This is a genomic window from Paenibacillus sp. FSL R5-0887, from assembly GCF_038002305.1.
Lineage (GTDB): Bacteria > Bacillota > Bacilli > Paenibacillales > Paenibacillaceae > Paenibacillus_AQ > Paenibacillus_AQ odorifer.
In genome coordinates this window covers 1,960,383-2,018,053 of record NZ_JBBOCE010000001.1, presented here as the reverse complement: position 1 = coordinate 2,018,053, position 57,671 = coordinate 1,960,383, and the positions used below count along the sequence as shown (strand labels likewise).

At 43.8% G+C, this 57,671-nt stretch carries 48 protein-coding genes and 1 other annotated feature (2 of these 49 cut by a window edge); of the genes, 43 read left to right on the top strand and 5 right to left on the bottom strand.

Annotation, left to right across the window (positions count from 1 at the left end):
* The 20 genes from MKY14_RS09020 to MKY14_RS08925 form a co-directional block, all read left to right on the top strand.
* On the top strand, window positions 1-523 hold the final stretch of the coding sequence (locus tag MKY14_RS09020) for an ABC transporter substrate-binding protein (RefSeq protein ID WP_339168347.1). The gene continues 854 nt to the left of window position 1, outside the view; only the last 523 of its 1,377 coding nucleotides appear in the window; its start codon lies beyond the left edge, outside the window; it ends in the stop codon at window positions 521-523.
* 104 nt (window positions 524-627) lie between these two features.
* Entirely contained in the window at window positions 628-1,518 is an 891-nt protein-coding gene (locus tag MKY14_RS09015; protein ID WP_339168345.1) for a carbohydrate ABC transporter permease, read from the top strand.
* 84 nt (window positions 1,519-1,602) lie between these two features.
* Window positions 1,603-2,439 (top strand): carbohydrate ABC transporter permease, encoded by an 837-nt coding sequence (locus MKY14_RS09010; RefSeq protein ID WP_076183151.1) that lies wholly within the window; start codon window positions 1,603-1,605, stop codon window positions 2,437-2,439.
* Window positions 2,440-2,451: 12 nt separating this feature from the next.
* Window positions 2,452-3,312 carry a metallophosphoesterase family protein gene (locus MKY14_RS09005; protein WP_076217815.1) on the top strand — a complete coding sequence of 287 codons (861 nt, stop codon included), beginning with the start codon at window positions 2,452-2,454 and terminating at the stop codon, window positions 3,310-3,312.
* Window positions 3,309-4,511, top strand: a complete 1,203-nt coding sequence (locus tag MKY14_RS09000) for a Gfo/Idh/MocA family protein (RefSeq protein WP_076301590.1) — start codon at window positions 3,309-3,311, stop codon at window positions 4,509-4,511. The genes MKY14_RS09005 and MKY14_RS09000 overlap by 4 nt, the downstream gene beginning before the upstream one ends.
* A 2-nt stretch (window positions 4,512-4,513) precedes the next feature.
* Window positions 4,514-5,029, top strand: a complete 516-nt coding sequence (locus MKY14_RS08995; protein WP_339174542.1) for a GNAT family N-acetyltransferase — start codon at window positions 4,514-4,516, stop codon at window positions 5,027-5,029.
* A 186-nt stretch (window positions 5,030-5,215) separates the two neighbouring features.
* Window positions 5,216-6,253, top strand: coding sequence for an ROK family transcriptional regulator (locus MKY14_RS08990; RefSeq protein WP_339168341.1), 1,038 nt, complete (start codon window positions 5,216-5,218; stop codon window positions 6,251-6,253).
* Between the two features lie 10 nt (window positions 6,254-6,263).
* On the top strand, window positions 6,264-7,466 hold the full coding sequence (locus MKY14_RS08985; protein ID WP_340976347.1) for an MFS transporter: 1,203 nt from the start codon (window positions 6,264-6,266) through the stop codon (window positions 7,464-7,466).
* A 65-nt stretch (window positions 7,467-7,531) separates the two neighbouring features.
* Window positions 7,532-8,623 (top strand): glycosyltransferase, encoded by a 1,092-nt coding sequence (locus tag MKY14_RS08980; protein WP_340976346.1) that lies wholly within the window; start codon window positions 7,532-7,534, stop codon window positions 8,621-8,623.
* Window positions 8,623-9,240, top strand: a complete 618-nt coding sequence (locus MKY14_RS08975; RefSeq protein ID WP_339168336.1) for a glycerol-3-phosphate acyltransferase — start codon at window positions 8,623-8,625, stop codon at window positions 9,238-9,240. Before MKY14_RS08980 ends, MKY14_RS08975 begins: the two co-directional genes overlap by 1 nt.
* A 223-nt stretch (window positions 9,241-9,463) precedes the next feature.
* Complete coding sequence (locus MKY14_RS08970; protein WP_339168334.1) at window positions 9,464-11,695, top strand: AraC family transcriptional regulator; 2,232 nt, start codon at window positions 9,464-9,466, stop codon at window positions 11,693-11,695.
* A 195-nt stretch (window positions 11,696-11,890) separates the two neighbouring features.
* On the top strand, window positions 11,891-12,865 hold the full coding sequence (locus tag MKY14_RS08965) for an ABC transporter permease (protein WP_339168332.1): 975 nt from the start codon (window positions 11,891-11,893) through the stop codon (window positions 12,863-12,865).
* Window positions 12,866-12,895: 30 nt separating this feature from the next.
* The gene (locus MKY14_RS08960; protein WP_076129850.1) at window positions 12,896-13,759 is read left to right on the top strand and encodes a carbohydrate ABC transporter permease; all 864 of its coding nucleotides are present in this window, start codon (window positions 12,896-12,898) and stop codon (window positions 13,757-13,759) included.
* 87 nt (window positions 13,760-13,846) lie between these two features.
* Complete coding sequence (locus tag MKY14_RS08955) at window positions 13,847-15,433, top strand: extracellular solute-binding protein (protein WP_076129851.1); 1,587 nt, start codon at window positions 13,847-13,849, stop codon at window positions 15,431-15,433.
* Between the two features lie 104 nt (window positions 15,434-15,537).
* Window positions 15,538-16,974, top strand: coding sequence for a glycosyl hydrolase family 28 protein (locus tag MKY14_RS08950; RefSeq protein ID WP_340976344.1), 1,437 nt, complete (start codon window positions 15,538-15,540; stop codon window positions 16,972-16,974).
* Between the two features lie 31 nt (window positions 16,975-17,005).
* Window positions 17,006-22,525, top strand: coding sequence for a discoidin domain-containing protein (locus MKY14_RS08945; protein ID WP_340976343.1), 5,520 nt, complete (start codon window positions 17,006-17,008; stop codon window positions 22,523-22,525).
* Window positions 22,526-22,739: 214 nt separating this feature from the next.
* Complete coding sequence (locus MKY14_RS08940) at window positions 22,740-23,162, top strand: SRPBCC family protein (protein WP_339187474.1); 423 nt, start codon at window positions 22,740-22,742, stop codon at window positions 23,160-23,162.
* Between the two features lies 1 nt (window position 23,163).
* Window positions 23,164-23,496: an ArsR/SmtB family transcription factor gene (locus MKY14_RS08935; protein WP_036688259.1), complete on the top strand. Its 333-nt coding sequence runs from the start codon at window positions 23,164-23,166 to the stop codon at window positions 23,494-23,496.
* Between the two features lie 109 nt (window positions 23,497-23,605).
* Window positions 23,606-24,637, top strand: a complete 1,032-nt coding sequence (locus tag MKY14_RS08930; protein ID WP_076191003.1) for an ATP-binding cassette domain-containing protein — start codon at window positions 23,606-23,608, stop codon at window positions 24,635-24,637.
* Between the two features lie 2 nt (window positions 24,638-24,639).
* Window positions 24,640-25,455: an ABC transporter permease gene (locus MKY14_RS08925; protein WP_076129863.1), complete on the top strand. Its 816-nt coding sequence runs from the start codon at window positions 24,640-24,642 to the stop codon at window positions 25,453-25,455.
* A gap of 137 nt (window positions 25,456-25,592) precedes the next feature.
* On the opposite strand, the gene MKY14_RS08920 is transcribed toward MKY14_RS08925, so the two are convergent.
* Window positions 25,593-26,246 (bottom strand): TetR/AcrR family transcriptional regulator, encoded by a 654-nt coding sequence (locus MKY14_RS08920; RefSeq protein WP_076182436.1) that lies wholly within the window; start codon window positions 26,244-26,246, stop codon window positions 25,593-25,595.
* A 199-nt stretch (window positions 26,247-26,445) separates the two neighbouring features.
* On the opposite strand from MKY14_RS08920, the gene MKY14_RS08915 reads away from it, so the two are divergent.
* Complete coding sequence (locus tag MKY14_RS08915; protein ID WP_076304439.1) at window positions 26,446-27,231, top strand: SDR family NAD(P)-dependent oxidoreductase; 786 nt, start codon at window positions 26,446-26,448, stop codon at window positions 27,229-27,231.
* A gap of 49 nt (window positions 27,232-27,280) precedes the next feature.
* Here MKY14_RS08915 and MKY14_RS08910 read toward each other — a convergent pair whose 3' ends face one another.
* Window positions 27,281-27,457, bottom strand: a complete 177-nt coding sequence (locus MKY14_RS08910) for a hypothetical protein (RefSeq protein WP_340976341.1) — start codon at window positions 27,455-27,457, stop codon at window positions 27,281-27,283.
* A 1,726-nt stretch (window positions 27,458-29,183) separates the two neighbouring features.
* Here MKY14_RS08910 and MKY14_RS08905 point away from each other — a divergent pair.
* From MKY14_RS08905 to MKY14_RS08845, 13 genes are all read left to right on the top strand, one after another.
* Window positions 29,184-29,510, top strand: a complete 327-nt coding sequence (locus MKY14_RS08905; protein ID WP_036688249.1) for a PadR family transcriptional regulator — start codon at window positions 29,184-29,186, stop codon at window positions 29,508-29,510.
* A 6-nt stretch (window positions 29,511-29,516) separates the two neighbouring features.
* Window positions 29,517-30,479, top strand: a complete 963-nt coding sequence (locus tag MKY14_RS08900; protein ID WP_076303332.1) for a permease prefix domain 1-containing protein — start codon at window positions 29,517-29,519, stop codon at window positions 30,477-30,479.
* 251 nt (window positions 30,480-30,730) lie between these two features.
* Window positions 30,731-31,489 carry a YveK family protein gene (locus MKY14_RS08895; protein ID WP_076303331.1) on the top strand — a complete coding sequence of 253 codons (759 nt, stop codon included), beginning with the start codon at window positions 30,731-30,733 and terminating at the stop codon, window positions 31,487-31,489.
* Entirely contained in the window at window positions 31,437-32,144 is a 708-nt protein-coding gene (locus MKY14_RS08890; RefSeq protein ID WP_076277771.1) for a CpsD/CapB family tyrosine-protein kinase, read from the top strand. Before MKY14_RS08895 ends, MKY14_RS08890 begins: the two co-directional genes overlap by 53 nt.
* Before the next feature lie 5 nt (window positions 32,145-32,149).
* On the top strand, window positions 32,150-33,385 hold the full coding sequence (locus MKY14_RS08885; RefSeq protein WP_076281651.1) for an oligosaccharide flippase family protein: 1,236 nt from the start codon (window positions 32,150-32,152) through the stop codon (window positions 33,383-33,385).
* 76 nt (window positions 33,386-33,461) lie between these two features.
* The gene (locus tag MKY14_RS08880; RefSeq protein WP_340976337.1) at window positions 33,462-34,688 is read left to right on the top strand and encodes an O-antigen ligase family protein; all 1,227 of its coding nucleotides are present in this window, start codon (window positions 33,462-33,464) and stop codon (window positions 34,686-34,688) included.
* Window positions 34,636-35,946, top strand: coding sequence for a glycosyltransferase family 4 protein (locus tag MKY14_RS08875; RefSeq protein WP_340976336.1), 1,311 nt, complete (start codon window positions 34,636-34,638; stop codon window positions 35,944-35,946). The genes MKY14_RS08880 and MKY14_RS08875 overlap by 53 nt, the downstream gene beginning before the upstream one ends.
* Before the next feature lie 106 nt (window positions 35,947-36,052).
* Window positions 36,053-37,963, top strand: coding sequence for a polysaccharide biosynthesis protein (locus MKY14_RS08870; RefSeq protein WP_076194875.1), 1,911 nt, complete (start codon window positions 36,053-36,055; stop codon window positions 37,961-37,963).
* A gap of 3 nt (window positions 37,964-37,966) precedes the next feature.
* Complete coding sequence (locus MKY14_RS08865) at window positions 37,967-39,085, top strand: LCP family protein (protein ID WP_254857001.1); 1,119 nt, start codon at window positions 37,967-37,969, stop codon at window positions 39,083-39,085.
* 24 nt (window positions 39,086-39,109) lie between these two features.
* Window positions 39,110-39,736 (top strand): sugar transferase, encoded by a 627-nt coding sequence (locus MKY14_RS08860; protein ID WP_076129746.1) that lies wholly within the window; start codon window positions 39,110-39,112, stop codon window positions 39,734-39,736.
* Window positions 39,733-40,530, top strand: a complete 798-nt coding sequence (locus MKY14_RS08855; RefSeq protein ID WP_076214686.1) for a GNAT family N-acetyltransferase — start codon at window positions 39,733-39,735, stop codon at window positions 40,528-40,530. Before MKY14_RS08860 ends, MKY14_RS08855 begins: the two co-directional genes overlap by 4 nt.
* Window positions 40,523-41,656: a GNAT family N-acetyltransferase gene (locus tag MKY14_RS08850; protein ID WP_076182393.1), complete on the top strand. Its 1,134-nt coding sequence runs from the start codon at window positions 40,523-40,525 to the stop codon at window positions 41,654-41,656. Before MKY14_RS08855 ends, MKY14_RS08850 begins: the two co-directional genes overlap by 8 nt.
* Window positions 41,653-42,819, top strand: a complete 1,167-nt coding sequence (locus tag MKY14_RS08845; protein ID WP_340392096.1) for a DegT/DnrJ/EryC1/StrS family aminotransferase — start codon at window positions 41,653-41,655, stop codon at window positions 42,817-42,819. The genes MKY14_RS08850 and MKY14_RS08845 overlap by 4 nt, the downstream gene beginning before the upstream one ends.
* 6 nt (window positions 42,820-42,825) lie before the next feature.
* Here MKY14_RS08845 and MKY14_RS08840 read toward each other — a convergent pair whose 3' ends face one another.
* The gene (locus MKY14_RS08840) at window positions 42,826-44,472 is read right to left on the bottom strand and encodes a glycosyl hydrolase family 28-related protein (RefSeq protein WP_076303325.1); all 1,647 of its coding nucleotides are present in this window, start codon (window positions 44,470-44,472) and stop codon (window positions 42,826-42,828) included.
* A 101-nt stretch (window positions 44,473-44,573) separates the two neighbouring features.
* Between MKY14_RS08840 and MKY14_RS08835 the strand changes: the two genes are divergently transcribed.
* The 6 genes from MKY14_RS08835 (at window position 44,574) to MKY14_RS08810 (ending at window position 52,149) form a co-directional block, all read left to right on the top strand.
* Window positions 44,574-45,518: an NAD-dependent epimerase/dehydratase family protein gene (locus MKY14_RS08835; RefSeq protein WP_340392094.1), complete on the top strand. Its 945-nt coding sequence runs from the start codon at window positions 44,574-44,576 to the stop codon at window positions 45,516-45,518.
* Between the two features lie 27 nt (window positions 45,519-45,545).
* A complete protein-coding gene (locus tag MKY14_RS08830; RefSeq protein ID WP_340976335.1) occupies window positions 45,546-46,664 on the top strand; it encodes an acyltransferase family protein in 1,119 nt (372 codons plus the stop codon).
* Window positions 46,665-47,615: 951 nt separating this feature from the next.
* Window positions 47,616-48,671, top strand: a complete 1,056-nt coding sequence (locus tag MKY14_RS08825; RefSeq protein ID WP_340392089.1) for an LLM class flavin-dependent oxidoreductase — start codon at window positions 47,616-47,618, stop codon at window positions 48,669-48,671.
* Between the two features lie 82 nt (window positions 48,672-48,753).
* Window positions 48,754-49,437, top strand: a complete 684-nt coding sequence (locus tag MKY14_RS08820; RefSeq protein WP_248548789.1) for a Crp/Fnr family transcriptional regulator — start codon at window positions 48,754-48,756, stop codon at window positions 49,435-49,437.
* A gap of 108 nt (window positions 49,438-49,545) precedes the next feature.
* The gene (locus tag MKY14_RS08815; protein ID WP_340392088.1) at window positions 49,546-50,358 is read left to right on the top strand and encodes a DNA alkylation repair protein; all 813 of its coding nucleotides are present in this window, start codon (window positions 49,546-49,548) and stop codon (window positions 50,356-50,358) included.
* A gap of 240 nt (window positions 50,359-50,598) precedes the next feature.
* Window positions 50,599-52,149: an acetamidase/formamidase family protein gene (locus MKY14_RS08810; protein ID WP_340392085.1), complete on the top strand. Its 1,551-nt coding sequence runs from the start codon at window positions 50,599-50,601 to the stop codon at window positions 52,147-52,149.
* A 77-nt stretch (window positions 52,150-52,226) separates the two neighbouring features.
* On the opposite strand, the gene MKY14_RS08805 is transcribed toward MKY14_RS08810, so the two are convergent.
* Complete coding sequence (locus MKY14_RS08805; RefSeq protein WP_038571749.1) at window positions 52,227-52,673, bottom strand: Lrp/AsnC family transcriptional regulator; 447 nt, start codon at window positions 52,671-52,673, stop codon at window positions 52,227-52,229.
* 152 nt (window positions 52,674-52,825) lie between these two features.
* Window positions 52,826-53,056, top strand: a binding site (T-box leader).
* A gap of 187 nt (window positions 53,057-53,243) precedes the next feature.
* On the opposite strand from MKY14_RS08805, the gene tyrS reads away from it, so the two are divergent.
* The 3 genes from tyrS (at window position 53,244) to MKY14_RS08790 (ending at window position 56,460) form a co-directional block, all read left to right on the top strand.
* The gene (gene tyrS, locus MKY14_RS08800) at window positions 53,244-54,503 is read left to right on the top strand and encodes a tyrosine--tRNA ligase (RefSeq protein WP_076129736.1); all 1,260 of its coding nucleotides are present in this window, start codon (window positions 53,244-53,246) and stop codon (window positions 54,501-54,503) included.
* Between the two features lie 205 nt (window positions 54,504-54,708).
* Window positions 54,709-54,996 carry a hypothetical protein gene (locus MKY14_RS08795; protein WP_036688213.1) on the top strand — a complete coding sequence of 96 codons (288 nt, stop codon included), beginning with the start codon at window positions 54,709-54,711 and terminating at the stop codon, window positions 54,994-54,996.
* 219 nt (window positions 54,997-55,215) lie between these two features.
* A complete protein-coding gene (locus MKY14_RS08790; RefSeq protein ID WP_340976332.1) occupies window positions 55,216-56,460 on the top strand; it encodes an anaerobic sulfatase maturase in 1,245 nt (414 codons plus the stop codon).
* Between the two features lie 64 nt (window positions 56,461-56,524).
* Here MKY14_RS08790 and MKY14_RS08785 read toward each other — a convergent pair whose 3' ends face one another.
* Window positions 56,525-57,671: the 3' portion of an ROK family protein gene (locus MKY14_RS08785; protein ID WP_076129734.1), read on the bottom strand. The gene runs 53 nt beyond the window's last position; 1,147 of the gene's 1,200 nt are visible here — the last part of the coding sequence; the start codon falls outside the window, past its right edge; the stop codon is at window positions 56,525-56,527.

The following is a 57,671-nucleotide window of genomic DNA, read 5'->3' as shown; positions in this document are numbered from 1 at the left end:
TTGGGCTACGGTTCCAACGGATTTCATTCAAGGTAAAGCAGCCATGATGATGCACACAAGTGGCAATTTAACCAATGTAAAAAATAATGCGAAATTCGAATTCGGTGTAGCGTTCCCACCTGCACAAAAACAATTTGGATCACCCACTGGTGGCGGCAATCTGTATATTTTCAAGGACAGCTCTCCTGAAAAACAAGCTGCAGCTTGGGAATTCGCCAAATACATGACGGCTTCGGAACAGGCGGCCCTCTTCAGCAGCTCATCCGGTTATGTTGGCGTAAGAAAATCCGCTTATGATACAGATGCAATGAAGAAATATACGGCGGATTTCCCGCAAGCATTGGTTGCAAGAGACCAGCTGGAATATGCGTTCCGGGAATTATCCACTCATAATCATGGTAAAGTATCGACGGCAATAACGAATCAGATTCAAGCGGCATTGGCAGGAGAGATTGATGCCGCAGGTGCGCTCAAAAAAGCGCAAGCAGAAGCAGATCAGGCACTAGCTCCCTTCAATAAGTAATTATTAAGGTATGGGGTACGCCAGGACAGCCTTGGTAGCATGTTCTGGCGTTATTCCATTATTCAATAATCATAGAAACCTTTAACAGGGAAGGATTGAATGGTATGAATGCCGGATGGAGTGAGAGGCTTAGACGAAACGGATTCGGCTGGGGACTTGTGTTGCCGTCGCTGCTTTTTCTTTGCTTGTTTACTTATTACCCTATGTTTAAATCGCTTTGGCTCAGCTTTTATGAGAAAAACTTAGCAACTCCTGAGCCTTTGTTCGTAGGATTTGAGAATTACGCTAATCTATTGCATGACCATGTTTTTTTGAAGGTGTTCAGTAACAATATATGGTTCGCTCTTGGCACAGTACCAACCTCAATAGTTTTGGCTTTCTTGATGGCACTGTTTGCCGACAAAGCGATAAAAGGGCGGGGACTGGCACGTCTTTCCTTTTTCTATCCGAATATGATCCCAATGATCGCGGTGGCGAACATTTGGTTGTTTCTGTATACCCCTCATTTTGGTCTTTTCGCCAGATTGGCTTCTTGGATCGCGGATCAGCCTATGAATTTGCTGGGAACTCCTGATACAGTGATGGGCGCATTAGTCATCATGATGATTTGGAAAGAAGCCGGATATTTTATGATTTTTTATTTAGCAGGAATGCAGCAGATTCCTAAGGATTTATATGAAGCGGCTGCAGTAAACGGAGTCAGTACGTTCACTTCCATTCGTAGAATCACAATTCCACTCACGATGCCAACAACATTGTTCGTGGCTGTTGTGGCGATAACGAATTCCTTTAAGCTGGTTGACCATCTCTGGATTATGACAAAAGGCGGCCCGAACAATGCAAGCAACCTGCTGCTTTATTATATCTACGAGTCCACTTTTAATTTCTACGATCAAGGAATGGCCGCATCGATGACGGTGGTCATGATCGTGTTGCTGCTCCTGATTTCCTCTTTGCAGTTTTTTTGCTGGGATCGGAAAATCCATTATGAATAGGAGGTGGATTCCATGGAGGATAATCCATTAAAGCTGCCCTTAGTATTAAGGCAGAATACACGTAAAGCTTTAGAAGAGGAGCGTATGTTGAACTCAGAAAGAACGAAGCGCCGAATCCAGCAGATACTATGGCATGCGGTTGGATTTACTTTTGCCGCGGTCTGGATCATTCCCTTCCTATGGGTGGTCAGAACGGCTTTTTTACCTAAAGACGTCGCTATCGATTCGGGCTGGTCTTGGGGCTTTACGTTCGAGAATTTGATTCATGTCTGGAATGGAGCGCCTTTTGGACGATTTTTAATGAATACATTGCTGGTGTGCGGTGTTGTGCTAGCTGTGCAACTCGTTACGATGACAATGGCTGCTTATGCGTTCGCACGAGTACGTTTCTTTGGAAAAGAGCTGCTGTTCCTGTTATTTTTGGTGCAAATTATGGTGCCGCCGGATGTTCTTATCTTTTCCAACTATCAAGTGTTGAACGAAATGGGTCTGCTGGATACCAAGCTGGGGATTATGCTGCCTTACTTTGCCTCCTCCTTTGGAGTGTTTCTCTTAAGACAATCCTTTAAGCAATTACCCTATGAGCTCGATGAAGCTGCCCGGGTGGAAGGCGCCTCACGGCTGCGTATTCTTTCCAGAATCTATGTTCCACTGTCACGCCCGATTTATGTGTCCTTTGCCATCGTGTCGGTCAGCTTTCATTGGAATGATTTCTTGTGGCCGTTAATTGTAACCAATTCAGAGGAAAATCGCTTGTTAACTGTAGGATTGGCGATGTTCGCAAAAGCCACGGAATCAGGCGCACAGTGGTCTGATGTCTGCGCGGCTACGCTGATTGTCTCGGCACCCTTAATGATTGGATTTTTATTGTTCCAACGGCAAGTGATAGGTAGTTTTATGAGCTCTGGCATTAAAGGTTAGGAGGAGGCATTTATGAGGCTGGCGATTATCGGAGACTTACATTATCCGGACGAATTGTTAAACAACAAGGTTTTGATTAAAGAGGCACGAGATGCTTTTTACGAGCAATTTATGAATCTATTTTTGTCCATCCCAGCCGATTATCATATTTCTGTGGGAGATATGGTGCATGCAGGAGAATTTAGCGAATTTAATTATATCATGGGTAAGATTAAGGACAGCAAGCATTCCAGGCGTTTTCTACATGTTCTTGGCAATCATGATACGTACACTTATCCTAAGCAAGAAATCCTTTCCGTCACCCGGCAGCAGCGATACAGTGTGATTGAAGAGACCCATGCGATCATTATATTGCTGGATACCGCACGGGAAAATCGTGACGATTGGAGCGGAACGCTTGATGATGAACAGTTAGCCTGGCTCGAAGCACAAATGAAGCGGACTACAGATAAGCCACTATTCGTTTTTGGCCATCATCCCTTGTATAATACGACGGCTAGATCAACCGAACCGATGATGTCACTGGATCCCAGCTTGGATATTTGGCCGATATTGAAGCAGTGGCAAGGTGTGGGTTTTTATTTTAACGGCCATAATCATGTACATTCCATCGTTAGACAAGAAAACTGGCATTTCATTCAAACGGCCTCCATTCTGGATATTCCTGCTGCTCGAATTCTCACTGTGCTTGAAGATGAGATCCGGTTAGAGATGGTGAGTCTGGCGAGCGAGCAATTAAGTAAATGGTCTTCATTATTTACCCTCAGCATTTTTGATTATGAAAAATATCCGCAGGCTGAAGGGGAGGCGGGAGATCAGGAACTAATCATCAATCGACTTCAAAGGGACAGAAAGCAGGTGGACCAGCAATGAATCGCCAGCCAGTAAGATTAGCCATCGTAGGCGGGAATCGCGGGGCCAGTTTTATGAATGCACTATACTCTCTATCGGATCGGATACATCTGACCGCCACTTGTGACTTGAATGAGTGGGTTCTTAATCAATGGAAAGAGAAATTTCCGGACATCCGAACGTATCGGGATTATCATGAAATGTTAAAAGATTCGGCAATTGATGCGGTGTTTATCTTAAGCCCCATGCATTTGCATGCCAGACAATCTATGGATGCTTTAAAAGCGGGTAAGCATGTCCTAAGCGAAGTGATTTCGATCCAATCTTTAGAGGAAGCTTGGGAGCTTATCGAAACTGTTGAACAAACTGGACTTAAATATATGATGTCTGAAAATTACTGCTTCTCGCGCTCCAATCTGACGATTAAACATATGGCGGATCAAGGCATGTTCGGTGAAATTACTTATCTGGAAGGCGGATACATCCATGATTTACGTCACTTGACTCATCATCCGGATGGATCTCTGACTTGGCGGGGGCAATTACATCAGCAGTATAACGGGATCAATTATCCGACGCATTCTATAGGTCCAGTTGCCCAATGGATTAATCTCAATAAGCCTGATGGAGATCGATTAAAAAGCATCTCGACTTTTGTTTCTAAATCAAGATCCTTACAATATTATTTTGGAGAGCATTATGGAAAAGATCATCCGGCAGCGCGTGAAGGTTTCTGGCGGCAAGGCGACAGTGCGGTTGCGGTCATCCAAACGGAAAAGGGTGTACTGATTGAGCTGCGTGTAGATTGGAGCTCTGTACGACCTCATAATAAAACTCATTATTTGCTGCAAGGAACTGAAGGGGCGTATATTACGGGCCGCCATCAGCAAGAGGAAGATTTGATCTGGTTCAGGAATCTTTCGCCCAAAAATATAGAGGATGGAGAGGAATTGTGGGAGCCGTTAAGCAGCTATCAGCCACTTTATGATCATCCAACATGGAAAAAATGGGGCGAATACGCTGCTGGGACGAAACATGGCGGAGGTGATTTTATGGTGCTTGAGGAATTCATTTCCGCGATTCAGGAGGATCGCACCCCTTCGGTGGACGTATATGATGCCGTTACTTGGAGCTCTGTGTTTACATTATCTATGGAATCTGTAGAGATGGGTGGGAAAGTTATAGCTTTTCCTGATTTTAGATCGAAGGTGAGAATTTGACGGTGGAACAGGCGCTTTCCAAACTTGTAATGAAAAAAGATATACTGTCCGACTTGCCTGCTTTTCTCTGTCCTACCGGGTATCTAATTCGTCATTTCGAGCCGGATGATGAACGGAACTGGGAAGAGCTTATACGCCATTCTTTTACAAGGGAAGTTAAATTCGTAGATAAAATCAGTACTCATGTGCCGTTTTATTCTGATCGCTTGTTGTTCATTTGCCGCGGGGATCAGCCTGTAGCGACAGCTACGGCCTGGGAATTAGGCAGTGGAGACCCTAAGCGCTGGTACTTGCATATGGTTGGAGTGCTTCCGGAATATTCTGGCAAAGGCCTCGGTTATGCTGTAAGTCTTGCTGTTTTGCACAAAATAAGAGAATCAGGTGGAGCGGCAGCCTCTTTAGAAACCGATGATTTCAGATTGCCCGCCATCCGTATTTATTTGAAATTAGGATTTCAGCCGGTGTACTTGGATGAGAGCCATCCTGGAAGATGGGAACGAATCCTGCAAAGGCTTTGATTTTAATAATGATTAATGCTAGGGATTAGGGGGGCTATACGCCTCCTTATTTCATTCTGGCACCTACGGAAGAAACTTGATTCAAGAATTAACTTGTCGGTAGGTTTAATTGCTGCTATAGTCATACTGACTTATTAAATGCGTTTAATAAGTCAGTATGACTATAGGTGAGAGGGTGGGAGAGCCATGGCGAGTGAGAAACGACTTCCTTCACAGCAAATGAAATCTGAAATTATCCGAAATATTCGAACAGCATTATTAGAACTAGGAAAAGCAACGAAGGCAGAGTTAAGCCATAAATTGCAATACAGTTTCCCAACGATAAGTAAATTTCTAATGCAGATGGAAGAGGCAGGGGAAATAACGGTCAGCGGTCTGGATGAGTCAAGTGGGGGAAGAAGGGCAATAAGATACACCTATAATCCGAATTATCGGTTAGGGATGGCTATTTTTTTGGAAAAAAATGAAAGCAATTATACCATCTATAATTGCATTGGGGAGGTAATCAAAGAAGGGAGTTTGCCCAGTATTCTTGAGGAAGATGTTAGTAAACTGGTCATGCTTATTGAAAATGAAAAAAAGGCCAATCCTAAAATCCATTCTGTGGCTATTGGAGTTCCAGGTGCGGTGAATCATGGGCAGATTTTTCTGATTCCGGGTTATGAGAAATATCAGAATTTAGATTTGAAAAGACACATAGAAGATCAACTATCTATTCCGACAATCGTGGAAAATGATATGAATGCCGCTGTAATCGGCTATATGACGCAACGAAATTTGAAAGAGAATATATCTCTAATGTATCTGTATTTAGGGAAAAATGGTCCGGGGGCTGGGATCGCGGTCAATGGTGAAATCGTGCGAGGAAAGACGTTTTTTTCAGGAGAAGTTCAATTTTTGCCACAGTATGATCATAAAAATTTCATAGAGGCATTAACTGGAGATCCTGGTGGATCAAATATGCAATCGAATCATAGTGTGGATGCGATTAGTCGATTAGTGGCTACTATGACTTCTATTTTGAATCCGCATTATATTATTTTTTGTGAGGATGAATTAGCTCCAGCCATGCTTAATCAAATCTATGAACGGAGTGCAACATACGTTCCGAAGGAGCATCTTCCAGCGTTAGCGGTAAGTAACTTGAAACGTGATTATCTGAATGGATTACAAAGTCTTGGATTAGGCTTATTAGTTTCACAACAAATAGATGAGAACAATTAAGGAGATAACTATGGCAACTTTTTTTCTTATTATTATTTATTTAGCATTTATTAGTTTAGGCTTGCCGGATTCATTGCTTGGCTCCGCTTGGCCAGTGATGAGAATGGACATAAATGCTTCATTAGGTACTGCTGGAATTCTTTCGATGGTTATTGCAGTAGGGACAATTGTGTCCAGTTTAATGAGTGGTGTTATCCTTAAACGTTTTGGTACAGGGAAAGTGACTCTTATTAGCTGTATCATGACTGCTGTAGCGTTGCTTGGTTTTGCAGGGTCACCTTCGTTAGTCTGGTTAATTATTGCTGCAATTCCACTTGGTTTAGGTGCGGGATCTGTAGATGCCGGATTAAATAGTTATGTGGCTACGCATTATAAAGCCCATCATATGAGTTGGTTACACTGTTTCTGGGGAGTGGGCGCCACGCTGGGTCCTATTATTATGGGCTCTTTTATCTCTGGAGAAGGTCTATGGCGGCAAGGTTATCTTACGGTTGCTTACATACAATTGAGCTTAGTCATTATTCTATTCGTTACACTGCCTTTATGGGATAGAGTGGCTGGGAGCAATAACCACCCGAATGCTGAAAGTGATCCTGAGTTCAACCATCCGGAGCTAGAGCATGCCGCAGAGAACACAAAACCATGGAAATTAAGAGGGGTAAAGCTAGCAATGTTAACCTTTTTATTTTATTCTGCCATCGAAACGAGTATGGGCTTATGGGGGAGCAGCTTTCTTGTAAACATTAAAGACATTCCTGCATCAACTGCAGCGACATGGGTATCATTTTTTTATCTAGGGATTACCTTTGGTAGAATGGTGACGGGTTTCATTACTTTTAAAATGAGTAATAAACAGCTAATTCGATATGGCCAGCTCATTGCTTTAATCGGTACGATACTGTTAGTATTGCCGCTTCCAACTATAGTTTCACTTGTAGGATTTATGATTATAGGTTTAGGGTTAGCCCCCATTTTTCCGTGTATGCTACATGAAACCCCTGTACGATTCGGGAAGAAACATGCTCAGTCGATTATGGGCTTTCAGATGGCAACAGCTTATACTGGCACCACGCTGATGCCGCCTTTTATCGGCTTATTAGCTTCGAAATTCACGCTGGGTATTTTTCCTGCAATGATCGTTTTTTTCGCCATCGTTATGCTCTTGTGTACAGAACAGCTTAATCAATACTCAGCAAAAGTAAATGTCGGTTAAATTTGAATTGAATATATTACGGACTAACCCTTCATATATATAGCTATAGGAGGGGGGAGCTGTAAATGTGGTTGTTAATTATTATAGGTGTTGGATGTCTCTCCGGTTTTATATTGTTTAGAAAGAATATATTGGCCGCCGATCACGAACATTTTCAAGGACCGGAGAAATTGTCCATCATTATCCCCGCAAGAAATGAAGAATACAATTTGCGTTTTCTGCTCGACTCACTCCAGCTCCAAACCATTACCCCCTATGAAATTATTGTTGTGGATGATTTCTCGGAGGATCGGACCAAGGAAATTGCCGAAAGCTATGGAGTTAAGGTTAATGCCAACAGCAGTCTCCCTGAGGGATGGACGGGCAAGAGCTGGGCAATCTGGAATGGGTATTTACAAGCCTCGGGCGATATTTTTGCTTTTCTTGATGCAGATATCCGGTTAAAGCCTAACGCTCTGGCCTCATTATTAAAAGCAAGGGAGCTATCGAAAGGTGTCATTTCGGTAGTTCCTTTTCATCATACAGAAAAGCTGTTTGAGAAACTTGCCTTAATCATGAATATGCTGGGGATCTTCACATTCACCTCTGTTTTTGAAAAGAATAACGCTAAAAAAGGATTATACGGTTCGTGTATTCTAGCTTTAAGGCAGGATTATGAAAAAGTTAATGGCCATCAAAGCATTAGATCTGAAGTGCTGGATGATTTGTCTTTAGGAGAGAAGTTTATCGCTGCAGGTGTTCCCATTAGAAATTTTATCGGTTATGGCTTAGTATCTTTTCGTATGTATCCGAAGGGGATAAAAAGTGAGATTGAAGGCTTCAGTAAAGGGGCTGTCTTAAGCACCTCAACGTTAAGCCCGCGGACAATTATTCCAATCGCGCTTTGGGTGATCGGACTCATCATCTCAGAAACTGTGTTTATTTTTGCGAATACTTCATGGTTTATGCCTTTATTGATCGGTTATCTCCTTTATATGTTCCAGCTCTTTTATTTTATAAAATATGTAGGTGTATTTGGCATCGTTATTCCTGTATTTCACGTGGTGGCAACTGTTTTCTTTATCTTGATTATGCTTTATTCGATATATCAGGTCGTTTTTCTGAGGCATGTAAGCTGGAAAGGAAGGCAGATCCAGGTGGGAGGCCCTAGGGACTAATGATCATATTGTGGGTCGCGGGTTTATTTTTGTCGGGATCTCTTATGTTTTCCTATTGGCTTGGTCTTGCGCGTAAAAAGAACTTGAAAGACATTGGCGACGGTAATCCGGGTGCTTTGAATCTATGGAAGTCATCTGGCTATAAATTCGGAATTTTTGGGGTGTTGTTGGATTTTTTAAAAGGATATCTGCCTCTTTTATGGGTAATGGAAAGTCATTATAGTCAGGGTTATTTCATTATTCCGCTAGCCTTAGCTCCTATTGCCGGTCATGCCTTCTCTCCATTTCTTAAAGGAAAAGGAGGGAAGGCGATCGCCGTAACCTTTGGGGTATGGAGCGCGTTGACAGGATTCAAGGCCTCTTTAGCATTAGCAGTTATCCTGGCAGTGTTGAAAGTGCTCGGCAGCGGGTACAAAAGCAGAGGGAATTCACCTGTCTCGGATGGTGTGCAAGTGGTTAGCGGAATGCTGCTCCTTTTTGTTTATTTGGGCATCAGTAAGTGGTCTGCTCCTATCCTGTGGGTATGGTTTGGGAGCTTTGTGATCCTTATGTATACGCACAGGTTAGAATGGATTGCATGGGTGAAGGAATATTCAAAAAGGGAGCGGGGGCATTGAAGTTACTTTCTTTGTCGCGATAGATGTTTTGTATAGGTTAATAAACAGGTTTCCAGCGATTAATTTCGGGGAAGCCTGTTTTTTTCGGTTTTATAAGATGCGTTATCTTTAAACAGAAGATTTTATAATGGCTAAAGTTGGTGCATTTTAGTATCTTTAATTATAAATGCTTTCAATTTAGAAAGTTACAGAGATAGGGTTATGAACTAAAGGGGGGCTTGTGATGAAGATCGGCGGCAGAGTAAGAAATGGAGGCACATGGTTTACCCATCTGATTTTTTCATTCACATTATTAGCCGTTGTTTTAATCGGACTTGTGGGCAGTTATCTGTATGTTCAGGCTAATCGCTTAATGGTGGATGAGATTGCCAGAGACAGTAAGCAACGACTGATGACTTCAAGTGATTTTGTGGAGAATACGCTGCTGCAAAAATACGAAAACAGTATCCGCAACCGAGCAGTGTCTACCTTGTCGTTAGAAAATCAGTCTATGCTGAATTATTTACTGGACAGTGAATGGGAAGGCAATACGAGCAGAATATTAGCTTTTCGCAAGGATCTCGAAATTTTCAAGCTTACTAATGAAGGCGTTTACAAAATATCCACATACTTCGAGAAAGGAAATTATATCATCGATAACAGCCAATTTTATTCGAAGCTGGACAATTCTCCAGATGCTTCCTTCTTGAAAACTTCAGTGACACCAGCCTTAAACCGCTGGACATATAGAACGTTATCGGATGAAGAAGAGGTGTTGACTTACGCAATCGCCCTTCCCTATGGTGCTTTATCAAAAACATCAACAGGCACCATGTACATTGACGTTAGCTTAGAATACATCAATAAAATGATTTCCAGCACGATGAGCTCGCCGATGGAAAAGCTATATGCTTTTGATGAAAAGGGCAGCCCTATTATCCATACGGGCTCGAACGTCGAAGAGGGGCTTAAGACTGCTAAGCAATGGATGAAGTCAGCAAGGAATAATAAGGAAATTCATTATAATAAACGCGACAAATATGTGTTGTCTTTTAAAAATGACCAAACCTCGAATAATCAATGGAAATACGTATTAATACGGCCTATGAATTCATTTGTATCCTCATCAAAGCAGCTGAAGAGCCAAATATTTGTCAGCTGTATCCTGGTATTGTTAATTGGGCTTCTATTCGCTTATTTGATTTCCAAACGTGTATATGTTCCGATGAAGAAGCTTGTTAACAATGTTCGCAGCTTTTATCATCCAGGCACCGTAAACTATTCGCAAAATGAATTCGCTATTATTGGTAGTACAATCTCAAAGCTAGGTCAAAAAATCGAAACCTTAGAATCTAAAGCTAAAGTGAATGAACTAAAAAATCTGGTATTAGGTGCAGGCGTTGGCTCGGATTACTACGATTATTTACCTTTGCAATGTCATTACATGACTAGCTATATTCGTATAACTAAGGGAGATTGCGAGGAATTCAGGGCTTTTTATGAACAGCATGCTGCCTATAGCTTTTATAAATTCGTCAGCTTAAATACCCAGGAAGCGGCGCTTATCTATTTCAGTGAGTTGAATAAGGATCACGAGGAGCTGGAGCTTTTATTATTGAAGGAACTGGAGCTTATAAAAAATGTGTTGCCTGAGCAACTACACTTTGGAGCAGCGCTTGGATCGAAGGTTCAGGCACCTGAAGAAATCCCCTTTTCGTATCAAAATGCCTTACATGCCTATCGATATCGGTTTATCTATGGTTCGGAAGCTATTGCGCGGTATTCACATATCCCGCTTAACGATGTTACGCCACACTTATTCTCTTTTGATCTTTATAAAAATGCCTTAAAGGCGGGCAATGACGTTACGATGAACAGGTTTATGGACGATTTCCAAAGGGTCATGGAGAAAGGTGATGTCCAATTGGAGACGGTTGAGTTAGGCCTGCTTCAGTTGGTTACGGTCCTGTATCAGACCATTATTGAGCTTGATCTGCAACAAATCGTTTCGCCTTCCAGTCTGTTCGATGAGTTCAAAAAGGAGACGTTGGCCGAAACCCTTGATTCCATTCGTGATTTATCGGCACAAATTACAGCTTATATTCAAGAGTCAGGAAATCACGCACATACAGAGATCATTCATAAATTAAAAATCTTTATCGATGATAATATTCAAGAGGATTTATCGCTAAATAAATTATCTGAGGTTGCTTCGTTGGCGCCATCGTATATTTCTACCTTGTTCGGAACCGTTATGAATGAATCGTTCACTGAATATGTAACCCGAGTGCGGTTGGAGAAGGCGGCTGATTTATTAAGAGAAAAAAAGCAGCTGTCCGTGGCTGAGATTTCTGCTCAGGTGGGTTATCGTAACCCGCAATATTTTCACAACAAATTCAAAACACGTTACGGAGTTACACCGGTCCAGTATAGGAACGCAGGCAATGCAAACCATTCGAACCATTCAAGTGCATAATTCTCCAATCCATGTGGAAAAGGCAATCGTCTCGCGATTGTCTTTTCTTTTGTTCGAAAAATTATAGCCCCAATACGAAGATAATTTACTGATTTTAATGAATTTACAATAGAAAAAGCGCTTACAATGCCCTAACGTAAGGGGTGTTCAGACACAGTCTTAACGCAAAATCGTATTCGGAAGGAGAAAACAACTATGAACCCGGCAAGCACTGCTGGCATTCAAAAACAGGGAGAGAATCTTAAGCCGAAAGTCTCGAGGTGGACACATACTTGGCGCCAATACAAAAAAAACAAATATTTATTCTTATTACTAGCTCCCGTGATCATCTGGTATACCGTATTTGCTTATGGCCCGATGTATGGCATTCAACTGGCCTTTAAAGATTATTTTATTCGTGATGGAATTTGGGGAAGTCCTTGGGTCGGCTTAAAGCATTTCGAATATTTGTTCACAGCTTCACCCGACTTTTGGAAAATCATTAAGAACACGCTTATTATCAGTTTTTACCATATCATTTTTGGTTTTCCTGCACCGATCATATTGGCTCTGTTATTTAACGAACTTAGGTTTTCCTTCTTCAAGAAGGTTGCACAGACGATATCCTATTTACCCCATTTCTTATCCTGGATCGTTATTGGGGGGATATTGATCGCTTTGTTATCTCCGAATTCCGGTGTGGTCAATTATATTATTCAGTGGCTCGGCTTTGATCCCATTTACTTTTTAGGCAGCGAGAAATATTTCCGCTTTACGCTCGTTATGTCAGGAATATGGAAGGAAATCGGCTGGGGAACGATTATATACTTAGCAGCATTAGCAAGCATCGATTCCCAAATGTACGAAGCTGCAGTTCTGGACGGAGCCAATCGCTGGAAACAAACGTTATTTATCACCATTCCTTCGATCCTGCCGGTGATTGCTATTCTGCTTATTCTTCGGGTAGGGAGTGTGCTGGATGCTGGCTTCGATCAAGTCTTAACACTTTATTCACCAGCTGTATATGGGGTGGCGGATACGTTAGATACTTATGTGTACCGGATAGGTCTGCAAAACTTTCAGTTCAGTCTAACGACGGCTGTTGGATTATTTAAAAATGTGGTGGGTCTTATCCTGGTGTTATTTGCTAACTTCATAACGAAAAAAATGGGGCAGGAAGGTCTTTATTAATGAATGAATGTAAGGAAGGAGTAACTACAATTGAAGCTATCCACTGGTGAAAAAGTATTCCAAGTCTTTCTAATCCTATTTGTAATCATTCTTTGTATTACGATGATTTATCCCTTCTTGCATGTGCTCTCTATATCGTTTAGCACCCCTGCGGAAGCACTACGGCCGGGAATTCATTTCTATCCCAAAGAAGTTTCCTTCTTTGCTTGGAAGCGTGTACTGACAACAGATACGGTCTGGCAAACGATGGGGAATACGGTTTTCCGCACAGTTGTAGGAACAGTTCTGACACTCGTGTTTCTGTCACTGGGAGCATATCCGCTATCTCGTAAATATTTGCCGCACCGGGGATTTTATACAATGTTCATTGTCGTAACGATGTTTTTTGGCGGCGGGCTTATCCCTACCTATCTGCTAATCAAAAGTCTGGGACTTATAAATTCGTTATGGGTTTATATTGTCCCCGGCCTGCTCAGCACGTTTAATCTTCTGCTCCTGCGAAATTTCTTTATGGGTATACCGGAGGAACTGGAGGATTCAGCTAAAATAGATGGGGCTAATGATATGCGGATCTTATTTACGATTGTTATTCCGCTGTCGAAGCCTGTTCTAGCAACATTAGCCCTATGGACTGCAGTAGGGCACTGGAACGCTTGGTTTGATGCAATGTTGTATATGCAGGATCAATCAAAGATTGTACTGCAGCTTTTCTTAAGACGGCTTGTTATTTCAGCCGAAGGAGATCCGATGTTACCACTTCCTACCAATGAGCAGGCTCCTGAAATGGTCAAAGCGGCTATTATTATGTTTACAGCGCTGCCTATATTAATGATCTATCCATTCCTGCAACGTTTCTTCGTCAAAGGAATTATGGTTGGATCACTTAAGGGTTAGAAGGCTCAGAACGGTTTAAACAGTCCGCTATATCCGCGGGCTGTCTAAATATATAGATGAACAAAAAAAGGGAGGAAATAAAAGAATATGAGGCATACATCCAAGAAATGGTTGGAAATTGCTGCGATAGCCCTATCGGCTTCACTTGTCATGAGTGGTTGCGGCGGGAATGCGGCGAATAATAACACTAACGAAACGAAGCCGACGAATCAAGGTCAAGGGGGGGCATCAGCAGCTGAAGCTCCGATTGAAATTATTTGGGCGAACAACTTTAATACGCCAGAAGAAGACGGTAACTATGTGCAAACCGAGCTCGAGAAGAAATTTAATGTGAAAATCAAAAATATTAAATTGGAACGTGGAACTTGGAAAGAACAATTTTCAGTGCTTCTAGCTTCTGGAGATATTCCTGATATCTTCCCGGTCGATGCAAACGAAACGGATATGGTGCAATGGGCAGATCAAGGGATTATTGCGACGATTGATAAGGCTGAAATTGAATCCCTGATGCCGAAATATGCAGCAGCATTGGATTCGGTTGATTCCGGGGCATGGGGCGTAGGCTTATACAACGAAAAAAACTGGGGGATCCCGAAAATTTGGCCAGGTGGTCTTGATGGATTTATTCCGGGCTATAATGAAGCCTGGCTGAAAAATATTGGCTACTCAGAACCACCCAAGACATTGGAAGAGCTTGAGGATGTACTCACCAAATTTGTTAATGAAGATCCGGACAAAAATGGGAAGAAGGATACTTACGGTTTAATCGGCCGCGGCAAGCTTCCAGAGCAATTGTTCACAAGTGTCTTCTCAGCATTTGCTGTTTCCCCTTATCAGTTCAAAAAGGATGCTTCCGGGAACGTAGTTTATGGAGGCATTACAGAAGAGACGCGATCAGCATTGGCGTTATTGAGCAAATGGTACAAAGCAGGTCTGATTGATCCTGAATTCATAACTAGTGATAATAACGAAATCAATATTAAATTTGCTGACCAAAAAGTGGGTATGGTGGATAACGGGAAGTGGGGCAATTTTTATAAAGAATCTGGGTTTGTCGCAAAACCTGGTCTAGAGAAAGGTCAAATATTCGTGCCTGGCAAGCCGTTTACAGCTCCAGATGGCGTTGCTTATTCTTTCGCGTATGGTGCAAGACAGGCGCCAGTATTGTTCGGTGTTCAACTCGAAAAGGATGAGAAGAAACGTCATAAGATTATGGAAATTCTCGAATATGTGTCTACGGATTCCGAAGGTTTTCTGCTGACAGGTTTCGGTCAATTGGGTGTGAGCTATGATATGGAAGGGGACCTTGCCATTCCAAAAGCGGATGAAGAGGTTAGTGCTCCGAAGATGGGAGCGGGCAATTTCTATAATCCACTTAGCTCCACAGACACTTCAATGGAAAAACATACGGTAAAACAAGAATTGCTAGATTTGAGAGACAAGATCACTCCAGGTGTTACACCATTGCTAGATGTACTGGGACCAGCCGTATTAACAAGCAAACCCAAGTATTGGGGCAATCTGAAGACGTTGCAAGATACGTTTGTTATCAAAGCAATTACAGGAGAAGCGAACACGGGTAAAGATTTTGATAATTTCAAGGATAGCTGGCTAAAGGCCGGAGGTCAGGAAGTAACGGATGAGGTAAATAAAGTGCTGGCAGATCGTAAATAGCAGCGTTCGCTGATTAGTACTGGATGATAGGCTGGAGCAAAAGCTTGCTCCAGCCTATTTATTAAACCCTTAAGAGAGTTGATTTTAAGATAACGGAGGTAGAAATGAGCGGATTAATTATTTATGAGCAGCCGAATGAAGCCCTGGGGAAAGACGATTTTACAGTGAGTGTACGAGAGCCTGGTGGGGGATGGCAAGCACTGTTTGTTTTTGAAGCAAAGGTGGATATGCATCAGGTTCGATCGACATCGATGGTTTATTTTGATATGGAAGGCACGGTGGAGGTCTCTGTTCATTGTAATAACCGGCAGATTGAACAAGCGGTTATTCGCCCTTTGGCAACCCATATTCCCTTTCAAATCGAAGAGAATACCCTTTTGTTCACATTGGAGCACCCGTGTAAGCTTTCCATTGAAATCAATGGAGAACGTTTTAGTAACTTGCATCTTTTTGCCAACCCCTTGGAGACAGCCCCACCTAAACTTGACGATGATAATGTAGTGCTTGTCCAACCAGGAATACATCAATTTGCGGCTATCGCAGAACAAGTTCATCATTTGTCAGAAAGGGCTAATGGGGAGCGTCAAACGATATATTTTATGCCCGGGCTTCATCAATTCGAGAATCCAATGCTGCATATCCCTTCTGGGACCACAGTTTATATTGCCGGAGGCGCGATCCTTTGCGGATCCATAATGATTGACCATGCTGAGAATGTTGTTGTTCGCGGCAGAGGTGTTCTGTATTTGGCGGATATGGAGAAAACCACTTATTTAAGAGGCGTTCAAATCCAGCATTCTGAACAGGTTGAGATCGAAGGGATCATCACGCTTGATCCTCCGCATTACAGTATATATATCGGAGCGTCTAAGCATATCCGCATTCATAACTTCAAAGCTTTCAGTACACGCGGCTGGTGTGATGGAATTGATATGATGGCTAGCTCAAATGTGGATATTAAAGATGTGTTCTTGAGAACTTCTGATGATTGCATTGCCATTTACGGCAGCCGTGGAGAGTATTATGGAGACTCACGCCATATCACGGTTAAAGATTCCATACTCTGGGCGGACGTTGCTCATGCCATGCATGTCGGTATTCATGGTGATCACCAACATAATGGCGATTTTATAGAAAATATTTGGTTTGAAAATATCGATGTGCTTGAGCATCACGAGCCACAGGAAAATTATTGGGGGGTTATGGCAATCTGTGCAGGGGACAACAATACCGTTCGTAAGGTTACTTTCAAAAATATCCGGGTGGAGGATTTTGAACTGGGGCAGCTGTTTGATGTCCGCGTGGTCTGGAATAAAACCTATAATCCGGTGCCAGGACGATGTATCGAAAATATAGAGTTTAGCGATATCACCTACAATGGGAAGAATATCAATCCTTCCTGTATATTCGGCTATGACGAGGAAAGAGGTGTGAAGGATATTTATTTTTATAATCTTCAGATTAATGGAGAGGTTATTGTCGACCTGAATAACAAACATTTTGTAGTGAATGAATTTGCCAGCGGTATTTATTTGCATTAAATCAGAGGATGTAAATGAATGGAGGAGAACAATGAATTCATTTAAAGAGCTACTCTTTGGAAAATCGCTTAAACGTATTTTTAGGATCACAGTTTCCTTAAGTTTGTTGGTAACGCTAGTGCCTTTATCGGCAGAAGGAGCCGCAGTAGAATCGACAGAGCTGTCGATAATTACGGATTACCAACCTACCATTAATGAGGTTATAGATGAAAGCGGATTCAAACATCCGGGTGTTGGCCTGACCAAGGATATTCTTGAGAATATTAGGACACAGGTACGGGCGCAAAAAGAACCCTGGATCGCTTATTATAATCAGATGCTTCTCTCTCCGGCAGCTTCAAGGACGGTCACTTCCAACAATCAAAGTGGTGCGGATCCGTTGAAACCAGCGAGCGATGCTTTTAATAGCCAGGGCTTTAATTCAAGATTTATAGCGGATGGTTTGAAGGCTTATACACAAGCTCTATTGTATGTAATATCGGGTGATGAGGTTTACAGAGCCAATGCCATGCATATTATCCGGATTTGGTCACAGATGGACCCTGAGAAATACGTGTATTTTAATGATGCACATATTCATACAGGAATTCCACTTAATCGAATGGTTACTGCGGCGGAAATCTTAAGGTACACAAGTGCTCAAACTGAAGAGCTGAAATGGACGGAAAAAGATGTCGCTGATTTTACGAATAATCTTATTAATCCGGTTATTGAAACGTTCCAACACACAAATGATCGTTTTATGAACCAGCATCTTTATCCGCTGCTTGGAGCTATGTCAGGTTATATTTTTACAGGAAATAAAGAGAGGTACAATGAGGGAGTTGAATGGTTTACCGTCAATAAAACCGCTGTCGATCAGGGGCAAAATGGCGCGATAAAAGCTTTATTCAGATGGGTTGATACAAATATTGTAACAGGGGAAAAAGTTAATCCACCCGTAGTTCAGCATGTTGAAATGGGCAGAGATCAGGCGCATGGCGCTGGGGATATAACGAATGTAGAGATTTTATCACGTTTATTATTGGCTCAGGAAACAAAGGTAAATCCGGTAGAGGGGACTGTTTCTAGTGCGCCAAATGCGGTGGGGCCGTATGAATTTCTAGATCAACGGATTTTAAAAGCTGCCGACTACTTTGCGCAGTATATGATTGGCCATGATACACCATGGATTCCAGTGGCGGCACATACAGATGTAAATGGAAATCCAACGATTATCTATAAACACTTGGCTGGCGGTTACAGGGGGAGAATTGGCGGTAATGTCTATGATCTTTATTATTATTATAAATATACAGCTGGAATAAATATGGAGGTTGAAGCTCCTTATTTTAGCGAGATGTTTGCTAAGCGATTGCCTTTCTATTGGGAGTCTCCGGATGGAGGCGGGGATTATTGGCTGTACATTCCTAAAGAAGCAGAGGACGAGGGTACGCTCAATTTGCCGAAGGTGATAACGAATCCAGATTTGAGAGAACTAGAAGACCGGTACACGAAGCTTGATGGTCACTCCACCACAAAACAAGAAGGAGACACTACTTACGTTGAAATTACCGCAACAGATGAGGGCAGTAAAATTGCTTTTGTGGGTGCAAGCAGTGGCGAACGAATCATTGCTTTTAAGATTCGGACTAATGGCATAGCAACCATGGAGGTGTTTGGCGATACCGTTACGCTGCCTGATACAAAGGGGCAATGGAGGTATATTCAGTATGAGTTCAATGAGTTCCAAGGCTTCAGCGATCTTGTCTATTTTAATGTAAAAGGAAATGGAACAACAGTCGATATTGACCATATTAATTTAAAAGCTGGGGCACAGCTTACCCCTCCAGTATTTACATCAGGAAAGGCACCAGTATCTTTATTTACCTATGAGGGATCTACAGCTGCAATTCAATTTGATTTCTCTGCGACAGACGCAGGTGCAACGGATGTTGTTACCTATCAAGCGGATCAGTTACCTGAGGGTGCAGTGTTCAATGAGACTTCAGGTGTTTTCTCTTGGTCTGGAGCACATGCGGGAACCTACTCCTTTGTAGTGAGTGCCGCAGATGGAACTTCGGTTACAGCCAAGGATGTTAGTGTTGTAGTAGCGAATGATCGGCAATCTGCCGTCAACGCCGTCATTTCTCCTTATCATGTTGATGTGCCTTACATTTCGGCAACGTTAGCTCACTATAAGCAAGTGCACGCTGAGGTAATGGATGTAATTACTACTGCCACTGACGAGGTCTTCTATCAGAAGTTATTTGACCTGAATCTCGCAGTGCAAAGTCTTAAAGAATTGACGCCATTAATGAAAGATGGAAGTGTTAATTTTACGAATATGTTTGTTAGCTCAACCTTTGGTAACGCTGTCCCGAACCTGCTGGACAACACAAATGATAGTTTTGTGGGGTATTATACAGCGCAGGATCGGGCGCATTACATGGATTTAGGACCGGATTTTCAAATATCAGCAGAAAGCTTTGAGCTTCAGGTAAGAGCTAGTTTTCCGGAGAGAATTGGCGGCGTTGCAATGTTCGGATCGAATGACAAAGAAAATTGGACCCGCTTAACCCCCGGCTTGACAACAGTTACTGAAGAGATGCAGAGACTTGAGGTTCAAGCAGGCCTGGAGCATGAAAAATTCCGATTTTTGAAAATGGAAATGATAAAGCCTTCGAGTACTATGCTGGAAATTGCTGAATTTAGAATCTTTGGCCAGCGGTATGAGACAGTAAATCAATTAGAGTCCGTGTCCATTCACTCGGATCAAAGCTTAAGAAATCGAATTATACCAGGGGATACGATTCAATTATCCTTTAAGTCTACAGAAATGATCCATAATGTCACGGCCCATATACAGGGTCAACCTGTTGCAGTCAGTTCTGTGGACAATATCAACTGGACAGCTATGCTTGTGGTGAATGAAAATGTTCCATCAGGTACTGTGAAATTTAAGATTAATTATAAAACGGCAGCTGGAGCGGATGCAGTAGAGACTATTTTTACAACAGATGGTTCTACTTTATTCATTGCAGATCAGACGGGACTTGTCGCTAATGTGCTTGAGATAGCAAACCTAATCGATTCCAGTGGAAGAAATCCGGCTGATCTTTTGGCAACAGCAAAAGTTTTATTTGATAATCATTTAGGTTCCATCACTGATTTTCGTTTAAATGGCAGTGGTTATGGTGCATATCTAACCTTTGACTTTAAAGAAGGCGGCCAGGCATTGCTGTCTAGGGTAGAAGTAATCGGAAGGCAAGATAATTATGCGGGCAGAATTAATGGAACAGTGGTGCAAGGCTCCAATGACAATGTGACGTGGATCACGATCTCTAATGTAGCAGGAAATACGCCGGAATGGCAGAAGTTGACGATTAACAGCACAGAACCCTATCGTTATATCCGCATCACCAATGGAAACAACTGGTATGGAAACATGGCTGAACTACGTTTGTATGGTGATGTTACAATCAATTCAAAGCTTGATGCGGTGTCCATTAGCTCCGACCAAAGTATCCAGAAACGAATTGTGCCTGGGGACACGGTGAAATTGTCTTTTAAAGCAAGCGATGCAATTAACCAAGTGAATGTCAATATTCAGGATCAAGTCGCAACCGTTTCTACTGTCGATAAGATCAATTGGACGGCTGAAGCGGTCATGGGCAATAACGCACAACCTGGACCTGTGAACTTTAGTATTAAATACAAGTCAAAGGAGGGAATCGAGGGGCCGGAAAAAACATCAACTACAGATGGTTCCTCTCTGTACATTCCCGATGAGACCGAGTTGATTAGTAATGTGCTTGCGATTACTAATTTAAGTGATTCCAGTGGGAGAACACCCACCGATCTCAGGAATGTTGCGGGATCATTATTCGATGGAAATGCAGGCACAATTACGGATTTTCGGGTAAATGGTAGTGGATATGGAGGATTTATAACGTTTGATTTTAAAGAAGGGAATAGGGTCCAGCTGTCCAAGGCAGAGGTGCTTTCCAGGCAAGATAATTATTTTACACGAATCAATGGGACTGTGGTTCAGGGTTCGAATGATCATACAAGCTGGACGACAATCTCCTCTCCTGCAGGAAAAACGATGGATTGGCAGACCTTAAGTATTAGTAACGCAGAAGCCTATCGTTATATCCGGATCTATAATAGTAGTAATTGGTTTGGAAACATGGCGGAATTACGCTTTTATGGCGTAGTGAAAGGGGCGGACCCAACAGCTCCGGTGACAACGGATGATGCGCCACAAGGTTGGACCAACAAGGATACGTTGGTAACCTTCACAGCTACAGATGCGGGCTCTGGTGTTGCGGCAACCTATTTCACAGTAAACGATGGCGAGCAGCAAACCGGGAATTCAGTTATTTTGTCCAATGAAGGAACACATAAGTTAGTTTATTGGAGCGTTGATAGAGAGGGTAATGTGGAACAGCCGCAGAAGACTGCTGTGATGAAGATTGATCGGACCGCACCACAGGTGGTAATTAAAGGAGAGAGTTCCTATACCATAGAGCAGACATTAAACATCACCTGTAGTGCAGCTGATACTGTATCAGGCATCACTTATTCGCCATGTGATTCAACGCTCGCAGATGTTAAAGCGTATACGCTGGAAGCGGGAACTCATAATGTAACTGCGAAAGCCGAGGATGCGGCGGGCAATGTCGGGCTGGCAGAGCATTCGTATAGTGTATATGCGACATTTGACAGCTTGTCGGCATTAACCGAAAATTTTGCAGCTGAGACGGGTGCTCCAGATTTAGAAAACGTAACCAATTCACTTAAGCAGCAGCTGGCGATCGCCAAAGAAAAAGCTCAGCAGCATGCTGGCGCAGAAGTTCACAGCTTGCTGGAAGCTTTTAATAGTGAAGTGAATCTCCAGAGCAATCAGGTGTTCACTTCTGAGCAGGCAGAGGTTCTAGTCCGTTGGTCACAATGGCTCCAGAATACAACTCCGCTTGCTGGTGGAGCCCCTGGAAAGCCAGTGTTATCTGACAATAATGGGCACGACACCGGGCTTCGAGATGGTAGCTATGCCGTCACGATGAATCTTTGGTGGGGGAACAACGGTACCGAGTTTAAGCTCTATGAAAACGATGTACTGATCAGTACCCAGATGCTGACGGACAGCTCACCGAATGCACAAGCCATGAGTACGGATATTGTGGGCAAATCAAATGGAACCTACACGTACACGTGCGAGCTAGTCAACAGCTTCGGTTCGACTACCTGCGATCCGCTAATCCTTACTGTTACAGATGCAGCGCCGGGCAAGCCTATAGTATCCCACGACAACTGGAGTGGGGATGGAACTTACGACGTTGTGATGAATATGTGGTGGGGAACCAATGGTACTGAGTACCGTTTGTATGAGAATGGAGAAGTAATCGACACACAGACACTAAGCACGGCTACCCCTGCGGCTCAGATGACAGTTACGAAACTTAAAGATAAGACACCAGGTGTATATGAATACTACGCGGTATTAGTCAATGCATCAGGCGAGACATCTAGCGAGAAAATCACAGTAACTGTCAAGCCAAGAAACTGACCATAGAGCTGATGTAATAGGAAGGCCCTTTCTTCGGGATGACTGAGGGATGGGCTTTTTTATAGCAGTTAAAGGATATTATTGAGGGATTGAGACGTTGAATAACGAACGGAGAATTAGGGGAATCTGTAAATTGACATAACACCTAAAGGTGTTATAATGAAAAGCGAACCCAAAAGGTGTTATATTAAATGAATGCTGGAGGCTATTTATTATGCAAACTCAAGAACCCTTACAAGAAATTCGTCAAACGATTTTACTAAATGCGCCAATAGAAAAGGTTTGGAAAGCTGTTGCCACGGCAGAAGGAATGGCAGCCTGGTGGATGCCTAGTACATTTGAGCCTGTTGTTGGGCATGAATTCATCCTGCATGCTGGACAATTCGGAGATTCTCCTTGTAAAGTAACCGAAGTTGATCCTCCGAATCGTGTTGGTTTTAATTGGGGGAAGGATTGGCATCTTGCTTTTGAACTGAAAGAAATCGAAGGGAAAACTGAATTTACCTTGATTCATTCTGGATGGGACCCTGAAAAAATTACTGAATTTGGCCAACCACATCCAATCGTACGCGGCTTTATGAACAGCGGCTGGGAAAAAATCGTCCAAGAAAAACTTCCTGCTTATATCGAGGCTTAATATGCCGGTTGCAGAAGCAGGACATGATGTATTTCAAGCGATAGCAGATCCTACCCGCCGCAGTCTGCTAAAGCTGCTCGCTAATAAGGAAATGTCTATAGCATCTATTACGGATTGCTACCCGATCAGCCGAACCGCTGTTAATAAGCATTTACAGGTATTGTCCGATGCGCAGCTTGTTAGCAGTCAGAAAGTCGGACGGGAGACCCGGTATAAGCTTCAGCCAGAACCTTTGCTGGAGCTGCAAGATTGGCTTGCCTTTTTTGAAGGTTACTGGGCTAATAAATTATTTGCGCTTAAAGAATATGTTGAGGCTGACTCAGAGGAGAAGTAATAAACCGGGAGGCGTGAGATCGCGCTCCCCGGTTTTTTGTGTTGTTTAAATTCAGTTTATAAAAGGGAGTTACCATCACAATACAAACTAAAACGTTGGAGGAATTGTAATGGTAAATGAACGCAAAAAAATAATTGAGCCCAACCCTGGAGATTGGGCCGTCGAAGCGCGTGGGCTTGTCAAAACGTTTGGTGACAATCGCGCAGTTGATGGAGTAAATCTAAACGTTAAGGCAGGCACGATTTACGGCGTTCTTGGTCCCAATGGGGCAGGAAAGACGACGGTAATTCGGATGCTGGCTACGTTACTTCGTCCGGATGCGGGGGCGGCGCGAATCTTCGGGCATGATGTGGTAAAGGAGTCGCAGATTGTTCGGCAATTGATAGGGGTTACGGGACAATATGCTTCTGTAGATGAGTCACTTAGTGCTACAGAGAATCTGATTATCTTTTCACGTCTTTTAGGGTTAGGGCGGGCAGAGGCGCGGCAAAAGGCAGCGGAGTTGTTAGAAGAGTTTGGTTTGACGGAGGCGGCGAAACGGCCGCTTCGAAATTTCTCTGGTGGTATGCGCCGACGTCTGGATCTTGCAGCGAGTCTGATTGCCCAGCCTCCGCTTATCTTTTTGGATGAACCAACAACAGGTCTGGACCCACGGACACGTTCGCAAATGTGGGATACCATTCGTCGGTTGGTGAACACAGGATCAACAGTGCTGTTAACTACACAGTATCTTGAAGAAGCCGATCAGCTGGCAGATCGTATTGCAGTTATTGATCATGGCCATGTCGTTGCAGAAGGCACCGTGGATGAGCTAAAAGCTTCAGTGGGCACCACCTCGCTGCACTTAAAAGTCCAAAATCTTAAAGATATCGCTCAAGCGCGCCGGATTGTGGAACATGTGCTGCATATCCAGTCTATTGTGCCGAATGAGGCTGGAAAAATTACTGCACCGATGGCGAACGCTGATTTAGTCACTGATTTGCTTATTGCACTCCGCGAAGCGGGGATTCCACTCGCAGAGATGAGTGTGCAGAAACCGACGCTTGATGAAGTGTTTTTGACGATCACTGGCCATGGAGTTACGGATGAGGCATCCCAAGCATCACAAGAATCAATGAATAAGGAGGCAGCAAGAGCATGAGTATGAGAACTTCTACTATTAGTCCAGGTGCGACCCGACAATTGAAAAACCATACGAGCTTCAAACAATCTGTTCGTAACTCGTTAACGATGGCTTATCGCGGGATATTGAAAATCCGTCGCACACCCGAGCAATTGTTCGACGTAACGCTGCAGCCAATTATTTTCACACTAATGTTTACTTATATTTTTGGTGGAGCCATATCAGGAGATGTAGTGAGCTATTTGCCCGTTATTATTCCAGGTATTCTAGTGCAGACTGTAATCACGACCTCCATCGTCACTGGTGTCCAACTGCGGGAAGACATGGATAAAGGGGTGTTTGACCGCTTTAAGTCATTGCCGATTGCCCGAATAGCCCCATTAGCCGGAGCTTTGTTGGCAGATACGATTCGATATACGATCGCTACTGTGCTTACTTTTGTCATGGGCTATATTATGGGTTACCGACCTGATGGCGGTCTGGAGCATGTCGCAATTGCTGCGCTTTTGGTTATTGTCTGCTCCTGGTCGATTAGCTGGATTTTCGCTTTCTTTGGTGTGATTGCCCGAACCGCTTCCAGCGTACAAGGGATATCAATGATTGTGTTGTTCCCACTCACGTTTCTATCCAACGCCTTCGTGCCTGTAGATACGATGCCTAACTGGCTGCAATGGTTTGTCAAAGTCAATCCAATCTCGCATCTTGTGTCAGCTGTCCGTGAGCTTGCTAACTCTGGAACCGTAGGCTGGGATTTCGCTATCTCACTTATCGGAGCTGCTGTGATTGTTGCGGTTTTTGCACCTATCACTGTGCGTGCATATATGCGCCGGACATAATTAGAGAGATGAAGAAGCGGCAGAAATGCCGTTTTTTTGTGTTTTTTTAGCATGTTAAAAAAGCCGTGATCTAAGGATATCCCAAGATTACGGCTTGAATTTATTGAGTAGGGACTTGCAAAGAGGCCTTTTTAGAATTAATTATCTTTTTTAAAGAAGGTATGAATTAAATTGGAGACCGATCTATCATACAATATTTTAGCTGTTTCCTCATTTTGAATATGTCCCCCTAAATGCAGATGAATGACGCCATGCAATGACGCCCACACCAGGTTCACAACAAGCAGAGGGTCTTTTTCGTTAATAAATCCTTGTTCGATGGCTTCTGTAATAAGGGCTATCACTTGTTGTAGTGCCGTAAAGATAGCATGTAAGCTTTCCTCCTCCGGTTTGAATTCGCTAAAGGCTCCTCCGAACATAACCATATAATAGCTAGTATGATTCCGTGAGAAATCCCAATAAGCTTGTCCAAGCTCGCGAAGATATAAATTTAGATTGTCTTGTTTTGGAACCGCTTGAAAGGCAGCAGCCAACAATTTACACCCTTGCAGAAAAAGCTCCTTCGCTAAACCTTCCTTGTTTCCAAACAAGTTATAAATGATTTTTGTGGGACATTCCATTTTTTCAGCAACCTTACGGATGGTTACACCTTCGGGTCCAGATTCATGCATAATGGCCGCAGCGGCTTCGATAATGTTGAGTCTTAATGTTTCCGCATGCTGTTGTTTTGCTTTTGGGTAGGTTGTAACAGATTGTGCATCTATAGAAGATATTTTGGACGATTTTTGCATGTAGTTTCACTTCCTTAGAACTTTACTTTAGCTTTTTTTAGATAGCCGTTATTTCTAAACCTTATTTTACTGATGTAGAAGAGAAATAGCCAATAATTAAATGTGTAGAACTTTATTTGACAACGCAACTTCACTTGGATACAATGATTCTTATTGAAACACTGTTTCTAAATGGTCGTTAAAGGGAGAGAGGATAACAATGATTACAATTCAAAATAAATGGACGTTGATTACCGGAGCTTCTTCGGGTATAGGTGAAGCGTTTGCTCGAGAACTTGCAGCCAAAGGAAGTCACTTAATTTTAGTCGCCCGTTCTGAAGATAAACTGATTGCTTTAGCGGAAAAATTAAAACGAGAATTTCAAATTCAAGCGGAGGTTCTAGTTGCTGATTTATCTCAAGAAGGTTCCCCTGAAAGGCTCTATCAACAATGTGTAGAACGTGGCTTGAACGTTGATATTCTTATTAATAATGCAGGTTTTGCTACGCATGGGCTTTTTGAACAACTATCTGGTTCGAGACAACATGAAGAAGTGATGCTAAATGTTTTGGCGGTTGTAGATCTGACCCATTTGTTTTTGCCAGAGATGTTAAATAGAAAAAGTGGAGTGATCATAAACGTTGCATCAACAGCTGCATTTCAACCTCTCCCTAATATGGCTGTATATGGAGCGACAAAAGCTTTTGTATTATCATTTACTCAAGCGCTATGGGAGGAAAATCGGAAACGGGGCGTACAATTTCTTGCGTTATGTCCGGGGTCTACGGAAACAGAATTTTTTAATGTCGTGGGAGCCGATGAGGCTTCGGTAGGCAAACGAGACACTCCAGAAAATGTCGTTCAAGTGGCTCTTCGGTCGCTTCAGGCTAAAAAAGTATTTGCTGTCCCAGGATTTACAAACTATATTTCTGCTCAAATGTCACGTTTTTTCACACGTAAACAAATGCTTTATTTTGTTGGACGTATGCTCCGTACACGACATTAATAGGTCAACGTATTCAAGTTGGTGTATTCCTTAGCAATGATTAACTATTTCATTGATTATAAAAAAACAACAAAACAGCGGTTCTCCCCAATATGGGAGAACCGCTGTTTTGTGTTTTGACTTGCTGACTTTGACTCCGTTCGCTTGTATTTACATCAACAAAATCAACATCACCAACATCACCAACATCATCAACATCAACATCATCCAACATCACTATCAACATCGTCAACATCACCAACATCAATATCAACAATCGACATCTAAATCTCAATCACACCGCCGACTCATAATCATCCACTGTGGTACGGACCCAGATGATGTTATTAGCATGTTTTTCGCAGTTCTAGCGTAGTTTCGGACTCCAGTGCAGCTATTCCCTAGAAAGTACCCTAAATATGATGTTTTGTGCGCCAATAGGTGCATTGGAGTCCGATAGGATCAGCAAAATGGGGAATTTCTGCGAATAAGGTCAACTGAGTCCGATAGTAGCTCATCCGGCAAAGTAAGGGGAAGTAAACACCTATGTTCTTGCAGTCAACCTTATTGTATTAAGGTTCAATAAAAAGGACAACAAACCAGCGTTGGTTTGTTGCTTCAATAGATAATGGGGCAAGGAAGGCTAACGGACCCCAATGGCGTTATTAGTATGTTTTTCGCAGTTCTAGCGTAGTTTCGGACTCCAGTGCAGCTATTCCCTAGAAGTAGGTTCGAATATGGTGATTTGTGCGCCAATAGGTGCATTGGAGTCCGATAGGATCAGCAAAATGGGGAATTTCTGCGAATAAGGTCAACTGAGTCCGATAGTAGCTCGTCCGGCAAAGTAAGGGGAAGTAAACACCTATGTTCTTGCAGTCAGCCTTATTGTATTAAGGTTCAATAAAAAGGAAAACAAACCAGCGTTGGTTTGTTGCTTCAATAGATATTGGGGCAAGCAAGGCTAACGGACCCCAATGACACTATTAGTATGTTTTTCGCAGTTCTAGCGTAGTTTCGGACTCCAGTGCAGCTATTCCCTAGAAAGGGCCCTAAATATGATGTTTTGTGCGCCAATAGGTGCATTGGGGTCCGATAGGATCAGAAAAGTGGGGGATTTCTGCGAATAAGGTCAACTGAGTCCGATAGTAGCTCGTCCGCCAAAGTAAGGGGAAGTAAACACCTATGTTCTTGCAGTCAACCTTATTGTATTAAGGTTCAATAAAAAGGACAACAAACCAGCGTTGGTTTGTTGCTTCAATAGATATTGGGGCAAGCAAGGCAAACGGACCCCAATGACGTTATTAGTATGTTTTTCCCTGTTCCAGCGCAGTTTCGGACTCCAGTGCAGCTATTCCCTAGAAAGTGCCCTAAATATGATGTTTTGTGCGCCAATAGGTGCATTGGGGTCCGATAGAACCTGAAAAGTAGTAAAATGCCTCGAATAACGCCAACTGAGTCCGATAGTACCTCATCCGCCAAACTAAGAGTAGGTAAACGTCACCGTATATGCAAACAGCCTACTAGTAAACACTATCGTCCTGCAAACAACCAATTGATGAACACTATCGACTTCGCAAACAGCCTACTAGTAAACACCATCGTCCTGCAAACAACCAATTGGTGAACACTATCGTCTATGCAAACAGCCTACTAGTAAACACCATCGTCCTGCAAACAGCCAATTGGTAAACACCATCGACTTCGCAAACAGCCTACTAGTAAACACCCCCGCCCTCGCAAACAGCCTACTAGTAAACACCATCGTCCCCGCAAACACTACTGGCCTGCACCTTCGTATACCTAACCCCGTATTGGAAGCTACCTCATGCGCAGACAGCAATTGTGATTTAATCAAGGAAGGATCGGTCCTCAAATTATGTTGGCCTATTTTTCCATTAACTACTTCATCTGTCGTAGTAATTGTGTTATACTGCAACTACTACGACAGATGAAGTAATCATGGGGGGATATTTTTGATCAGCAGTGATGTTATACGCGGCTACAATGATACGATGATCCTATACATGCTGCTGGACGGGGAATCTTACGGGTACGAGATTTCCAAAAATATCAGGCAGTTAACGCAGGAGAAATATGTCATGAAGGAGACAACGTTATATTCTGCCTTCACCCGACTGGAGAAAAACGGATATATAGAATCCTTTTATCTGGATGAGAGTCTTGGCAAGCGGCGTACGTATTACCGGATTACCTCTTTGGGTCTCGCCTATTACCGAGAAAAATGTGAGGAATGGAAGGTTACACAGCAAGTTGTAAACCAATTTATCAAGGAGTGGTGATAGAGCATGGAGACGATCATAGTATATCTGGATAATATGTTTGCGGGTCTGCCAAAGACTCCGGAACTAGAACATCTGAAGCAAGAGCTGCTATCAGGGATGGAGGAGAAGTACCTGGAGCTGAAGCTTGCTGGCAAGTCGGAGAATGAGGCGATTGGTATCGTCATATCGGAATTCGGCAATATTGAAGAGCTGACAGCGGAGCTTGGCATCAATCCGGTTGCGCCAGAACAGGCTATTCCGGTGCTGACGGAAGAAGAGGTTTACGCTTATGCGGCGGCCAGACGAAGCGCTGGATTATGGACGGGGATCGGCGTTTTTCTCTGCGCATGCGGAGTGGCGTTTTTGATCACCCTGGATACAATATTTGAAAATAAGGCTGTTATGAGTGATAAAGGTTCGATGCTGGGGCTGGTCGGAATGTTCGTGCTGGTCGCTATCGCGGTCGGGATGTTTATACACAGCGGAATGAAGCTGGATCGCTTTAAGAGTCTGGAGCAAGGCTTTCAGCTGCCTTATGCTCTAAAAATGGCGCTTCAACGCAGCCAAAGTCTTTATGCTCCGACTTACCGTCTTTCTCTGATTACAGGAGTCTGCCTATGCGTGCTGTCGCCGGCTTTTATCTTTACCACTAGCTATGTCAACGATGACTATGCTCCCTATGGAGTCGCTGCTTTTCTGTTTATTGCAGCTGTGGCGGTGTTTTTGTTCATCTATTACGGGAATATCCAGGGTACTTATACGAAGTTGCTGGAGGAGCCGAATATCACTGCAGAGAAGCAGGAAGAGAACCGATTTGTTGGAGTTGTTGGGGCTGTATTATGGCCTTTGGCGACGGCGATTTTTCTGTTCACGGGTTTTGTCTATGGGCGCTGGGACGTCAATTGGGCAGTATTCCCAATTGCTGGAGTTCTATCCGGCATGTTAAGCAATGTTCATCATGTTCTGAAACGTAAAGATATCTCCTGATGGTGTTGACTGCACTTGTACATTCCTGAACTAGATAGTTTATATGTAAGGTATTCTACCAGTTGATTTTGCTGGAAGAATGCCTTTTTTTGTTGGATTTTAACAGGTGAGCTATATGAGCCCTTTAATATTTTGACATTTAAATTTTAAGTACGGACTTGGACATATGTTGAGAGAAAGAGAATATGAATATACAACAATAATCTTGTTAAAGAGGCGACAATACATTAACTAGTTAGGAGAAATGATCGATGGAATTCGAACTGGGCAGCATTTTGAAACTAGTAAAACGTAGGCTGCTGTTCATTATTGTATTATGTATCGCTGCAGTCGGGCTCGCTGGTAGTGTTAGCTATTATGTTTTACAGCCGAAATACGAGGCGACAGCTTCTATACTTATTCAAGGAGACAGGCAGCAGAAAGCAATTAATGACATTATGGCCGGACAAAAACTGGTAACCACTTACGGGGAGATCATTCGAAGCAGCAGGATAGCGGAAGAGGTTGTCAGAAAGCTGCAGCTAAAAATGACAGCGGAAGAGTTACTCAAAAATGTGAAGACAAGAACCAATAGTGAATCACTCGTAACAACGGTAATTGTGACCAATTCAAAAGCTCAACGGGCAACAGATATCGCGAATGGCTTCGGAGAAGCTTTTAATGCGAATATTCAATCGATTATGGGAGTGGAGAATGTTGTATTTCTCGACCGTGCCAAGGTTCCTTCTGATCCTGTCTCACCTAAGCCGGTCTTCAATATGGCTGTTGCCTTCGGATTGGCGCTGATTACCGGGATCGCAATCTCTATCCTCCGGGAATTGATGGAGAAACCCGTGAGAAGTGCCAAAGATATTCAGCTTGATTTGCAGCTTCCGCTTCTGGGAACCGTGGGCAAATTGAAGCCACGTAAACGGCGGAATAAAGCGAAAACCAAATCAGCAGAAGGAGCCACAAGTTATGAAGAAGAAAACGCCAAAATTATATTGCCTGGAACAACCGAAGTCATCTAACGGAGATCAATTCCGAAGCATACGCTCCAATATTCGTTATACCCGCGTTGGTGGAGAGATCCGCTCTTTATTAGTCACAAGCTCACTTCCGGATGAAGGGAAATCAACGGTAGCGATAAACCTGGCGATTGCCATGGCGGAAGCTGGTAAGACAGTTCTACTCATTGATGGGGATCTACGTACGCCAACGGTGCATAAGGCATTTGATCTGCCTAATTGGATCGGGCTTAGCAGTATCTTAGTGGATCATACCCGCTTAGAGGATTGCATTATTTCTATTGAGGAAGCAGAAGGTTTGTCTGTATTGACCTCTGGTCCGATTTCACCAAATCCCGCTGAATTACTAGGCTCTGAAGGAATGAAGCGATTGTTTGCAGAGCTGAGCGTGCGTTTTGATACGATTGTCATCGACTCATCCTCTGTATTAATGCCATTTTCGGATGCCCTTATTTTGGCAACGATGACTGAGGGGGTATTGCTAGTTGTGAAATCCGGAAAAGTACTCTTAAAGCACACGAGTTCTGCCAAGCACTTGTTAGAGCAGCAGGGAGCACATTTACTGGGAGCCGTATTGAATTATCGGAAAAAGAGCAGGCGTTCCAAGATTCGTGGTGAAGATTTTGCCGAGTGGGCCTCTTCTTCAGGAATGGTCTGACGTCTATGTCATTTGCTTCTCTTCGTTATTTGCTCGGGAATATCACTTACGCTGGTGCTCAGTTTGTGATTGTGATCCTGCTGAATAAATTCGGGTCATCGGCAATCGTGGGGCAATATTCGCTAGGGCTTGCAGTTACTGCTCCGATCTTTATGCTGTCGCATCTACATCTTCGTTCCGTATTAATCGTTGATTCATCGGGGAAATACAGTTTTGGAGACTTTCTGGGCTTACGGCTGATAACAACCGCCCTTGCGTTTACGATTACCGCAGGTTTTTGCATAATGAGTGGTTTGGATTGGAATACAGCATTGGTTATTTTCTTCATCGGTCTGTATAGAATCGTTGAATCAATCAGTGATATTTTATTAGGCATCGTTCAAAAGGAGGAGAGATTAGATCAAATCTCAATCTCCAGAATGGCAAAAGGGTTATTCTCCATTCTAATCTTCATCCTCGTATTTATCCCTACACAGAGCCTTATTCTTGCCTTGTTAGTCATGATTATCGGATGGTTAGCGATAACGATTGGATATGATGCTCGTAAAGCGAGAATATACACTTCTCTCAGGCCACTCTTCAACAAAAGAAGCCTATGGAGTTTACTGATCGTCAGTTCACCGCTAGGCGTGGTGTTGGCGTTGATGTCGTTAAATACGAATATCCCATTATACGCGATTTCCTATTTTAAAGGGGAGCATGACTTAGGTATTTATGCTTCACTCTCATATATGATTGTTGCCTGTAATGTTGTCGTCACCGCACTTGGTGAAGCCATAACACCACGTCTTGCCAGGTGGCATTCAGCCGGGAGACACAAGGAGTTTGTCACTTTACTCAGCCGAATGATAGCGATGGGTTTGGGTTTTAGTGCGGTCGCTTGTTTGATAGGGTGGTTGTTTGGACACAAGCTGTTAACCTTATTATTCAGTTCAGACGTGGCAGGAGAGTTAGGGTTGTTTCATTGGCTGCTGGCGTCCACCATGCTGGTATTTATTTCATCCTACCTGTGGTACGCCATAACGGCTACCGGAAGGTACAAAGCCCAGATTCCATTGTTTCTGTGCACAGCATTCACTAATGGCTTATGTTGTCTGATCTTCGTACCTCATTACGGGGTAGTAGGTGCTGCGATGGGAGCTAGTTCGTCGTTATTTGTACAGATGATTGGCAGTGTAGTTGTGCTGTATCGTGTCATCGGAAAGGTAAGAAATCGGGAACAGTCGGAAGCGGCAGCATAAGTTCTTTGTTTTATAGGAAAGTAGGAAAGTAGGGACTTGTATGACATCTGTATCTGTTGTAGGGAAGCCCTACACCATGCACAATTTATTTCTGTTTGCGGTCATGGGGTATATCATATGCCTTCCGGCACAGTTTGATTTTGGTGGAGCCTTCCGTATCGCCCCGTCGGATCTCTTCTTAATATTAGGTTTGTTTGCCGCTGGATTCCATCTCAAATTGGACCGGAGGATATTCAGTTCATGGCATTGGGGCATGTTGTTCATTTTTGTTCTAGCTTCCTTTGTATCCATTTGGCGCAACGGCTTCATAACCCAATACGCCTTACTGCAAAAAGATATTGGATTCATACTCCTATTGTTGACCTACATCATGCTTGTGCAAGCCGTAGATAGCTGGGAACGGTTATATAAGATGCTCCGATTTTTCCTGATCAGTGTGCTGCTCTTAAATGGTGTTGCCCTATTCGCTTTTTTCAGCGGAGTAAAGGTTCCGTTTATGGTGCAAGACGGGCGGTTGTCCGGCATGTTAATTGATCCCAATGCATACGGGGGATTGCTGGTGACGGCTTTTGCCATTCATATCATGACGAGTGGGGAGAAGATAAAGCTGCTGCGGGGATGGGTCAGCATACTAGCGACGATAAGCTTAGCCGGGGGCATTATGATGACCTTCTCGCGCTCGTCATGGATTGGTCTCTTCCTTGTATTACTTACACTTTTGATTACCAAACCTTCCAGACTGCTCAAGATCGGAATGGGGTTTGGTGTGGCTTTTATAGCTCTGCTGCTGTATAAAGGCACCGCTTATCTAAATGTGCTGGAATCTATGTCCAGCAGACCTTCCCAGATCCAGTCGCGTCTTGACATCATTGACAAAGCGGTGGATTGGATCGCACAAAGTCCATTATTAGGCATTGGGCTTGGTTCCTATAATTACGAACTGCGCATTATTATCCACAACACGCCAATATGGTTTTTGACTGAATTCGGCTTATTGGGCTTGATTGTATATGGAGGATTTATGATTTGGTTCTTCATTGTGGGTATCCGTTCTTATCGTGCAGCAGATCCCATTCATAGGCCAATTATTATGGCATTGCTGTTGTCCCATGCGGCGATGATTGGGTTATCGATGGGTATTGAGGCGTTATTCCAGCGGTATTGGTGGTTCATGATGGCGATGAACGGAGCTTGCATCCGGTTAACAGACAAAAACCTGAAAGGAGAGATGCCCTATCGAACCCAACACGTTGAACGGTCAACTGGGCGCAAGCTTCGACAACGAGCAGAGCAACCTCAATAAAAGCTCAAGTAAGGACATCGGGAGTATTCCAGCTGAGGGTGGCTTACAAGCAAAGGTTGCTTTTGTAGCCTCCATATATGGGCATTTCGAGAGTTTTCATTTACCTTACATGGTGTTATTGCTGCAAAAAGGGTGTGAAGTCCATGCTTACGCTCAGCCGGGCGAAGCCAGACAGCGCTTGGAACGGCGGGGAATTGTATGTCACGACGTACCTATACAACGAAGTCCTTTACAGTTGAAGAATTGGACGGCTCTGCGGATCTTAACGAAAAGCTTCCAAGCGGAAAAATTTCAGTTCGTCCATGTACATACACCAGTGGCTTCGATTCTCGGACGGATTGCAGCCCATAGAGCAGGTGTCCCTAGCGTATTGTATACAGCTCATGGTTTTCATTTTTTTAAAGGTGCTCCTTTTCTGAATTGGATGCTTTATTATCCGTTGGAGTATTTGATGGCACGTTGGACGGATGTACTGATCACCATTAATAGTGAAGATTATGAGCGTGCTCAGAAATTCCCTGTCCGAAAAAAAGTAACTTATGTGAGCGGAGTCGGGCTTGATCTTCAGGTATACGGTAGCGGTGAGGGGGATAATGAAATTGCAAAAATGATGGGGGAAAGTCGTCACCAGCTATTTGATTTACCTAAGAGTGACAATGATAATCCTTCATTCGTTGTTCTCTGCGTCGCTGAGTTAAATGCTAACAAGAACCAAAAACAGTTGATCGAAGCACTACATCATTTGGGTGATCAAGCAAGCGATATTCATCTAGCATTCGCAGGTACAGGTCCTTTCGAGCAAACCCTTATAGAACTTGCTACTCGGTTAGAGGTTAGGGATCAGGTGCATTTTCTGGGGTTCCGAAGAGATATACCGGATTTGCTACAAGCGTGTAATGTTGCGGCACTTGTGTCTTATCGTGAGGGGTTACCCCGGGCGATTATGGAGGCGATGGCAGCAGGCAAACCCGTGATCGGCACACATATTCGGGGCATTCGCGATTTGATTGAGCATGAGTCAACGGGCATGTTGGTTCCAGTAGATGATATTGCCGCTACGGCAAAAGCACTGGTTCAACTGCGAGCGGACGCAGCTTTGACCGCAGCAATGGGTAAGGCGAACAAGGACAGGATTATTCGCTATGGATTGCCAGCGGTGCTTCGTGAAATGGACTCGATTTATATAGAAGCGCTGAAAGAACCAGGGATAAAGCCTTTTCCGTCTGAATTACAACCGGGTCTGACAGCAGATAGATAATTCATTCTCACATATACGACAACAAACGAATAAACGAATTAACGAATAAACGAATAAACGAATAAACGAATAAACGAATAATTAGTTAATTAGGGAGAAAGAAGTGATGAAAATGCGGATCGTACGTTTAGTCATGTTGGATGCGGGAATTATAGCGGCTTCAGTGTGGCTTGTGTTTTTACTTCGGTTTGATTTTCAAATCCCTGAGCAGTACATGTGGATGCTTCCGTGGGCGATACTCATTCACATTATGGTGTACGCAGCGTTCTCATTTGGATTCAAGGTGTATAACAATATCTGGCGATACACCGGTATAGGTGAGTTATTGCAGCTGCTAAAAGTGAGTGCTTTAACACTCTGCGGAGTGGTCGCTGTCAATGTATCTGCGCATGTATTCGTCCCTTCCTATCGATTGCCGATTTCGATTTATTTTGCAGCGGGTTACGTATTTCTCGGCATTGCCGGCTTACGTTTAGTTAACCGCCTTATCAACGATAGATTCGAAACACTGGGAACAAAGGGTTCATCCGAAGGCAATCTGCTAATCGTTGGGGCAGGGAAAGCAGGCATCCTCGTTACCAAAGATATCAAGCATTCAAGATTTAAATTCATGAACCCAGTTGCCTTCATAGATGATGATATCTCAAAGCGCAAGCTGGAGCTTATGGGGTTGCCGATTGTCGGTAACCGTAACTTCATTCCCCAGGCAGTCGAGCAGCTGGATATTTCGTTCATTATCATCGCTTTGCCTACGGCTCCTCAAAAGGAATTACTGGAGATCATCGAAATCTGCAAATCTACCAAAGCTCAGATCAAGTTAATGCCTAGTATGACCGATATTTTGGACGGGAAAATGGCCATTAACATGATCCGTGAAGTATCCGTAAATGATTTGCTGGGGAGAAGTCCCGTAGAAATTAATACGGAAGAGATTCGTGAGAATTTGGGAAGCGAGTGTATTCTCATCACGGGTGCAGGCGGTTCAATTGGTTCGGAATTATGCCGGCAATTGGCTGCGTATCGTCCGAAGGAAATGCTGCTTTTGGGGCATGGAGAAAATAGCATTTATCTTATTGAACAAGAGTTGCGACAGTTATATCCCGATCAGATCATTCATCCCATTATAGCGGACATTCAGGATGTATCGCGGATCGATAACGTTTTTCAAAAGTTCCGCCCCTCCATTGTGTATCATGCCGCTGCTCACAAGCATGTTCCTCTTATGGAGATGAATCCAGTAGAGGCAGTTAAAAATAATGTGATCGGCACAAGGAATGTAGCGGAAGCGAGTGCTAAATATGGCGCTAAACGGTTCATCCTCATCTCATCGGATAAGGCGGTTAATCCTACCAGTGTTATGGGGGCCACGAAACGAGCCGCGGAAATGATCATTAATGATCAGAATTCCTTAAGTAAGACGGTTTTTGCCGCTGTACGTTTTGGTAATGTGCTGGGCAGTCGGGGCAGTGTCATTCCGTTATTCAAAAGACAAATCGAAAACGGCGGCCCGGTGACGGTTACACATATGGATATGGTGCGTTACTTCATGACGATACCCGAAGCGGTACAGTTGGTTATTCAAGCAAGTGTGCTGGCACAAGGGGGAGAAGTGTTTGTGCTGGATATGGGTAAGCCAGTTCGTATATACGATCTAGCGAGGGATTTAATCCGCTTGTCGGGTCTCGAGCCTGACAAAGATATTCCCATTGTGGTCACTGGCATTCGTCCTGGAGAAAAATTGTTTGAGGAGCTTTTGACTGAAGAAGAAGGGTTATTGGTCACTAACAACTACCGTATTATGATTAGCCGCCCGCAAAGTGTCTCCAGATCTGAACTGAATTTGGTGTTGGGGGTTCTGGAGAACTTGTGCAAACGGTATGAACTGATGCCAAGCAGTCATCAGATCAAAAAACTGCTAAAGCAGCTAATTCCAAGCTATTCGGGCTTTCAGGAAGAACCGCAGGTGGGCACACATGATCTTGAACGCATTAAATCCGAAGTTCATGCGGGAATCTGACCTATGAAGTCGACTAAGCATTCATGGATGACAAGATTATGGGGCAAGCGCGACAAGGCAATTACAGGTAAACATTCACGCATGCGGCGGGTGGGACGATACAGCCTGATTGTTATTCTTGTTGTGGTTGTAGTTGGGGGGATCTGGATTGGAGGGATATTGAATCCAGAGCATCGTTTTAATAAGGCGATTCTTAACCCCTTGACGATCCCTAGCTCTAATGTGGTTACGGACAATGAAGCGATGGTGCAATCGCTCAGCACACCAGCCCCACAAGCTCAAACGGATGAGCTTACCCTTACAACGTCTACACAGACTCCAACTGCGGCGATATCCCCAGCAGATAAGAAAAGCTCATCCTTTAATGTAGTGCTAATTGGAACAGACACTTGGGGGGGAGAAAGCTCGCGGGCAGATACGATCATGGTTGCCCATGTGATGCCGGATCAACGGAAGGTGAATATCGTATCTGTGCCGCGGGACACGCGGGTTTATGTGCAGAATGTCGGTTATACCAAGATCAATCATGCACATATCGTTGGTGAGACAAAGGGTGGGAATCAGCAGGGTACGCTGACACTGATTCAAGCCGTTAGTGATTTTATGAATATTCCTATTCATTACTACATCAAGACGAACTTCTCCGGTGTTCGTGATTTCATCGATTCGATCGGCGGGATCGATATGCTAATTGATCAGGATGTGACCATCACTCCGGAGATCACCATCAAGAAAGGTGAGCAGCATCTGGATGGTGCCCACACGCTTTATTTAGCAAGGGAGCGCTACTCGACTCCGGAGGGTGACTTTAGCCGCCAACGGGAGCAATTCAATATCGTTCGGGCTGTAGCCAAAAAGCTATTAAGTCCGGAGCATATTCCTGATCTAGCTGGACTGCTACTGCGTGAAAAGAAAGACATTATTGATACGAGTTTTAGTGACAGTGATTTGATGAGCTTAGCTTGGCTATTCAAGGGAATGGATTCCGCGGATTTTGCTTACGAACAGATTCCTGGCCATAACAGCTCTGCTCTAGATCCGCTCGTCCGAACCAAAGTGTATTATTGGAGTGCAAATCCGGAAGAGGTAAAGTCACTTACAGAACGTCTTTTTACGGAATAAGAGAAAGGCGGGGGAAAGACTACCATGTATCGCCATATGAAGCGGGGCTTCGATTTGGTGGGAGCGATCGTTATGTTAGGTGTGTTTAGTCCGGTCATGGCTGTGGTGGCGTTGCTGCTTCGGATAAAGCTGGGAAGTCCTATTTTGTTCAAGCAGCAGCGGCCGGGAATGGGAGAAAGACCCTTCTACATCTACAAGTTCCGAACCATGGCTGAAATGTATGATGCGCAGGGCCAGCCGTTATCGGATGCTCGGCGTTATATCAAATTCGGCGGATTGATTCGAAAGCTGAGTCTGGATGAGCTCCCGCAATTAGTAAATGTTGTGAAGGGAGAAATGAGTCTGATCGGACCAAGACCTTTGCTCATCCGTTACAGCCCGCATTACTCTGAACGGGAGCGGCTGCGATTTACTGTAAGACCCGGAATAACGGGATTGGCGCAGGTATCTGGACGTAATACTTCGGAGTGGAAACAGCGGCTCTCCTATGACGTTACCTATGTTGAGAAGCTAAGCTTTAGATTAGATGCGTTGATCTTATGCAAAACTGTGCTGAAGGTGATCCGCCAAGATGACGTTGTGGCCAATCCGGGTGAGCATAGTCTGCCGCTCGATGAGTACAGAATGAACCAAAAGGAGGGGTCGGCATGAATTTGCGGTTTAGTCCGCTTCAGGAAGATGATATTCACCTTGCATGCCGGCTCTTACAGAGCAACTTGCCAGAGTCGGTCTACAATCAAACCATATTCGCCTGTGGCGGTTATCCCGAATATTTGAAAGCAGCATGTAAATGCGGAAGCCATTCAGCAACACTGCTGATTGGTGCCTATTCTGAAGAGCTTCTTATTGGATTCGCTGAATGGCGAAGAATGGAGCAGATGCTGGTTCTGAATAACTTGAATGTGGACGCAGCTTATCGAAAAGATGGCATCGGCGGCAAGCTTATGGCGTACGGGGAGACATTAGCCCAAAAGGATGGCATTTCGAAGCTGGCACTTGATGTATTTTCGTGGAATGAGCAAGCTCATGCTTGGTATTTGCGGCTTGGTTTTGCAGAGGAAGGCCGGACTTACTGGTATGTAAGAGATTTGGCTCCATCGATTGATAGGGATAGAGAAGCATTGGCGTACATCATAGATGATTATCCGATGGCAGAGGCACATCATCAAAAGTATGGATTCTCTTCTCTTAAGATTAGAACGAAGGAAGAGACTTCAGTTGTGGGCCGGTTAGGTGAACAGTATTATCGTATCCAACTGCAAAGTGGAGGGTGGAGTGGCTGCAATCTTTTGACAGACGTATTAATGGATTTAGACCGGGAGAAAAGGCTGCTGTTGCTTTCTTCAGATGCTTATTTGCGTGAGCGAGACCCCGGGCTAATCTTAAGCACTGAAAGTATACGTATGATCAAACTATTGGAGAATCAAGAGGTGTTGTATGAGTAACTTCATCGTGTTAGGCAGCTCTAGTTCAGCGGAATGGGATGCCTATTTGAACCAGCTAGAGACGAAGGATATCTATTTCTCCTCAGCGTTTTTTCGGCTGTTTGAGGATGGAGAGCATCAGCAGGCAGAGCTGTTTGTTTTTAAGCAGGGAGACCAGCTCATAGTTTATCCTTACTTACTTCGTTCCATAAGCCATCTTCCTGCCGTAATCCAACTGGGGCTTGAAGGCGATTGGTACGACATTAGTACACCCTATGGATACGGGGGACCGATATCGAATCTCCCTCCGGGAGCCGAACGAAGTGAGCTGTACCGGCAATTCAGTGAAACGTTCACGGATTACTGTAGAGAGAAAAAGATCATGACCGAGTTTGTAAGATTTCATCCCTTAATTGGCAACGCTACGGAATATCAAAGTGGTCTGACCACCGAATGGAATAGGAATACAATTTATATTGATTTGACTGTGGGTTCGGAGTCAGAGCTCATCCGGCATTATGGCAGCAATCATAAACGGAATATTCATAAATTAAAGTCCGCACCCTTTACGATTCGAAACTCGAATCTGAAGGATCGTATTGAGTCCTTCAGTGAATTGTATTACGGAACACTAAACGATTTACAGGCGGATTCTTTTTATTATTTTCCCAAAAAATTTATAGAAGATACTAGTCATCTACTTGAGGGGAGAGTAGAGCTATTCGAAGCTATGGATGGGGAGAAAACGGTGGCGACCAGCATCGTGTTACATGAACGACCGTGGATGCATTATCACCTATGTGGTTGGGATCGCGCCTATCTGCAGTGGTCACCTACCAAATTGCTAATACACGCAGCAGCCAAGTGGGGGATGGAAAATGGCTTTGAATGTTTTCATCTTGGCGGGGGATATAAGGGGAATGACGACTTATTTCAATTCAAGCATAGATTCGCGACACAACTGGAACCCCTTGACTATTACTTAGGTAAACGAATTTTTTTCCCAGAGTTGTATGAGCGGATCATATCCTTTTGTGACACCAGAATATCAGGAAATTACTTTCCGCTCTATCGGCATCCAGATCTCGATATGATATGTATTCCATCTGAAGAAATCGGTCCAAATGGAGAAAGGAGCTTCGCATGAGCATTCGTCAAACAAGCATTCTGCCACGAATCTTGTTATCCCCGCCGCATATTAGTGGACGTGAGCAGGTCTACATGGAGGAGGCGATACACTCTGGTTGGATTGCTCCTATTGGTCCGCAAGTTGATGCGTTCGAGCGGGAGATGGCCGCCTACACAGGATCAAAGGGTGCACTAGCGTTAAGCTCTGGCACGGCGGCGATTCATCTCGCACTTCGTCTAGCCGGTGTCACACAAGGAGATTACGTGATCTGTTCAACGCTCACGTTCGTTGCTAGCGCCAATCCTATTTTATATTTGGGGGCCACCCCCGTATTTGTCGATTCAGAGCCTGAGACCTGGAACATGTGTCCGCTAGCTTTTCAGCGGGCCTGCCAAGCTTTGAATGACAAAGGACTGCTGCCAAAAGCGGCTGTTGTCGTCAATTTATACGGACAAAGCGCAGACATGGAGCCCATTGTAGAAATAGCTGACCGATATGGAGTTACCTTGATTGAAGATGCTGCCGAATCACTAGGTGCTTTCTATCAAGGCAAGGCCAGCGGAACGTGGGGCCAATTCGGAATCTATTCTTTCAACGGAAATAAGATTATTACGACGTCAGGTGGGGGCATGCTCGTATCCGACGATACCGAAGCCTTAGATCAAGCGCGCTTCTGGTCTACGCAAGCCCGAGACACTGCCCCTCATTATCAACATTCCGAAATGGGATACAACTATCGGTTAAGCAACCTGTTGGCAGCCATAGGACGCGGTCAATTAGAACTGCTTGACGAGCGGGTTGAACGGCGCAGATCTATTGGCCGGCGATATAGGGAACGTTTAGGGTCCATACCGGGTCTTCATTTTATGCCGGAAGCGCGCAATTGTCGCAGCACGCACTGGTTGAGTGCGCTGACCATCGATGAAGAAGTGGCGGGGTTCTCTTCACAACAACTCCTGTCATGTCTGGAACAGCACAATATCGAAGCTAGACCTGTATGGAAACCGCTGCATTTACAACCCTTGTTCGAGAGCAATTACTACTATCCTTACAGTGAGGAATACAGTGTATCGGATAAATTATTTTCAACAGGTGTCTGCCTGCCTTCTGGAAGCTCTTTATCAGATGAGGATTTGGAACGTGTCGTTTATGCGATAGAGACATGTAACCAATACCGTTGATTCATCTTATTTAGCCTTCCATCCGCTGGCAGCTGATCCGCTTTCCTTCACATACAAAGTGGCTTGTGCCGTGCCATCCGTTCGCATGGCCAGACTGCCAACTGGGGCGGTTACGACTCCCTCGGGCGAACCCTCTACTATGAACACCGCGGGCAACACTGTCCCCCCAGTGAGGCGAATGGCCCGTTTGAAGTTACCGTAGGTCGAGAACCATTCAAGAAGCGAATATGGATTATACAAGGTTCCTAGTGATGTGCCTTGCATGCCGATTAGTGTTTCGAATTCTAGAATTCGCTTTACCTTCACTGCTCGGGTATCGAACACCGCTACATTATTGAGGCGCAGAGACGGTTTAGCTGCACCGTAAGAAGAGACTAGCACTACCTGATTGGTTCCGCTATTGCGGACGATCATATTGTCGACAGTAGCCATCGCGTCAGACTCCGTTGTGAATAAATGCAAGGTATTGCCCGTTAAATCCTGTGCATCTATCGTCCCCACATAAAGATCTCCTCCGTCGATTCGGACACCACTTGCTAAGGTGGAACCCGAGCCGTACATTCCTAACGAACCGATATGCAATCTTGGTTTACCTCCGGCAGCATTAAACGCTGCATAGATCGCAGGGCCCCCGATGCCATCGAACTTGGCGCTAGCGATATCAATAAATTGTGAATAGATCGTCTGTAGACCGAAGCTAGCTTTATGATCGGTGGAGCGGATAGCCAAGTGATTGATTTTGAGCGTCAGTCCATAGGACAGTAAGGCTGGACTTACCGATCCGCTTACACGCATATCTAGTGAACCGATGTCGAGTGTCCAGAGTCTAGCGATAGCATCTGTAAGCCCTGCTGATAGGTCGTTACCGAAACCTATGGTTGTCAAGGAGTCGAATCGCTGATAAAAGCTGCGCGTTCCTTTAAAGACATCGGGTTCAAGATCGAGAGAGTTAGCACCAGTAAAACCAGGCGCGCCACCGCGGCTATTATTCAGAACCGCTCTGTTGACATGAAGCTGGTCTACAAAATGGACCACAAAGTTCTTTCGTCCAGCAGTCTCACAGCGTGCATATCCGATGTGCACATTAACGGAGGGGATTTCTTCTGTCCCCCCAATGAAGATATTATCCCCATAGCAATCGTGAGAGTACACTGACTCTATCGTTATATTTTGCGAAGAAGAAATGAACAAGCCGTGAAGCTGATCGTTGACGGCTGTTTTAACAGTCGATGCACTTCCATCAATTTCAAGGGTGCCCGCGATTGTGATATTTGAGGCATTTAAGATTACTAGAACCCTAGTGTCTGAAGGTGGGTTCGGGGCAAGCACAAGTTTGGAGCCGGCTTCAAAGCTTAAATTCGTTTTGGCTGGAATTCGAAGACACCACCAGTCGAGGATGGAGGGGTTACGCATGCGTCCCGAAGATACCTTATATACACCTGGAGGAAAGATTACTACTTTGTTTTTGGCGTTTCCCGCATTGATAGCATTTTGAATCGCTACTGTATCGTCCTTGATACCGTTTCCTACAGCGCCGTACGATCGGACGTTCACATAACCGTTAGTCTCAGGGTCTATTTTAATAGATGTGACCGCACCATCAGAAAGGATGGACGTAGTCACCGAGCTGTCTGGAATAGGGGCAGTAGCCATATACTTCACTCCTTTATCCTTTGATTTTGTATTTTATGTGAATTTTTCGGGGAATGCACGGTACAAAGATCACTCTTAGCGGGCGAAAGGAGTTTTTTATTTTGAAGGTATTGGTAACTGGGGGGTTAGGCTTTATTGGATCCCATGTGGTTGATCGGCTAATAAAAAAGGGCATAGAAACTGTGATTGTAGATAATGTATCCGGAGCCTCCGGTCTGACTTATATGAATCCTGCTGCGGTTCTGTATAAGTACGATATTCGGGATGAGACTTTGCATGAGGTGTTTAACCTTGAAAAGCCAAATGCAGTCATTCATCTGGCTGCACAGATCGACGTCAGAGAATCACAGCGGAACCCGTTATTTGATGCGAATGTGAATATTGTTGGCACGCTGAATGTACTGCGCATGTGCGAGATCCATCAGGTTCAAAAGCTAGTTTATGCCTCGTCGGCAGCGGTTTATGGGAACCCGGAATATTTGAGCATTGATGAGCAGCATCCCTTAAATCCCGAGTCCTGCTATGGTGTATCCAAAAGTGTACCAGAGTCATATATTCGGATGTTTGCCAGCTTACATGGGCTGAAATATACGATTCTGCGTCTCGCTAATGTATATGGGCCAAGGCAAAGTTCACATGGAGAAGCTGGCGTTGTTTCCGTTTTTCTGGATCGTATAAAGCAAGGGAAGGATCTCGTAATCTATGGGGACGGTGAGCAGACTAGAGATTTCGTCTATGTGGAGGATGTGGCGCAAGCGTTTGTTGACGCGGTTCAGACCGAAGGCAGGGTGAATAATGAGACGATGAATATTAGCTGCGGAATACCAACCTCGATAAATACGATGGTTCGGATGTTAAGCGACATCACGGGTGGTGATTTCCTGACAACCTATGCGGAGCCCCGTCCGGGGGATATTCTCCATAGCTACTTAAACAATCAAAAAGCCCAGGAATTATTATCTTGGTTCCCTAACCATAACTTTCATACCGGGCTGAAAAAAACAATTACTGACCGCTTAAGTGTAGGAAGCGCAGTAGATCATTAAAAGCACCCATTGAAAGGGGCACTCCGCATGGAACGCAAAATGAACTCGGAAATGTTCGTTCTTCGTAGTGTAGCCTGCTTAAGTATAGCCCTGCTGCATGCTCTTTATCGGGTTTATGATGATGGAAATACATCTTGGGTAGAGTCGGTGGGTTTACTGCTAACGTTTGGCACACCTGTATTCGTATTTATCTCCCAATTCGTGTTGTCATTTGCCTATCCCAATGAAATTCCAGCGAGATTTTGGGAGAAAAGAATCAAGTATATTTTATTGCCTTACTTTTTTTTTGGGACCTTGTATGCAGGACTAAAAGGATTGGAGCTGTCGAGTAGTGATGGCATTCCTTTGCTGCAGGCTTTTTGGTATTACCTCTGGCGTCATTTGCTGATTGGAGATTTCCATGGTTATTTTATACTGATTATCTTTCAGTTTTATGCTTTATTCCTCTGGTTTCAGACGTATGCGAAGCGGCTTAACCCCCGCAATGTTCTAATCGTATCGTTCCTTATTAACGTTATCTATTTGGGTTTCTTCAACTTTACTACGCCCGCAGATACGGCAGCCGCCCATTATTTCTGGGATAAAATGTACTGGATTTTCGCACCTGGTTGGATTTTTTACTTTACAGTAGCCTATTACTTGGGACGAAATGAGCTGTGGTTCCGGGAAAAATTAAAAAAGTTCCGCATAGCCGTATACACGCTCCCGGTTCTGACAGGTGCGCTAGTGCTGTTCGTGAATAGTCAAGGCTGGATAACGGCGCATAGCTCCAAAAGAATTGATATGCTTCTATTCGCCTTAAGCATGATTTTGCTGCTCTTCTCCGTGGCATCGAAAATGAAGAAAGTGCCACGTGTACTGGAATGGAGCAGCAGATACTCTTTTGGCATATACTTGCTTCATCCTTTGCTATTGGCTATATTCGTCAAGCTTCCAGCTTCATTTGGGTTGCAAAACCTTGGACTATTTAGTGTTCTGCTGCAATTTGTCGGTTGTGTGGTAGGCTCGGCACTTATAATGAATTTAGCGAATCGAATTCCTGGCGGAGCGTATGTATTCGGTCGGATCGGCGTTGGGATAAACCCAAGCAAACCACCGAAATCGCTGGATAAGCCGATAACTCCGAATATTGGGAATGCAAACTAGCTTGGATTTGACCGGCCGCTAATCGTCTGTTTAGGTGATTAGTGGTCTTTTTTGTTTTTGTATTATTGCGATTACTTCGCTATTACATTGCTATTACATTGCTATTACATCGCTATTACATCGCACTAGCAGCATCCTCTCAAATCTCATTAAAAAAGCAAAATAGTTGTAAAAAGTACATTTAAGCTCTTATGCTCGCAGCTTTAGGGCAGTTTAATTGCATATTTTACAACTATTATTCTAGAATCCCGCCATATTGAGGCAAGTGCTCGTATTTAAGTGTACAGAGTGCAACTAAATCCACAAAGGCTGCCCTCAAAGCGTATATAGTTGCACAAAATGCAATTAAACAAACTTCGTCGTTACCACGCCTTAGCTGCACTGTGCGTTGGTGGTAAATGCAATTAAACAAACTTCGTCGTTACCACGCCTTAGCTGCACTGTGCGTTGGTGGTAGATACAATTAAACAAACTTCGTCGTTACCACGCCTTAGCTGTACTGTGCGTTGGTGATAAATGCAATTAAACAAACTTCGTCGTTACCTCGCATAGCTGCACTCTGGCACATTGGCGGTAAAGTCCCAGTATAATTGTTGTATTGTGGTCAGTTCACACGAGGTCTTGTTTGTTCGGACTGTATTGCAGCTATTTTCACTTTTTAGTTCATTTTGCGATAGTTTCGGACTGTATTGCGCTTATTTCCATAAAAACACACATTATGGAAGCTACTTTGCACGAATAGCTGCATCTAAGTCCGATAATTTAGCAATATGAATGAAATTATTAAATTAACGGCTCCTCAGTCCGATCTATAGTGAGGGGGATCTAATTAGATGAACTTCGATTATAGTCGAAGGGACCTAAATTAGTTAGTATAATTAGGTAGTCCCTTTATGGTTTTTTACATCCAGAGAATAATGCATCGTGCAGAATATTAGGAGGAAATGAATAGTGGAACTTGGAGTAAGCACATTTGTCGAGACCACACCTGATGTCCAAACGGGTGAGACAATAAGTCATGCAGAACGACTACGTGAAGTAGTGGAGGAAATCGTACTTGCCGAAGAGGTGGGATTAGATGTATACGGAGTAGGTGAGCATCATCGGCATGATTATGCGGCGTCTTCACCTGCGGTTGTACTGGCTGCGGCTGCTTCGTTGACTACTAAGATCCGGCTGAGCAGTGCTGTAATGATCCTGTCTTCAGCCGATCCGGTGCGTGTGTTTCAGGACTTTTCAACGCTGGACGGAATTTCAAACGGACGTGCGGAGATTATGATCGGCCGGGGTTCGTTTACAGAGTCTTTTCCTCTATTCGGATATGATCTGAAGGATTATGAAGAACTGTTTAATGAGAAGCTGGAATTGTTATTAGCCATCCAAAAGTCAGAAAAAGTGACCTGGAAAGGCAAACACCGAGCAGCTATAGAAAATTTGGGGATTTACCCGCGTCCGGTTCAAGATCCTTTACCGATTTGGATCGGGAGTGCTGGAAGTCCAGAGTCTGCGATCCGCACAGGATCACTAGGTTTGCCTTTTGTTTTAGCGATTATAGGGAATGTTCTACCACTGGATTATGCGTCACATGTACAGCTTTACAAAAAAGCAGCAGCTGAAGCCGGGCATGATATTTCAAAATTTCCAATCGCTTCGCATTCACACGGGTTCATAGCGGAGACTAATCAGTTAGCGCTGGAGAAATTTTTTCCTTCAACGTATGCCCGGACCAATGTGCGGGCGAAGGAAAAAGGAACACCTCCGTACCATCGTGCAGATTATGATGCAGCGTGTAGCTTAGATGGCGCCCTTTACGTAGGTGATCCAGAAACTGTCGCTAATAAAATCATTCATCTGCGCAAGCATGTGGGAATTACGCGATTCTTTTTACATGTGCCGCACGGCACGATGCCTCATGAGGATGTTATGCAGGCGATTAGACTGCTGGGCACCGAAGTGGCCCCACGTGTGCGGGAAGAAGTAGCGCGCTGGGAAGCAAGTAACCGCTAATTTAGTAAGCTGCGTCCTTAGGACGTGGCTTTTTTTGTAAGGTATACTGAAGAAATGAATAGCGTTTTATACAGGAGGGGCAATGGAAAAAAATCATTATTTATCTCAATTCAATTTGCTTCAATCGTTAGGACTGGAAGATCTTATTGAAATGGAAGAATTAACGCGAATAACAGTAGTCCCCAAAAATACATATATCCAAATACCGTCAACCTTTTCTGAAGGGCTGTTTTTTGTGAAAAAAGGGAAGGTTCGCTTGTACCAATTAAACGCAAACGGTAAGCAATTTACATCGGATATCCTCAGTGAGGGTAATGTTTTTGGTGAAATGGGTATGATTTCTTTTGGAACGAAGGAACATTATATTGAAACGATAGAGGAAAGCCATATCTGTACAATTGATCCTGCAAGGTTTGAAGAATTTATCTCTCACCGGCCTAGGTTTATGATGTCATTATTGCAAGTATTGAGCGACCGCATAAAAAGTATGAGTCAGTTAACTCAAAATCTAGCCATCGGAAATCTGCATGATAAAATATTGTGCGTTCTTTTAAAGCTAGCGGATCAGCATGGGGTTGAGCATAAGGATAATTGTTACAAAATTAATGTTCCTCTATCGCATCAAGAAATCGCTAATTTAATTGGAGCCAGCAGAGAAGCTGTAACAGTGGCATTGCAAGAATTGGTGAAAGCGGAGGTTATTCAGACAGGGTTCAGAACTATCTATATCCAGCGAGACAAGATTTTGGAAAGAAATATAACATAGCTATCGAGTTGTAAACGAGATTACAGCTTCATTTTTAGAAACAACGGTATCCTAGCTATGACATGAAGGTGATTTAAGCTTTCAAATCATAGTGAAGGGACGATTTCCATGGAACACAGGAAGGGCGCTCGAAAGGTTACTGAAATTCCCGTTGAGATTGTAGAACTGCTGAATAAAGGATATTTACAGACCGTGAATTTAACGGAATGGCTTGCTGTGGATCATCTTACATTGCTGGAAAATGTACTGAATGAGCTAGGTTTTGAACAGGAAGCTAAACCAATTTTACAAAGGCTGAATGCGTTATCGGAAAAGAAAATCATGAAGCTCATCCCGGTGATTTCACGTGAGTGGCAGCTTCTATTTGACTGTAAATCAGAGCTGGAACGTTCCCGATTATTTGCTGTGTTAGCTCATCATAAATCCGATAGTGTTCGCTGCTGGGCTGCTTATATCGTGGGCCAGAATCATCAATGGAGTCTAGTTCAAAAACTAACAGCAATCCGTCCTTTTGCAGCGGATGGTCATTTTGGGGTGCGTGAGATTTCATGGATGGCTTTAAGGGAATCAGTCATTGCCGAGCTGGATGCTTCCATTGAATTATTAAAGGCTTGGGTTCATGATCAGGACGCAAATATTAGGAGATTTGCGATCGAATTGACGCGCCCACATGGGGTATGGGCAAAGCATATTACAGCGCTCAAAGAAAATCCAGCGATTGGCCTTCAGCTATTAGAACCGCTTAACTCTGATCCGGCAAAATACGTTCAGGATTCTGTAAGCAATTGGTTAAATGATGCTAGCAAAAGCCATCCGGCATGGGTACAGCAAATTTGTGATGAATGGTTGAACCTATCAGGTACCAAGGAAACAAAGCGGATTGTAATCCGGGCTACAAGAAGTATTACTGATCAAAAATAAAATAAGTGCATCACTTTAGACTGGATAATCAAACGTCAAACACTATGGGCTAATAAGTGTTGGCGTTTTTTTGTTGTGGAGTTAACTTGGATAATTCAAGAGAAAGACTCCTTCGTGTTTATTATTTAAACCAAAATTCATGAAAATATTTATATTGTTAATCCTCAGGTCATCTGTTATACTCAGAAACACCAAATGTTATAAAAACTAACACTAATTATAGGGATGGAGGATTTTCGTATGAAAAAACAAATAATTCGTAATGTAGGTGTCACGTTATCCCTGTTTTTAGGGGTGAACTCGTTATCGAGTGTTATGTATGCTAACACATCGAACGATGCGTATAAACCCAAAACCCATGTACTGAAGGCGAATTCGGAAACTGTTCGATGGGGGAATATAGGTAAGGGAGATCCAGCTCTAACTGTGCATTCGGGAGACATCGTAACGGTTGAGGCCATTACACATCACTCAGGGGATGATTACGAGCGGATGATTAAAGGAGATGCGGGAGTAGAGGATATTTTCCACTGGATTGAAGGGGAGAAGAACGAAGCGCTCCGCGGGCCAGGCGTACACATTATGACAGGTCCTATCGCTGTTGAAGGTGCTGAACCAGGAGATGTGCTGGAAGTGAAGATTCTGGACATGAAGCTGAGACCAAATGGGAATGACCAATACGCTGGCAAAACATATGGCGTGAATGCCGCAGCGAACTGGGGCTATCTATACGGAGATATGGTAGAGGAGCCGAAAAAGCGTGAGGTAGTAACTATCTACGAGATGGATACGGAGGGTGGAACAGATTATGCAACAGCTGTATATAACTACAAATGGTCTGTGCAAACCGATCCAGATGGTCAAGTGCACCCGACAATTGACTACCCGGGTGTTATCGTTGACCATAATACGATTGATAAGAACTTCGATGTGCTAAAAGGCGTGAAAATTCCGGTACGTCTCCACTTTGGTACAATGGGTGTGGCGCCGAAAGAAGCGGATGTTGTTGACTCCGTTCCACCTTCTTACAACGGCGGTAACGTAGATGATTGGCGGATTACCGAAGGTGCAACGATGTATTATCCAGTATCCGTAGCTGGTGCACTTCTGTCGATCGGTGACCCGCATGCCGGTCAAGGTGATTCGGAGATTAACGGAACTGCGATCGAGACATCGGTCACTGGGGATATACAAGTCATTCTTCATAAAAAAGCATCGCTTAACAACAAGCTGAAAGGTTTAAACTTCCCATTACTTGAAAATGAGAACGAGTGGGTTGTACATGGATTCAGCTACGCCAATTATTTGGAGGAGCTGGGGGCTAGTGCTCAGACGGATATCTTCAAAAACTCGTCCATCGACAAAGCGATGAAGGATGCCGCTCATAAAACAAAAGATTTTTTAATGGCTGGAATGGAATTGAGCGAAGATGAGGCGTACTCTCTGATGTCTGTGTCAGCTGATTTTGGAATTACACAAGTGGTGGATGGAAACTGGGGCGTACACGCCTTAATTGATAAAGGTCAATTCGGAGATCCCGAGCGCAAGCCCGTGGTTTTACGGAGCAGCTTTGAGAACTTTGGAGCAAAGGTTGGCTGGCAGCCAGCCACTAAGACAGTTACGCTAAGCTACAATGGCAATGTTCTGGAGATGAAGGTTGGAGCGACAACGGGGATTTACAACGGAGAGACAGTGAAGCTTGTAGCCCCAATAAGTGTTGTGAACGGGAAGATCGTGGTCAGCGAATATTTCGTGAACTTTTATAAAGCTAAGCTGGCTAAGACAGAGTAGGACGAAATAGCAATTATTCGATAATCCTAAAAAAATCCAAATGAGAAAAGAACCGTCTTTATAGGCGGTTCTTTTTCTTATATATTCAATCCGTCCTGATTTTTGTGGCGTTTTAATAAGATTTGGTTTTCTACACGTACCAGTCCATCCAGACAGTAGATTGATTCATGCATAAACCGTTCCATCTCTTCAAGATTCTCTACCAAGATGTGAATATGCAGAATACATGGTCCCGTCATTTCGTATAATACAGCTACGCGTTCGTTTTCCTTTAATACATCGACGATATGATTTAAATGAGCAGGTTCTACTTCAAGTTCCAGGTAGGCGGAGATTTTCTTTCCTAGCTTTTCAGCACTGATGACAATCGAGAACTGTTCAATAATCCCTTGATTGACTAGCCGATCAATACGATCTTTCACCGCGACACTTGATAAACTGACTTCTTTAGCTAGATCAGTATAGGAAATTCTGCTGTTTTGGGCCAGCCGCATCAAAATATGGTTATCGATAGGATCTAGCATGCGGATTCGTTCACCTCTTTTTTCGTAATTGTATCAGAAAAAAAGTGGAAATGCCTAGTAGCGCTTTACAGTAGAAGTGTGTGACGGCATTCTCTCCTGAAGATAGTTGACATAAAAGAATTATTTCACTATACTGGCTGTAATCTTATATACGATATACGTTGAAGGAGCCCAGTAGTAACTTAGTCCCTGTTTCAGAAAGCCGGGGGGTGATGAAACCCGGTACACACTAAGCTTGCGAATTACACTTTGGAGTATCTCGGGTAATACCGAGCGGAATGGCGAACGATATCTCGTCAAGAGTGGTATCAATGGTATGCTTGAGCATAAGCGTTTCATGGGTGCAATCTGGGTGGTAACACGGTTATTCAATCGTCCCTATGTCTACAATAGACAAGGGGACGATTTTTTTTGTTTTTAAATATAAGGATTTATAGGGTTCACTTCATCAATACTCCTTATATTTCTCGCTGAAACGGTCCCGTCCTAATCAGGAGGGCGAACCGTTTCCGCTTGGCGGACTGATGTTTCATTTATAGGATAACTACTAATTTTGAGGGGTGTAAGGCAATGAATATTATCGACGAACTAGAATGGCGCGATGCCATCAATCAACAAACAGATGCCGAAGGGCTTAGAGAACTGACCAATCAAAAATCGGTATCCCTGTACTGCGGTGTAGATCCAACAGGTGACAGTATGCATATTGGCCACTTGATTCCATTCATGGTGCTCAAAAGATTTCAACTGGCAGGACATCGTCCGGTGATTCTTATTGGTGGGGCTACGGGAACGATTGGTGATCCAAGTGGGCGTCAATCTGAACGCTCTTTGCAAACGCTGGAGCAAATCCAAGCCAACGTTGACGCACTTACAGCACAGATGAAAAAACTGTTCGTGACTGATGGCGACAATCAAATCCGCATGGTGAACAACTACGATTGGACGCATAAAATCAATGTTATCGAATTTTTGCGTGACTATGGTAAAAACTTCAGCATCAATTCGATGCTTGCCAAGGATGTTGTAGCGAGCAGATTGGACAGCGGAATTTCCTTTACGGAATTCTCCTACCAAATCCTGCAATCCCTGGACTACCTGCACCTGTTCCAGCATGAAGATGTGCAGCTGCAAATCGGTGGTTCTGACCAATGGGGGAACATCACAAGTGGCTTAGATCTGATTCGTAAAAAAGAAGGTTCTGAGGCGGTAGCATTCGGACTTACCATCCCGCTTATGCTGAAAGCCGATGGTACAAAATTCGGTAAAACAGCTGGCGGAGCCATTTGGCTGGATCCGAACAAAACGACAGCTTTTGAATTCTACCAGTTCTGGGCGAATACAGATGACCGTGATGTTGTGAAATACCTGAAGTACTTTACATTCCTCTCTAAAGAACAAATTGATGCACTTGCAGAAAAGGTGCAGACCGAACCGCATAAACGTGAAGCGCAAATAACACTGGCTGAAGAAATGACCAGATTCGTGCATGGTGAGGAATTGCTGGAGCAGGCTAAACGTATTACTGCCGCTCTGTTCAGTGGAGATATTAAATCTCTAACCGCTGACGAGATCGAGCAAGGCTTCAAGGAAATGCCGACCTACGAAACGACATTGGAGTCCAAAAATATTGTGGAGTGGCTGGTAGATCTAGGAATTGAGCCATCCAAACGTCAAGCGCGTGAAGACATCACCAAAGGCGCAATTTCCATGAACGGTGAAAAAGTTAGCGATGTAGCATTTGAAGTTACAGCCAGCGAAGCCATCGGCGGACGTTTTATCATTATCCGTAAGGGTAAGAAAAACTACAGCCTGGTGAAATTGTCCTAATAATAAGAAGCCTTCCTTATGAATAAGGAAGGTTTTTTGTTGTATTTTAAGTATAGAGGCCGACTATTTGCATATTAAGTGAAATTTGAAAGGTGAAATCGTCAAAATTATGGTAAGCTTAGGATTCGTGTGATTTATGGATTAACATGATATTCTACAACTATAACAGAAAATTAGGAGTGGTAATTTGAGAAGACAAAAACCAATGACCATGGAAGAATTAATGAATGAGTTACAAGGACAGAAAACGTATCAAGAAGATCCCAATCACATCTCTTTCGAGAAATTGTTTAATGAAGCGTTTATGAGTAAGTATTCCAATTACAAAAGTTTCGATGAGTTTGTAACCAAAGGGAACTTTCAAGTAAAGACAGAAGAAGATGTTGCTGACATACCTGATGAACTGTTTGATCGTCATGTTGTTAGGGAGACGAAGTTTGCGGATTGGAAATCCATGTTGGAAACAGCGAATAGAGAATACGTCCGTAATTAATAAGACTAGTCTCTAACTACCGTTAGACTCATCCACAAAGAAACTGCACACCCTTATTGCTTTGTCCCAACGGACAATGGGGAGTGCAGTTTTTTTGTGCCCAGTTATTTGACCAGCTATGATGTTTTACTCATCGTTGACTTGCAGATCTATGATTTAATTGAACAAATAGGAATTAGGTTTTACAAAGATAGTATTACATAGGAGGGGCAGAATCGTATGACTGCATGTATACAAACCTCTAAGCAGAAGACCCTTCATGTCATGTGGAAAACCGTCTCAGAGGATTGTAATCTAGCCTGTGATTATTGCTATTACAGTACAGCCGGGGGACATCCTCAGCAACCGATCCGGGTGATGGATACGGAGCTTCTGGAGCGGTTTATCGCTCAGTACATGAAAAGATCATCAGGGATAGCGACTTTCTCTTGGCAGGGTGGGGAGCCATTATTGGCCGGACTTTCGTATTTTGAACAAGTGATTTCATTCCAAGCTAAGTACGCTCCACCTCATACGATGATCAGTAATGCACTGCAGACCAATGGAACGCTTATCCATGAGAAATGGGCGAAATTTTTTAAACGGTATAACTTTTTGGTTGGGATTAGTCTGGATGGCCCAGAGCCTATTCATGATGCTCATCGTGTAACAGGTTTGGGAAAAGGCAGTTATGATCTAGTTATGCGTGGGATTCGTCATTTACAGAATGAGGGTGTGGAGTATAGTATTCTGACGGTGATTCATGAAGATAACGTGACGAAACCAGATGAGTTGATGGCATTTTACCAAGAACATAAATTTCCTAATATTCAGTTTATCCCCTGCATGGATTTTGTTTCTCAGAAAAGTGATGTAGCGGGACGTTTCCGAATTACACCCGAACAATACGGAGTCTTTTTATGCCGTACATTTGACCTTTGGTACAATGAGGGGTACTCAGAGCTTCCTATTCGTATTTTTGAGAATATGCTTCTTGTATTCATGCATCGTGAGGCAGAGTTATGCGTTCACAACTCATGTTGCCCGAAGATGATGGTGCTTGAAACGAACGGGGATGCCTACCCTTGCGATTTCTTTATCGATGAAGAGCATAGGCTAGGAAATATCGGCCAAACTGACCTGGAAGCGCTGCTAACCAGCCCAGTATATGATGATTTTTTGTTAATGAAGCCCAATATGAATGAATCATGCTATAAGTGTGAGTACCTTAGCTTTTGCAATGGGGGATGTCCGCGCAACCGGAATTGGCTTGATGTTAATGATCGGACTGAGGTTGATTATTTCTGCCACAGCTACAAAATGTTCTACTCATACGCCTATGAACGCATGTTATTACTGGCGAACCGACTTAGATCGGAGCGGATGCTGGAGTACAGGAAAAGTGCAAAACCACTTCCAGGTCGAAATGATCCATGTTTCTGCGGAAGCGGGAAGAAATTCAAAAATTGCTGTCAGGCATTATAAGCTTTGACTACAGAAGGTTGTCCCAACAGTCATGCAAAGGATTGGGAACAACCTTTTTGTTATGCTATAGAACCATATGATTTCTCACCATTATTGCCGCACCCGTCACCACAGCTTCTTCTTTTAATATACCTAGGGAGAAGTGAGGTTGGTATTCAGGATAACGGTAAGTGTTTCTCTGTGCCACCTCCACCGCTGTTTGGAAAAACAACTCGTGAGAGTGAATGAGTGCACCACCTAGAATGATGGTCTCTGGATGAAACAGGTTGATAACGTTGGCGAGCCCGATCCCGAAGAGGCTGGCAGCTTGGGTAAATAATTCACGCGCGTGTGGATTACCGTCTCTAAAGGCTTGTACCAATACATCATAAGTCAGCTTCTCAGGCGCCACTTTATATCTTTGGAGGATCAGATCGTTGTCCATTTTCGCCTCTGAGCGCGCACTTTGTTCTAGTGCCTGCACAGATACGAATGCTTCCAGAGCCCCGTAGTTCCCGTCATGATTTAATCGGGGTCCATCTGTCTGGATGATCATTTGACCAATTGCATCTTCCATATCCATTGTGCCATGAACAATACTTCCATGCGACATCATCGCATAGCGGAGTCCTGCTCCAGCATGTACATAAAGCATATGCTGAATGTTTGCGTGACGGATAGACCATCGTTCCCCAAGCAGTGCAGAATTGGCACCGTTGTCCAACCATGCCTTGAACCCCGTCCGTTCCTCTACCAGTTTGCAAATCGGCAGATTGTTCCAGCCTGAAGAAGGGAAGTGCAGCGGTTTTAGGATCAAGCCTTGTTCCCGATCAAGTGGCCCCACAGCCCCTATTCCTATCCCGATGATTTGACTGTCCACTAACTGATGGTCCCTAAGGAAAGCGCGTATTTGAATACTGATATGATCTATAAATCTTTCAGGTGTGAATGCCTGATCCATTCGCCAGTGAACTATTGATTTTGGGTTCATTTGCATATCAAATAAACCAAGGGAAGAATACACCCTGGAAATCTCTAAACCGATTATATAACCGTAGGAAGGATTGATCTGGTATAAAATAGGTCTTCTGCCTCCGCTAGATTCTCCAAATCCGCTTTCTATCAGCAAGCCTTCTTCCGTCATCTCATCTAATATCCGGGTCATTGTGCTTTTGGTAAGCGAAAATGTCTGTAAAAGATCCAACTTGGAAACAGTGCCTTGTTCGGCGATT

Excerpts from the sequence above, each read along its gene's own strand:
- MKY14_RS08900 (WP_076303332.1), top strand. The coding sequence starts at position 29,517 with ATGGAGACGATCATAGTATATCTGGATAATATGTTTGCGGGTCTGCCA.
- MKY14_RS08920 (WP_076182436.1), bottom strand. The coding sequence starts at position 26,246 with ATGCAAAAATCGTCCAAAATATCTTCTATAGATGCACAATCTGTTACA.
- MKY14_RS08855 (WP_076214686.1), top strand. The coding sequence starts at position 39,733 with ATGAATTTGCGGTTTAGTCCGCTTCAGGAAGATGATATTCACCTTGCA.
- MKY14_RS08820 (WP_248548789.1), top strand. The coding sequence starts at position 48,754 with ATGGAAAAAAATCATTATTTATCTCAATTCAATTTGCTTCAATCGTTA.
- MKY14_RS08840 (WP_076303325.1), bottom strand. The coding sequence starts at position 44,472 with ATGGCTACTGCCCCTATTCCAGACAGCTCGGTGACTACGTCCATCCTT.
- MKY14_RS08935 (WP_036688259.1), top strand. The coding sequence starts at position 23,164 with ATGCCGGTTGCAGAAGCAGGACATGATGTATTTCAAGCGATAGCAGAT.
- MKY14_RS08790 (WP_340976332.1), top strand. The coding sequence starts at position 55,216 with ATGACTGCATGTATACAAACCTCTAAGCAGAAGACCCTTCATGTCATG.
- MKY14_RS08880 (WP_340976337.1), top strand. The coding sequence starts at position 33,462 with ATGCACAATTTATTTCTGTTTGCGGTCATGGGGTATATCATATGCCTT.
- MKY14_RS08860 (WP_076129746.1), top strand. The coding sequence starts at position 39,110 with ATGTATCGCCATATGAAGCGGGGCTTCGATTTGGTGGGAGCGATCGTT.
- MKY14_RS08795 (WP_036688213.1), top strand. The coding sequence starts at position 54,709 with ATGACCATGGAAGAATTAATGAATGAGTTACAAGGACAGAAAACGTAT.
- MKY14_RS08830 (WP_340976335.1), top strand. The coding sequence starts at position 45,546 with ATGGAACGCAAAATGAACTCGGAAATGTTCGTTCTTCGTAGTGTAGCC.
- MKY14_RS08930 (WP_076191003.1), top strand. The coding sequence starts at position 23,606 with ATGGTAAATGAACGCAAAAAAATAATTGAGCCCAACCCTGGAGATTGG.
- MKY14_RS08975 (WP_339168336.1), top strand. The coding sequence starts at position 8,623 with ATGATCATATTGTGGGTCGCGGGTTTATTTTTGTCGGGATCTCTTATG.
- MKY14_RS08985 (WP_340976347.1), top strand. The coding sequence starts at position 6,264 with ATGGCAACTTTTTTTCTTATTATTATTTATTTAGCATTTATTAGTTTA.
- MKY14_RS08885 (WP_076281651.1), top strand. The coding sequence starts at position 32,150 with ATGTCATTTGCTTCTCTTCGTTATTTGCTCGGGAATATCACTTACGCT.
- MKY14_RS08940 (WP_339187474.1), top strand. The coding sequence starts at position 22,740 with ATGCAAACTCAAGAACCCTTACAAGAAATTCGTCAAACGATTTTACTA.
- MKY14_RS09000 (WP_076301590.1), top strand. The coding sequence starts at position 3,309 with ATGAATCGCCAGCCAGTAAGATTAGCCATCGTAGGCGGGAATCGCGGG.
- MKY14_RS09015 (WP_339168345.1), top strand. The coding sequence starts at position 628 with ATGAATGCCGGATGGAGTGAGAGGCTTAGACGAAACGGATTCGGCTGG.
- MKY14_RS08965 (WP_339168332.1), top strand. The coding sequence starts at position 11,891 with ATGAACCCGGCAAGCACTGCTGGCATTCAAAAACAGGGAGAGAATCTT.
- MKY14_RS08810 (WP_340392085.1), top strand. The coding sequence starts at position 50,599 with ATGAAAAAACAAATAATTCGTAATGTAGGTGTCACGTTATCCCTGTTT.
- MKY14_RS09005 (WP_076217815.1), top strand. The coding sequence starts at position 2,452 with ATGAGGCTGGCGATTATCGGAGACTTACATTATCCGGACGAATTGTTA.
- MKY14_RS08970 (WP_339168334.1), top strand. The coding sequence starts at position 9,464 with ATGAAGATCGGCGGCAGAGTAAGAAATGGAGGCACATGGTTTACCCAT.
- MKY14_RS08910 (WP_340976341.1), bottom strand. The coding sequence starts at position 27,457 with ATGTTGATAGTGATGTTGGATGATGTTGATGTTGATGATGTTGGTGAT.
- MKY14_RS08925 (WP_076129863.1), top strand. The coding sequence starts at position 24,640 with ATGAGAACTTCTACTATTAGTCCAGGTGCGACCCGACAATTGAAAAAC.
- MKY14_RS09010 (WP_076183151.1), top strand. The coding sequence starts at position 1,603 with ATGTTGAACTCAGAAAGAACGAAGCGCCGAATCCAGCAGATACTATGG.
- MKY14_RS08955 (WP_076129851.1), top strand. The coding sequence starts at position 13,847 with ATGAGGCATACATCCAAGAAATGGTTGGAAATTGCTGCGATAGCCCTA.
- MKY14_RS08915 (WP_076304439.1), top strand. The coding sequence starts at position 26,446 with ATGATTACAATTCAAAATAAATGGACGTTGATTACCGGAGCTTCTTCG.
- tyrS (WP_076129736.1), top strand. The coding sequence starts at position 53,244 with ATGAATATTATCGACGAACTAGAATGGCGCGATGCCATCAATCAACAA.
- MKY14_RS08815 (WP_340392088.1), top strand. The coding sequence starts at position 49,546 with ATGGAACACAGGAAGGGCGCTCGAAAGGTTACTGAAATTCCCGTTGAG.
- MKY14_RS08865 (WP_254857001.1), top strand. The coding sequence starts at position 37,967 with ATGAAGTCGACTAAGCATTCATGGATGACAAGATTATGGGGCAAGCGC.
- MKY14_RS08850 (WP_076182393.1), top strand. The coding sequence starts at position 40,523 with ATGAGTAACTTCATCGTGTTAGGCAGCTCTAGTTCAGCGGAATGGGAT.
- MKY14_RS08990 (WP_339168341.1), top strand. The coding sequence starts at position 5,216 with ATGGCGAGTGAGAAACGACTTCCTTCACAGCAAATGAAATCTGAAATT.
- MKY14_RS08870 (WP_076194875.1), top strand. The coding sequence starts at position 36,053 with ATGAAAATGCGGATCGTACGTTTAGTCATGTTGGATGCGGGAATTATA.
- MKY14_RS08845 (WP_340392096.1), top strand. The coding sequence starts at position 41,653 with ATGAGCATTCGTCAAACAAGCATTCTGCCACGAATCTTGTTATCCCCG.
- MKY14_RS08805 (WP_038571749.1), bottom strand. The coding sequence starts at position 52,673 with ATGCTAGATCCTATCGATAACCATATTTTGATGCGGCTGGCCCAAAAC.
- MKY14_RS08950 (WP_340976344.1), top strand. The coding sequence starts at position 15,538 with ATGAGCGGATTAATTATTTATGAGCAGCCGAATGAAGCCCTGGGGAAA.
- MKY14_RS08890 (WP_076277771.1), top strand. The coding sequence starts at position 31,437 with ATGAAGAAGAAAACGCCAAAATTATATTGCCTGGAACAACCGAAGTCA.
- MKY14_RS08945 (WP_340976343.1), top strand. The coding sequence starts at position 17,006 with ATGAATTCATTTAAAGAGCTACTCTTTGGAAAATCGCTTAAACGTATT.
- MKY14_RS08980 (WP_340976346.1), top strand. The coding sequence starts at position 7,532 with ATGTGGTTGTTAATTATTATAGGTGTTGGATGTCTCTCCGGTTTTATA.
- MKY14_RS08895 (WP_076303331.1), top strand. The coding sequence starts at position 30,731 with ATGGAATTCGAACTGGGCAGCATTTTGAAACTAGTAAAACGTAGGCTG.